The sequence below is a fragment of the Mycobacterium sp. IDUB_17 genome (genome assembly GCF_055419465.1).
In genome coordinates, this window is sequence record NZ_JBVAXS010000001.1 from 789,268 (window position 1) to 846,437 (window position 57,170).

The 57,170-nt window shown below is 66.6% G+C and carries 53 protein-coding genes (2 of these 53 only partly in view); 28 read left to right on the forward strand and 25 right to left on the reverse strand.

The genetic code is table 11. The annotated features are described in order from the left end of the window. From ACZYZ7_RS03890 to ACZYZ7_RS03915, 6 genes are all read left to right on the forward strand, one after another. A protein-coding gene (locus ACZYZ7_RS03890; RefSeq protein ID WP_463740251.1) for a LemA family protein crosses the window boundary here: on the forward strand, positions 1-57 show its final stretch. The gene continues 480 nt to the left of window position 1, outside the view; 57 of the gene's 537 nt are visible here — the last part of the coding sequence; its start codon lies beyond the left edge, outside the window; its stop codon occupies positions 55-57. Positions 58-90: 33 nt separating this feature from the next. Then, positions 91-1,020, forward strand: a complete 930-nt coding sequence (gene fmt / locus ACZYZ7_RS03895) for a methionyl-tRNA formyltransferase (RefSeq protein WP_463740252.1) — start codon at positions 91-93, stop codon at positions 1,018-1,020. Then, entirely contained in the window at positions 1,017-2,417 is a 1,401-nt protein-coding gene (locus tag ACZYZ7_RS03900) for an RsmB/NOP family class I SAM-dependent RNA methyltransferase (protein WP_463740253.1), read from the forward strand. Before fmt ends, ACZYZ7_RS03900 begins: the two co-directional genes overlap by 4 nt. Before the next feature lie 36 nt (positions 2,418-2,453). Then, the gene (gene rpe, locus ACZYZ7_RS03905) at positions 2,454-3,131 is read left to right on the forward strand and encodes a ribulose-phosphate 3-epimerase (RefSeq protein WP_463740254.1); all 678 of its coding nucleotides are present in this window, start codon (positions 2,454-2,456) and stop codon (positions 3,129-3,131) included. Continuing rightward, positions 3,128-4,129 (forward strand): bifunctional diaminohydroxyphosphoribosylaminopyrimidine deaminase/5-amino-6-(5-phosphoribosylamino)uracil reductase RibD, encoded by a 1,002-nt coding sequence (gene ribD / locus ACZYZ7_RS03910; RefSeq protein WP_463740255.1) that lies wholly within the window; start codon positions 3,128-3,130, stop codon positions 4,127-4,129. Before rpe ends, ribD begins: the two co-directional genes overlap by 4 nt. 153 nt (positions 4,130-4,282) lie before the next feature. Then, positions 4,283-4,438: a hypothetical protein gene (locus ACZYZ7_RS03915; protein WP_167857834.1), complete on the forward strand. Its 156-nt coding sequence runs from the start codon at positions 4,283-4,285 to the stop codon at positions 4,436-4,438. A 5-nt stretch (positions 4,439-4,443) separates the two neighbouring features. Here ACZYZ7_RS03915 and ACZYZ7_RS03920 read toward each other — a convergent pair whose 3' ends face one another. Then, entirely contained in the window at positions 4,444-6,102 is a 1,659-nt protein-coding gene (locus tag ACZYZ7_RS03920) for an MFS transporter (RefSeq protein WP_286174919.1), read from the reverse strand. After that, entirely contained in the window at positions 6,102-6,821 is a 720-nt protein-coding gene (locus ACZYZ7_RS03925; protein WP_450069131.1) for an LppX_LprAFG lipoprotein, read from the reverse strand. The genes ACZYZ7_RS03920 and ACZYZ7_RS03925 overlap by 1 nt, the downstream gene beginning before the upstream one ends. Positions 6,822-6,894: 73 nt before the next feature. Between ACZYZ7_RS03925 and ACZYZ7_RS03930 the strand changes: the two genes are divergently transcribed. The 4 genes from ACZYZ7_RS03930 to ACZYZ7_RS03945 all read left to right on the forward strand — a co-directional run bounded on the left by ACZYZ7_RS03930 (position 6,895) and on the right by ACZYZ7_RS03945 (position 9,857). Beyond that, positions 6,895-7,494: a riboflavin synthase gene (locus tag ACZYZ7_RS03930; protein WP_135460014.1), complete on the forward strand. Its 600-nt coding sequence runs from the start codon at positions 6,895-6,897 to the stop codon at positions 7,492-7,494. Between the two features lie 98 nt (positions 7,495-7,592). Continuing rightward, the gene (locus tag ACZYZ7_RS03935; RefSeq protein ID WP_463740256.1) at positions 7,593-8,921 is read left to right on the forward strand and encodes a bifunctional 3,4-dihydroxy-2-butanone-4-phosphate synthase/GTP cyclohydrolase II; all 1,329 of its coding nucleotides are present in this window, start codon (positions 7,593-7,595) and stop codon (positions 8,919-8,921) included. Continuing rightward, positions 8,918-9,397 carry a 6,7-dimethyl-8-ribityllumazine synthase gene (ribH, locus tag ACZYZ7_RS03940; protein WP_135454219.1) on the forward strand — a complete coding sequence of 160 codons (480 nt, stop codon included), beginning with the start codon at positions 8,918-8,920 and terminating at the stop codon, positions 9,395-9,397. The genes ACZYZ7_RS03935 and ribH overlap by 4 nt, the downstream gene beginning before the upstream one ends. 7 nt (positions 9,398-9,404) lie before the next feature. Further along, entirely contained in the window at positions 9,405-9,857 is a 453-nt protein-coding gene (locus ACZYZ7_RS03945; protein ID WP_135454222.1) for a PH domain-containing protein, read from the forward strand. A gap of 10 nt (positions 9,858-9,867) precedes the next feature. On the opposite strand, the gene ggt is transcribed toward ACZYZ7_RS03945, so the two are convergent. Beyond that, positions 9,868-11,844, reverse strand: coding sequence for a gamma-glutamyltransferase (gene ggt / locus ACZYZ7_RS03950; protein WP_463740542.1), 1,977 nt, complete (start codon positions 11,842-11,844; stop codon positions 9,868-9,870). Positions 11,845-11,948: 104 nt separating this feature from the next. Between ggt and uvrC the strand changes: the two genes are divergently transcribed. From uvrC to ACZYZ7_RS04015, 13 genes are all read left to right on the forward strand, one after another. Beyond that, positions 11,949-14,012 (forward strand): excinuclease ABC subunit UvrC, encoded by a 2,064-nt coding sequence (uvrC, locus tag ACZYZ7_RS03955; RefSeq protein ID WP_463740257.1) that lies wholly within the window; start codon positions 11,949-11,951, stop codon positions 14,010-14,012. A gap of 37 nt (positions 14,013-14,049) precedes the next feature. After that, positions 14,050-14,964: an RNase adapter RapZ gene (rapZ, locus tag ACZYZ7_RS03960; RefSeq protein WP_135454228.1), complete on the forward strand. Its 915-nt coding sequence runs from the start codon at positions 14,050-14,052 to the stop codon at positions 14,962-14,964. Next, positions 14,961-16,019: a uridine diphosphate-N-acetylglucosamine-binding protein YvcK gene (yvcK, locus tag ACZYZ7_RS03965; protein ID WP_135454231.1), complete on the forward strand. Its 1,059-nt coding sequence runs from the start codon at positions 14,961-14,963 to the stop codon at positions 16,017-16,019. Before rapZ ends, yvcK begins: the two co-directional genes overlap by 4 nt. Beyond that, positions 16,016-16,993: a DNA-binding protein WhiA gene (gene whiA, locus ACZYZ7_RS03970; protein WP_077741723.1), complete on the forward strand. Its 978-nt coding sequence runs from the start codon at positions 16,016-16,018 to the stop codon at positions 16,991-16,993. The genes yvcK and whiA overlap by 4 nt, the downstream gene beginning before the upstream one ends. Positions 16,994-17,442: 449 nt before the next feature. Next, positions 17,443-18,111 (forward strand): TetR/AcrR family transcriptional regulator, encoded by a 669-nt coding sequence (locus ACZYZ7_RS03975; RefSeq protein WP_450069133.1) that lies wholly within the window; start codon positions 17,443-17,445, stop codon positions 18,109-18,111. A gap of 16 nt (positions 18,112-18,127) precedes the next feature. Continuing rightward, complete coding sequence (locus ACZYZ7_RS03980; RefSeq protein WP_463740258.1) at positions 18,128-19,063, forward strand: sterol desaturase family protein; 936 nt, start codon at positions 18,128-18,130, stop codon at positions 19,061-19,063. 129 nt (positions 19,064-19,192) lie between these two features. Beyond that, positions 19,193-20,968, forward strand: a complete 1,776-nt coding sequence (locus ACZYZ7_RS03985; RefSeq protein ID WP_450069135.1) for an ABC transporter ATP-binding protein — start codon at positions 19,193-19,195, stop codon at positions 20,966-20,968. Then, positions 20,965-21,957: a phospholipase D-like domain-containing protein gene (locus tag ACZYZ7_RS03990; RefSeq protein WP_450069136.1), complete on the forward strand. Its 993-nt coding sequence runs from the start codon at positions 20,965-20,967 to the stop codon at positions 21,955-21,957. The genes ACZYZ7_RS03985 and ACZYZ7_RS03990 overlap by 4 nt, the downstream gene beginning before the upstream one ends. An 87-nt stretch (positions 21,958-22,044) precedes the next feature. Then, positions 22,045-23,067: a type I glyceraldehyde-3-phosphate dehydrogenase gene (gene gap / locus ACZYZ7_RS03995; RefSeq protein WP_135454242.1), complete on the forward strand. Its 1,023-nt coding sequence runs from the start codon at positions 22,045-22,047 to the stop codon at positions 23,065-23,067. Between the two features lie 5 nt (positions 23,068-23,072). After that, complete coding sequence (locus tag ACZYZ7_RS04000) at positions 23,073-24,299, forward strand: phosphoglycerate kinase (protein WP_135454244.1); 1,227 nt, start codon at positions 23,073-23,075, stop codon at positions 24,297-24,299. A gap of 3 nt (positions 24,300-24,302) precedes the next feature. After that, positions 24,303-25,088: a triose-phosphate isomerase gene (gene tpiA / locus ACZYZ7_RS04005; RefSeq protein WP_135454246.1), complete on the forward strand. Its 786-nt coding sequence runs from the start codon at positions 24,303-24,305 to the stop codon at positions 25,086-25,088. Positions 25,089-25,133: 45 nt separating this feature from the next. Further along, positions 25,134-25,367: a preprotein translocase subunit SecG gene (gene secG / locus ACZYZ7_RS04010; RefSeq protein ID WP_059164073.1), complete on the forward strand. Its 234-nt coding sequence runs from the start codon at positions 25,134-25,136 to the stop codon at positions 25,365-25,367. A gap of 105 nt (positions 25,368-25,472) precedes the next feature. Next, positions 25,473-26,735 (forward strand): HNH endonuclease signature motif containing protein, encoded by a 1,263-nt coding sequence (locus ACZYZ7_RS04015; protein WP_463740259.1) that lies wholly within the window; start codon positions 25,473-25,475, stop codon positions 26,733-26,735. Positions 26,736-26,746: 11 nt separating this feature from the next. Here the strand turns inward: ACZYZ7_RS04015 and deoC are convergent, their stop codons facing one another. The 8 genes from deoC to ACZYZ7_RS04055 form a co-directional block, all read right to left on the reverse strand. After that, on the reverse strand, positions 26,747-27,445 hold the full coding sequence (deoC, locus tag ACZYZ7_RS04020) for a deoxyribose-phosphate aldolase (RefSeq protein ID WP_463740260.1): 699 nt from the start codon (positions 27,443-27,445) through the stop codon (positions 26,747-26,749). Between the two features lie 33 nt (positions 27,446-27,478). Next, entirely contained in the window at positions 27,479-28,486 is a 1,008-nt protein-coding gene (locus ACZYZ7_RS04025) for an ABC transporter permease (protein WP_135454252.1), read from the reverse strand. Further along, entirely contained in the window at positions 28,479-30,026 is a 1,548-nt protein-coding gene (locus ACZYZ7_RS04030; RefSeq protein WP_463740261.1) for a sugar ABC transporter ATP-binding protein, read from the reverse strand. Before ACZYZ7_RS04030 ends, ACZYZ7_RS04025 begins: the two co-directional genes overlap by 8 nt. Further along, entirely contained in the window at positions 30,016-30,978 is a 963-nt protein-coding gene (locus ACZYZ7_RS04035; RefSeq protein WP_463740262.1) for a sugar-binding transcriptional regulator, read from the reverse strand. The genes ACZYZ7_RS04030 and ACZYZ7_RS04035 overlap by 11 nt, the downstream gene beginning before the upstream one ends. Next, on the reverse strand, positions 30,978-32,537 hold the full coding sequence (locus ACZYZ7_RS04040) for an FGGY-family carbohydrate kinase (protein ID WP_463740263.1): 1,560 nt from the start codon (positions 32,535-32,537) through the stop codon (positions 30,978-30,980). The genes ACZYZ7_RS04035 and ACZYZ7_RS04040 overlap by 1 nt, the downstream gene beginning before the upstream one ends. Positions 32,538-32,540: 3 nt before the next feature. Continuing rightward, positions 32,541-33,632, reverse strand: a complete 1,092-nt coding sequence (locus ACZYZ7_RS04045) for a galactitol-1-phosphate 5-dehydrogenase (protein WP_135454260.1) — start codon at positions 33,630-33,632, stop codon at positions 32,541-32,543. Positions 33,633-33,680: 48 nt separating this feature from the next. Further along, positions 33,681-34,664: a substrate-binding domain-containing protein gene (locus ACZYZ7_RS04050; RefSeq protein ID WP_450069143.1), complete on the reverse strand. Its 984-nt coding sequence runs from the start codon at positions 34,662-34,664 to the stop codon at positions 33,681-33,683. A 171-nt stretch (positions 34,665-34,835) separates the two neighbouring features. Further along, positions 34,836-35,459, reverse strand: a complete 624-nt coding sequence (locus tag ACZYZ7_RS04055) for a LysE family translocator (protein WP_450069144.1) — start codon at positions 35,457-35,459, stop codon at positions 34,836-34,838. 151 nt (positions 35,460-35,610) lie between these two features. Here ACZYZ7_RS04055 and ppc point away from each other — a divergent pair, with 151 nt between their 5' ends. After that, positions 35,611-38,436, forward strand: a complete 2,826-nt coding sequence (gene ppc / locus ACZYZ7_RS04060; protein ID WP_463740264.1) for a phosphoenolpyruvate carboxylase — start codon at positions 35,611-35,613, stop codon at positions 38,434-38,436. Here the strand turns inward: ppc and ACZYZ7_RS04065 are convergent. The 4 genes from ACZYZ7_RS04065 to ACZYZ7_RS04080 all read right to left on the reverse strand — a co-directional run bounded on the left by ACZYZ7_RS04065 (position 38,433) and on the right by ACZYZ7_RS04080 (position 42,726). Beyond that, the gene (locus ACZYZ7_RS04065) at positions 38,433-39,557 is read right to left on the reverse strand and encodes an FAD-dependent oxidoreductase (RefSeq protein ID WP_463740265.1); all 1,125 of its coding nucleotides are present in this window, start codon (positions 39,555-39,557) and stop codon (positions 38,433-38,435) included. The two genes, ppc and ACZYZ7_RS04065, sit on opposite strands and share 4 nt — an antisense overlap. A 16-nt stretch (positions 39,558-39,573) precedes the next feature. Beyond that, a complete protein-coding gene (locus ACZYZ7_RS04070) occupies positions 39,574-40,848 on the reverse strand; it encodes an ABC transporter substrate-binding protein (protein ID WP_463740266.1) in 1,275 nt (424 codons plus the stop codon). After that, positions 40,848-42,143, reverse strand: coding sequence for an MFS transporter (locus ACZYZ7_RS04075; protein WP_463740267.1), 1,296 nt, complete (start codon positions 42,141-42,143; stop codon positions 40,848-40,850). Before ACZYZ7_RS04075 ends, ACZYZ7_RS04070 begins: the two co-directional genes overlap by 1 nt. Positions 42,144-42,348: 205 nt before the next feature. Continuing rightward, positions 42,349-42,726: an ATPase gene (locus ACZYZ7_RS04080; RefSeq protein WP_135454272.1), complete on the reverse strand. Its 378-nt coding sequence runs from the start codon at positions 42,724-42,726 to the stop codon at positions 42,349-42,351. A 50-nt stretch (positions 42,727-42,776) separates the two neighbouring features. Here ACZYZ7_RS04080 and ACZYZ7_RS04085 point away from each other — a divergent pair, with 50 nt between their 5' ends. Beyond that, complete coding sequence (locus tag ACZYZ7_RS04085) at positions 42,777-42,932, forward strand: hypothetical protein (RefSeq protein WP_167857837.1); 156 nt, start codon at positions 42,777-42,779, stop codon at positions 42,930-42,932. A 9-nt stretch (positions 42,933-42,941) separates the two neighbouring features. On the opposite strand, the gene pgl is transcribed toward ACZYZ7_RS04085, so the two are convergent. From pgl to tkt, 5 genes are read right to left on the reverse strand one after another with little or no spacing between them, the layout of a single operon-like run. After that, complete coding sequence (gene pgl, locus ACZYZ7_RS04090; protein ID WP_450069148.1) at positions 42,942-43,649, reverse strand: 6-phosphogluconolactonase; 708 nt, start codon at positions 43,647-43,649, stop codon at positions 42,942-42,944. Continuing rightward, positions 43,642-44,553 carry a glucose-6-phosphate dehydrogenase assembly protein OpcA gene (gene opcA, locus ACZYZ7_RS04095; RefSeq protein ID WP_450069149.1) on the reverse strand — a complete coding sequence of 304 codons (912 nt, stop codon included), beginning with the start codon at positions 44,551-44,553 and terminating at the stop codon, positions 43,642-43,644. Before opcA ends, pgl begins: the two co-directional genes overlap by 8 nt. Further along, positions 44,553-46,103 (reverse strand): glucose-6-phosphate dehydrogenase, encoded by a 1,551-nt coding sequence (gene zwf, locus ACZYZ7_RS04100; protein WP_463740268.1) that lies wholly within the window; start codon positions 46,101-46,103, stop codon positions 44,553-44,555. Before zwf ends, opcA begins: the two co-directional genes overlap by 1 nt. Then, entirely contained in the window at positions 46,100-47,215 is a 1,116-nt protein-coding gene (tal, locus tag ACZYZ7_RS04105) for a transaldolase (RefSeq protein ID WP_135454280.1), read from the reverse strand. The genes zwf and tal overlap by 4 nt, the downstream gene beginning before the upstream one ends. A gap of 26 nt (positions 47,216-47,241) precedes the next feature. Next, complete coding sequence (tkt, locus tag ACZYZ7_RS04110; RefSeq protein ID WP_463740543.1) at positions 47,242-49,332, reverse strand: transketolase; 2,091 nt, start codon at positions 49,330-49,332, stop codon at positions 47,242-47,244. Positions 49,333-49,565: 233 nt separating this feature from the next. Between tkt and ACZYZ7_RS04115 the strand changes: the two genes are divergently transcribed. After that, complete coding sequence (locus ACZYZ7_RS04115) at positions 49,566-50,498, forward strand: heme o synthase (RefSeq protein ID WP_463740269.1); 933 nt, start codon at positions 49,566-49,568, stop codon at positions 50,496-50,498. Positions 50,499-50,570: 72 nt separating this feature from the next. Further along, on the forward strand, positions 50,571-51,500 hold the full coding sequence (locus tag ACZYZ7_RS04120) for a DUF1254 domain-containing protein (protein ID WP_463740544.1): 930 nt from the start codon (positions 50,571-50,573) through the stop codon (positions 51,498-51,500). Positions 51,501-51,594: 94 nt separating this feature from the next. Here ACZYZ7_RS04120 and ACZYZ7_RS04125 read toward each other — a convergent pair whose 3' ends face one another. Then, positions 51,595-52,569 carry a quinone oxidoreductase family protein gene (locus ACZYZ7_RS04125; RefSeq protein WP_135460018.1) on the reverse strand — a complete coding sequence of 325 codons (975 nt, stop codon included), beginning with the start codon at positions 52,567-52,569 and terminating at the stop codon, positions 51,595-51,597. 32 nt (positions 52,570-52,601) lie between these two features. Here ACZYZ7_RS04125 and ACZYZ7_RS04130 point away from each other — a divergent pair, with 32 nt between their 5' ends. Beyond that, entirely contained in the window at positions 52,602-53,540 is a 939-nt protein-coding gene (locus ACZYZ7_RS04130) for an ATP-grasp domain-containing protein (RefSeq protein ID WP_450069152.1), read from the forward strand. A gap of 25 nt (positions 53,541-53,565) precedes the next feature. Here the strand turns inward: ACZYZ7_RS04130 and ACZYZ7_RS04135 are convergent, their stop codons facing one another. The 4 genes in view from ACZYZ7_RS04135 to ACZYZ7_RS04150 are tightly spaced (at most 40 nt apart) and all read right to left on the reverse strand, a layout consistent with a single transcriptional unit that may run on beyond the window. After that, positions 53,566-54,630, reverse strand: a complete 1,065-nt coding sequence (locus tag ACZYZ7_RS04135; RefSeq protein WP_463740270.1) for an ABC transporter ATP-binding protein — start codon at positions 54,628-54,630, stop codon at positions 53,566-53,568. Positions 54,631-54,648: 18 nt separating this feature from the next. Continuing rightward, positions 54,649-55,464, reverse strand: a complete 816-nt coding sequence (locus tag ACZYZ7_RS04140) for a carbohydrate ABC transporter permease (protein ID WP_280830445.1) — start codon at positions 55,462-55,464, stop codon at positions 54,649-54,651. Then, positions 55,461-56,327: a carbohydrate ABC transporter permease gene (locus ACZYZ7_RS04145; protein ID WP_463740271.1), complete on the reverse strand. Its 867-nt coding sequence runs from the start codon at positions 56,325-56,327 to the stop codon at positions 55,461-55,463. The genes ACZYZ7_RS04140 and ACZYZ7_RS04145 overlap by 4 nt, the downstream gene beginning before the upstream one ends. Positions 56,328-56,367: 40 nt before the next feature. Then, positions 56,368-57,170: the 3' portion of an ABC transporter substrate-binding protein gene (locus ACZYZ7_RS04150; RefSeq protein ID WP_135454293.1), read on the reverse strand. The gene runs 535 nt beyond the window's last position; only the last 803 of its 1,338 coding nucleotides appear in the window; the start codon falls outside the window, past its right edge — the gene reads right to left on this strand; its stop codon occupies positions 56,368-56,370.

Here is a 57,170-nt window from a genome sequence, read left to right on the forward strand (position 1 = left end):
TATCTGGCCCCGTTGGCCGGGGTATCCGAGCGGGAGTACTACCAATCGCCACATTAGGGAAGCAGCGGGCCGGATACCTAGACTGATTCGGTGCGCCTCGTCTTTGCCGGAACTCCAGAGCCCGCCCTCCCGTCGTTGCAGCGGCTGATCGACTCGCCTCGTCACGATGTGGTCGCGGTGCTGACCCGGCCCGACGCCGCCGCCGGGCGCCGCGGCAAGCCCGCACCGTCACCGGTCGCGAAGCTGGCGCTCGAGCACGAGATCCCGGTGCTGCGCCCGTCGCGGCCCAACTCCGACGAGTTCGTCGCCGAACTGTCCGAGCTGGCACCGGACTGCTGCGCCGTCGTCGCCTACGGCGCGCTGCTGAGCGAACGCCTGCTCGCGGTGCCCCGACACGGCTGGATCAATCTGCACTTCTCGTTGCTGCCTGCCTGGCGCGGGGCAGCGCCGGTGCAGGCCTCCCTGGCGGCCGGTGACGAGGTGACCGGGGCCACGACGTTCCTGATCGAGCCGGCACTCGACTCCGGACCGGTCTACGGCGTGGTCACCGAGCGGGTGCGTGACACCGACACGGCGGGCGATCTGCTTGGGCGGCTTGCTGATTCGGGTGCCGCACTGCTGGAGTCCACGTTGGACGGCGTCGCCGAGGGGGCCCTGACCGCGGTGCCCCAGCCGGCCGACGGCGTGAGCCTGGCGCCCAAGATCACCGTGGAGTCGGCCCGGGTGCGCTGGGACCTGCCGGCCCACGTCATCGACCGGCAGATCCGTTCGGTCACCCCGAATCCCGGTGCCTGGACGATGATCGGGGACCTGCGCGTCAAGGTCGGTCCGGTCACGGTGGAACCGTCGGAAGATTCGTTGGCGCCCGGTCAAATCCGTGTCGACCGCAATGCCGTATTGGTCGGTACCGGCTCGCAACCGGTTCGGCTGGGGCAGATCCAACCGCCCGGCAAGAAACTCATGAACGCTGCCGACTGGGCCCGCGGCGCGCGGTTGCAGGAATCGGTGCGCGCATCATGAGTAACTCGCCGAACCGACCCAACCGTGCACCGCAACGCAACCGCCAGCACCGTCGCACACCCCTGGATCCCGCCCGCCGAGCGGCGTTCGATGTGCTGCGCGCGGTGTCGGAGCGCGACTCCTACGCCAACCTGGCCCTGCCGCCGCTGCTGCGGGAGCGGGGGATCGAGGGCCGCGACGCGGCCTTCGCCACCGAGCTGACCTACGGCGCCTGCCGGACGAGGGGGATGCTCGACGCGGTCATCGAGGCGGCGGCCGGGCGCCCGCCCGAGCGGATCGATCCGGTGCTGCTCGACCTGTTGCGGTTGGGCACCTACCAGCTGCTGCGCACCCGGGTCGAACCGCATGCCGCGGTGTCCACCACCGTGGAACAGGCCGGCATCGAATTCGACTCGGCCCGAGCAGGTTTCGTCAACGGTGTGCTGCGGACGATCTCCCGCAGCACCGAGCAGGAATGGATGGAGCGGCTGGCGCCGCCGGCGGTCACCGATCCGGTCGGGCACGCGGCCTTCCTGCACGCCCACCCGCGGTGGATCGCCCAGGCCTTCACCGACGCACTGGGAGCGCGCGCCGGTGAACTCGACGCCCTGTTGGCCAGCGATGACGAGCGTCCGTTGGTGCACCTGGCGGCACGGCCCACCGCGATGACCGCAGCCGAGCTGGCCGCGCAGGCCGACGGCGCCGTGGGCCGCTACTCGCCGTACGCGGTGTACCTGCCCGGTGGCGACCCCGGACAGCTGGCGGCCGTGCGCGACGGTGCCGCCCAGGTCCAGGACGAGGGCAGCCAGCTGGTGGCCCGCGCCCTGACCCTCGCCGAACTCGACGGCCCGGACAACGGTCGCTGGCTGGACCTGTGCGCAGGTCCCGGCGGTAAGACCGCACTGCTGGCCGCCATCGGTGCGGCCTCGGGTGCCCGGGTCACCGCGGTCGAACCCGCGCCGCGCCGTGCCGATCTCGTCGAGGAGAACACCCGGGGGCTCGACGTCGACGTGGAGCGCGTGGACGGGCGGGAATCGGGACTGGAGCCCGGCTTCGACCGGGTCCTGGTCGATGCGCCCTGCACGGGGTTGGGGGCGCTGCGCCGGCGCCCGGAGGCACGTTGGCGTCGCCAGCCCGGCGACGTCCCCGGGCTGGCGAAGCTGCAGCGCGAACTGCTCGCCGCGGCCATCTCGCTGACCCGCCCGGGCGGCGTGGTCCTTTACGCGACCTGTTCGCCGCACCTGGCCGAAACGGTCGGGGTGGTGGCCGATGCGGTGCGCCGGCATCCGGTGACCCAACTGGACACCCGGGAGTTGTTTGCCCCGGCCGATGACCTCGGCGACGGACCGCACGTCCAGCTGTGGCCGCACCGGCACGGGACCGATGCGATGTTCGCGGCCGCCCTGAAGGTCCGATGAGCGCTTGCGCGAAGAGCATGTCTTAGGGTGATCGCCATGGCAGAACCCCTGATCGCCCCTTCCATCCTGTCCGCTGACTTCGCGCGGCTGTCCGATGAGGTCGCCGCGGTGGCCGGGGCCGACTGGCTGCACGTCGACGTGATGGACAACCACTTCGTGCCCAATCTCACGCTGGGCCTGCCCGTGGTGGAGTCCCTGCTCAAGGCCACCGATATCCCGATGGACTGCCATCTGATGATCGACCAGCCCGAGCGCTGGGCGCCGCCGTATGCCGAGGCGGGTGCTTACAACGTCACGTTCCACGCCGAGGCCACCGACAACCCGATCGGCGTGGCCCGCGATATCCGTGCCGCCGGCGCCAAGGCCGGCCTGTCGGTGAAGCCGGGCACCCCGCTGGAGCCGTACTTGGAGATCCTCAAGGAGTTCGACACCCTGCTGGTGATGTCGGTCGAGCCCGGGTTCGGTGGACAGAAGTTCATGCCGGAGGTGCTCTCCAAGGTGAGCATCGTGCGCCGCCTCGTCGACTCCGGCGATCTGACCATCGTCGTCGAGATCGACGGCGGCATCAACGCCGACACCATCGAGCAGGCCGCCGAGGCCGGCGTGGACTGCTTCGTCGCCGGCTCCGCGGTGTACAGCGCGGCCGATCCGGCTGCCGCGGTGAAGTCCCTGCGTCAGCAGGCTGCGAGCGCCTCGAGACATCTGACGCTATGACGCCCGAGGCCGCGATGCGGCTGGCCATCGAGCAGGCCGAACAGGTCAAGGGCTCGACCTACCCGAACCCGCCGGTCGGCGCGGTGGTCCTGGACAGCGACGGGCAGATCGCCGGCGTCGGCGCGACGCAGCCCGTCGGAGGCCCGCACGCCGAGGTGATGGCGCTGCAGGCGGCAGGGGACCGGGCCAAGGGTGGCACCGCCGTAGTCACCCTCGAGCCGTGTAATCACCACGGGCGGACCCCGCCGTGCGTGGATGCGCTTCTGGCATCGGGGATTTCGGCCGTCACCTTCGCGGTGGCCGATCCCAATCCGGCGGCGGAAGGCGGGGCGCAGCGGCTCGCCGAGGCCGGTGTCACGGTCAATGCCGGGCTGCTGGCCGATGACGTCGAGAACGGGCCGCTGCGCGAGTGGCTGCACAAGCAGCGCACCGGATTGCCGCATGTCACATGGAAATTCGCCACCAGCGTGGACGGCCGCAGCGCCGCCGCCGACGGTTCCAGCCAGTGGATCACCAGTGAGGCCGCCCGGGCGGACGTTCATCGCAAGCGGGCCGCGGCCGACGCGATCGTGGTCGGTACCGGAACGGTGTTCTTCGACGATCCGACGCTGACGGCGCGCCGGGCCGACGGCACGCTGACCGGTCATCAGCCCCTGCGGGTCGTGGTGGGTATGCGCGAGGTGTCGCCGGACGCCAAGGTGCTCAACGACGATTCGCACACGATGCTGATCCGTACGCATGATCCGCTTGAGGTGATGCGGTCGCTGGGAGACCGGACCGACGTGCTTCTGGAGGGTGGGCCGACCCTGGCCGGGGCCTTCCTGCGGGCCGGCGTGGTGAACCGGATCCTGGCCTATGTGGCGCCGATAATGCTGGGTGGGCCGATCACCGCGGTCGACGACATCGGGGTTCCCAGCATCATGCACGCGCAGCGGTGGCGGTTCGACGGCATCACCGCCATCGGGCCGGACGTTCGCCTGAGTCTGGTGCCCAACTGATAGCAGCCTCCCAGGAGGTAGCCAGCTTGAGTTAGGGTGACCTAAGTTACGCTCGTGAAATGCCGGGCATTGTCGGTCATGATCGGTACACTCGTACCAAAGCGCGTTCGCTGCCGAATGTGCGCCGGGTGAACACGAGCAAAGGACGCGAGCATGACTGCACTGCAGGATTGGCTCCCCAGCACGCCATGGACTCCCCGCACGATCCGGGCGTTGGTCCGAGTCCCGTTACGGCTCGTGCTGCCCGGCCGGCCGGATGAGGCCGACCGGGCACCACGTTTGCTGAGCCCCGGGGTCGAACGCTGCTGAGCCGATCAACTCGATCGATGGCGTCCCGGCGGTTGGTCGGTGCCCTGGACTGCCGGGTCGGCTGACTGGACCGGCAGGACCTGCGTCGGCAGGTACAGCTGCCCGGTCGACGTGTCGTCACTGTCACCGGCGCGCAGGTCCTCGGGAGGACCGGCAGGTTCGTCGACATGGACGTGGCGTGCGGCGATCAGCAGACCGAGCACCGCACCCACCACGCAGACGATCGCGGTGATCCCGAAGATCTCGGCATACTGCGCCACGTAGGCAGCCCGGTATCGACAGAGGGTCCGGTCCAGCGGCGGGAGGCTGGCGCAATCCGGGTTCGGCGTGGCCAGATGCTGATTGAAGCGGTACAGGCCCCACGCGGACAGGGCCGCGATTCCGATCAGCATGCCGATCATCCGGGACACCACGACGAATGCGGAAGCGATGCCGTGTTGTGCGGCAGGTACCACTCGCAGTGTGGCCGAGGTGAGCGGGGCGATCACCAACCCGAGTCCGAATCCGACGATCGCCAGATCGGTATCCAGCACCGGCAGCCGGAACAGGACCAGGTCGTGGTACTCGTCGAGCACGGTGATCGACCAGTTGGTGATCAACCAGAAGCCGCCGGCCGCGATCATCAGTCCGAAGAAGCTGACGATGCGGTCCCCGACGCGGGTGGCGATCCAGCCGCCGATCAGCGCGCCGATGGGTAGGGCGACCAGGAACCGCAACAGCAGGAATGCGGCGTCGTACTTGTCCTTACCGAGCACGCCCTGGCCGAACAGCTCGACATTGACCAGCGTGACCATCAGGGCGGCACCCGTGCACAACGACGCGGCCAGCGCGGCCAGGAACGGCCGGAACCGCACACCCGCGGGTTCGATCAACCGGGTGCGGGCGACCCTTTCCCAGGCGAAGAATGCGATCGCCGCCACCAGCGCACCGATCAGGACCGGAAGACCCCAGTCGGGTAAGACCTGCTTGCCGTCCGGTTTCGGGTTGTACAGGCCCATGACGGCCAGGCCCAACGCGATCGCCAGCAGGACGCCGCCGATGACATCGACCTTCTCGGGGTGGTCGCTCGGTTCCTTGCCCGGCAGGCTGAAGTGGATCATCACCATGGCGATGAGGGCCAGCGGCACGTTGATCCAGAACGCGGCCTGCCAGTGATGGAACACCGCGACCGCGCCGATGCCGTACAGCGGGCCCAGGACGCTTCCGAACTCCTGGGCGGCGCCGACCCCGCCGAGTACCGCGGCCCGGCTGCGAGCCGCCCACAGATCGGCGGCCAGCGCCAGGGTGACCGGGAGCAACGCACCGCTCGCGACGCCCTGGATCGCACGGCCCACGATCAACATGTCCAGATTGGTGGACAGCGCCGTGATGACCGAGCCGACCGCGAAACCGGCCAAACCGACCTGGATCAGCATCTTGCGGCCGAACCGGTCAGAGGCGCGGCCCAGAAGCGGCATGGCCGCGATGTACCCCAGCAGGTACCACGTAATGATCGGGGTGACCTTCTGGATCTCGTTTACCGCAATGCCGACGTCGGACATGATGTCGGTCATCACCGTGATCACGACATAGGTGTCGAGGGCGCCGAGCAGCACGGCAAGGCTGCCCGCGCTGATCGCGATGTGGCGGCTGCGGCCGGACCTCACCGACTCCGCGGTGGACATCAGGAAGCGGGCTTGGTGACGGTGACCTGCTTGCCCCAGTCAGACAGGGTCATGGTGACGCTGTTTCCGGGCGTGGGTTCGAGCTTGGCCTGCAGCAGGGTGTGGTTCCCGTCCTCGGTGATCCAAGCGGTTCCCGGGACCGGGCCCTCAGCCTTGAGCTGCGGGGCGATCTTGTTGACCGCGTCGGGGCTGACCGTGCCGGTCACCCGGACTCCCTCGGTGCCGTTGACGGATTCGCGGCCGTCGGCCTTGGGATCACTGAAGTTCGCGAGCACGTTGGCCAGGCCGTTGTCGGGGTTCAGGATCGCCGAGATGTCGTAGATGCTGGCGGCGGGCCCGTAGTTGGACAGCGGATCGCCGGGGGTCAGGGCCGCGTACAGGTCGCCGCCGGCCACCACGAACTTCGCGTCGGCCAGCTTTTGGCCTGCGAACAACAGATCGGCGGTGCCTTCAGCGGCCACCTCGGGGGTGTTGGTCAGGTCCCCGTCGAGCTTCTCGATGGGGAGGCCTTTGATCGTGCCCTGCACGGTCAGCAGCAGATGCACGCTCTGCTGGGCCTTGGTGGCGGCCGAGGAATCCTGCAGCAGCTGGGCCGCATCGGGCAGCGGGGCGTTCGACTTCTCCGAGGACGAAGAGGACGAGCAGCCGGCGACGAGGGCGGCCGCTGCGAAGAGAATTGCGAGTAAGGACTGGACTGCGAAGCGTGGGCGCGTCTGCATTACTGCATCGTAGAGGCTCGCGGTGCCCGGGCGTTTTCTCCAACTGATGCTCGAGGCGAATAGTCTGGTCGGCGTGTTCACCGGAATCGTTGAAGAGCTGGGTGTCCTGGTCGACAAGGCGGAGCTGACGGATGCCGCCCGGTTCACCATCCGCGGCCCCGTGGTAACCGCCGATGCCGGTCACGGCGACTCGATCGCGGTGAACGGGGTCTGCCTGACTGTGGTGGACGTACTGCCCGACGGCGCGTTCACCGCCGACGTCATGGGGGAGACGCTGAACAGGTCGAGCCTGGGCGGGGTCGGGGTGGGCAGCCAGGTCAACCTGGAGCGGGCCGCCGCGGTCAACAGCCGCCTCGGCGGCCACATCGTTCAGGGCCATGTCGACGGCACCGGCACTGTGATTTCCCGCACGCCCTTCGACCACTGGGAAGTCGTCCGCATCGGGCTGCCCACCGCGCTGTCGCGCTACGTCGTGGAGAAGGGCTCGATCACCGTCGACGGGGTCTCGTTGACGGTGTCCGCAGTGGGTGACGACTGGTTTGAGGTGTCGCTGATCCCCACCACGCGTGAGCTCACCACGCTGGGTCAGGCGGCCGTCGGAACGACGGTGAATCTTGAGGTGGACATCATCGCCAAATACGTGGAACGGCTGATGGCCGGTCCCGGTGAGTAAGAGCTGGCAATAACCGCTGGATTTCGGTGGTTCATACTGGAGTCGGCGATTGGTCCCGCATTGGGGGACCTGTCATTAGAACAGGCAAGGTGGCGCAGATGACCAGGCTCGATTCCGTCGAGAGGGCGATTGCCGATATCGCGGCGGGCAAAGCCGTGGTGGTGATCGACGACGAGGATCGCGAGAACGAGGGCGATCTCATCTTCGCCGCCGAGAAGGCGACTCCCGAACTCGTGGCGTTCATGGTCCGCTACACCTCGGGCTATCTGTGTGTGCCGCTGGACGGTGAGATCTGTGACCGGCTGGGCCTGTTGCCGATGTACGCGGTCAACCAGGACAAGCACGGCACCGCCTACACCGTCACGGTGGACGCCAAAAAGGATGTGGGAACCGGCATTTCGGCTTCCGACCGGGCCACCACGATGCGGGCGCTGGCCGATCCGGCGACCATCGCCGACGACTTCACCAAGCCCGGCCACGTAGTTCCGCTGCGGGCCAAGGACGGTGGCGTGCTGCGCCGCCCCGGACACACCGAGGCAGCCGTCGACCTGGCCCGCCTGGCCGGGCTTCAGCCCGCCGGCGCGATCTGCGAGATCGTCAGCCAGAAGGACGAAGGCGACATGGCGCGCACCGATGAGCTGCGCGTCTTTGCCGACGATCACGATCTGGCGCTGATCTCGATCGCCGACCTGATCGAGTGGCGCCGTAAGCACGAGAAGCACATCGAGCGGATCGCCGAGGCGCGTATCCCGACCCGGCACGGCGAGTTCGTGGCGGTCGGCTACAAGAGCATCTACGAGGACGTCGAGCATGTCGCGCTGGTTCGCGGCGACATCGCCGGGCCGGCCAGCGACGGTCACGACGTCCTGGTCCGGGTTCACTCCGAATGCCTGACCGGCGACGTGTTCGGCTCCCGACGCTGTGACTGCGGCCCGCAGCTGGACGCCGCGATGGCGATGGTGGCCCGTGAAGGCCGCGGCGTGGTGCTGTACATGCGCGGTCATGAGGGCCGCGGCATCGGTCTGATGCACAAGCTGCAGGCCTATCAGTTGCAGGACGCGGGCGAGGACACCGTCGACGCGAATCTGAAACTCGGCCTGCCTGCCGATGCCCGCGATTACGGCATCGGCGCCCAGATTCTGGTGGACCTGGGTATCCGGTCCATGCGGCTGCTGACCAACAACCCGGCCAAGCGGGTGGGGCTCGACGGTTATGGGCTGCACATCATCGAGCGGGTAGCACTGCCGGTGCGAGCGAACTCGGAGAACATTCGCTACCTGATGACCAAGCGGGACCGGATGGGCCACGACCTCGTCGGACTCGAAGACTATGACGAAGCGGTGAGCATGGACGACTACGACGAGGCGGTGTACCTGCTCGGCGACCGCCGGCCGCCCAGTGCGACCGACTCGGGCTCGAGCCTGTGAGCGGCCACGGAGTCCCTGATCTGCCCCAGATCGACGCTTCGAATGTGAAGCTGGCGATCGTGGCCAGCACCTGGCACACCCAGATCTGCGACGCGCTGCTGGATGGCGCGCGCAAGGTTGCAGCCGACGCCGGCATCGACGAGCCGACGGTGGTCCGCGTGCTCGGCGCCATCGAAATCCCGGTGGTGGCACAGGCATTGGCGGCCACCCATGACGCGGTGGTGGCGTTGGGCGTGGTCATCCGTGGGCAGACCCCGCACTTCGACTACGTGTGCGACGCGGTGACGCAGGGCTTGACCCGGGTGTCGCTCGACGCGTCCACCCCGGTCGCCAACGGTGTGCTGACCACCGACAACGAGGCCCAGGCCCTGGATCGCGCCGGCCTGCCGGATTCCGCCGAGGACAAGGGTGCCCAGGCCGCGGCGGCGGCGCTTTCCACCGCGCTGACCCTGCGGGAACTGCGCGCGAAGGCGTGACCGGCCGATGACTGCAGAAACCTGGGACCTTGATATCCGGCCTTACCGGACACCGTATTTCGCCTACGGGGCGGCACTGATCATCTTTCTGGCGCACGTCGCGGTCGGCGTGCTGCTGAAGGTGGGGTCCACCGGTGTGGTCTTCCAGACCTCCGATCAGGTGGCGATCGCCTTGCTGGGAGCGATCATCGGCGGAGTGGTGCTGTTGTTCGCGCGGCCCCGGCTCAAGGTCGGCCCGACCGGCGTGGCGGTCCGGAATCTGGTCAGCTTCAAGGTGATTCCCTGGTCCGAGGCCCTCGGCGTGACATTCCCGGTCGGAGCCCGCTGGGCTCGGCTGGACCTGCCCGACGACGAGTACATTCCGGTGATGGCGATCCAGGCCATCGACAAGGGGCGTGCGGTAGAGGCCATGGACGAGGTCCGGGAGCTGATCGACCGTTACCGCTCGAATCTCGTCTGACACCACAGGGTCAACCGACGTCGCCGAGTACCAGCCCTTCGCGGCGCGGATCGGCCCCGCCGATCCAGCCCGACGGTGTGCGCACCAGGGCTGAGAGCCCACTGGACTGATCGGCCAGCGACACCTGATGTCCGAGTGCCCGCAGGCCCTCGACCAGTTGATCACGGTCCCCGTTGGCGACCGTATCGACCAACGGATGCTCCCCGCCGACGTTGGTCACGGGTGTGTTGGCCGCGCCGAAGTCGATCATTGACACCGCCTGCTGCGGGTCCAGGTTCCAATCCATGATGCCGACAAGGGTTTTCACGACGAACTGGATGATCACCGCACCGCCGGGGGAGCCCACGACCGCATACAGGGGACCCCGTTGCGGTCCCGCCTTGTCGAACACCAGCGTCGGCGCCATGGTGCTGCGTGGGCGCTTGCCGGGCTGAACCCGGTTGGGTACGGGATGGCCTTCGGTGCTGGTCGGCTCGGCGGAGAAGTCGGTGAGCTGATTGTTGAGCAGGAAGCCGTCGACCATGTGGAACGAACCGAAGGCAGACTCGATCGTTGTGGTCAGTGACGCCGCATTGCCGTGGCTGTCGATCACGCTGATCTGGCTGGTGCCGTGCTCAGGCGGCGGCGGAATGGTCATCGGTGGGGCGAAGTCCCCGGGCGCGGCCGTGCCCATCGTGTGGTTCCGCGAGATCAGGGCGGCGCGGCCGGTGAGGTAGGCGCCGCCGAGCAAGGTCTCGGGCGATCCGCCGGGTAGTGGGACGAAATCGGTGTCGGCGACGTAGCGATCCCGGTCGGCGTAGGCGAGACGTTCGGCCTCCGAGATCAGGTGCACCCCGGTCACCGAGGGATGCCCGCCGTTGAGGTCGATGCGCACCGGCTTGTAATCGCTCATGGGGAAGTGCTCGAGCATGCCGAGGGTGGCAGCCACCGCGATGCCGCCCGACGACGGCGGTGGCATACCGCAGACCTCGCTACCGCGGTAGGTGGTGCACACGGGGTCGCGGTGTTTGACGGTGTACCCGGCGAGATCCTGTTCGGTCATGGCGCTCGGCGTGCGGCCGCCGCTGGTATCGGTCGCGGCCGCCACCACAGCGCGGGCGATGTCGCCGGTGTAGAAGGCCTGAGCACCCTCGGATGCGATGGCGCCCAAGGTTTTCGCGTAGGCGGGGTTGGTCATGCGGGTGCCCACCGGCTTGGGACTGCCGTCGGGGTTGAGGAAGTAGCCGGCCGACGCGGGATCCAGCCGAAGTTGGGCGTCGGCATCGTCGATGGCCGCAGCCAGGCGCGGGCTGACGTCGAATCCGTTGTCGGCCATCGACACGGCAGGGTCGAAGAGATCGCGCCAGGCCTTCTTGCCGAACTGATGGTGCACGTCGTCGAGCAGTCGCACGATCCCCGGCACACCGATGGAGCGGCCCGATGCCCGGGCGTCGGGTTTGGGGATCGAGCGGTCTGTCTCCGACACCCAGCGCAGGTAGTTCTCGGTCGCCGCGGCCGGGGCGGTCTCACGTCCGTCATAGGCGCGCACCGCGTTGCCTGCCGCGTCGTAATAAAGCAGGAAGCCGCCGCCGCCGATCCCGGAGGACTGGGGCTCGACGAGGCCGAGCACGGCCTGTGCGGTCACCAGTGCGTCGGCAGCGGTACCACCGTCGCGCAGCACTTTGCAGGCGGCTTCGGTGGCCAGTGGATTGGCGGTGGCCACCGCATAGGTGGCCGTGCGGACGGCGGTCATGTCGCTGCGGTAGCCGGTGCCGATCTCGGGGTTGGTCGCGAGGTTGCGGGTCGTCGGCGGTGCCGACGGTTGGGGAGGTGTCGGCGGTGCCGACGGTTGAGCAGGGGTCGGCGGTGCCGACGGTTGGGCAGGTGTCGGCGGTGGGGGTGCCTGAGGTGGTTTGGGCAACGGGGTCCCGTTGGAAATGATCTGGCACGGCCCGGCATCGGTCCTCGCGGGGCGCCGACTGCCGTCGGAGCATCCGGCAAGGATCATAGCGACGACACTGAGCAGCGCGATGACCGAACGGGTGGACGCCAGCAACCGCACAGTTCGACGGTAGCGGAGTTCCGTCGGATCGCGGCAGTAACCTGGAAACCGTGCCCGATCCAGCGACGTACCGGCCGGCGCCCGGATCGATACCAGTAGAGCCGGGCGTGTACCGGTTCCGGGACCCGCACGGTCGGGTCATCTATGTCGGCAAGGCCAAGAGCCTGCGCAGCCGGCTGACGTCGTACTTCGCCGATATCGCGAGCCTGGCGCCGCGCACCCGGCAGATGGTGATGACGGCGGGCAGTGTCGAGTGGACGGTGGTCACCACCGAGGTCGAGGCACTGCAGCTGGAGTACAACTGGATCAAGGAATTCGATCCACGCTTCAACATCCGCTACCGCGACGACAAGACGTACCCGGTGTTGGCGGTCACGCTCAACGAGGAGTACCCGCGGCTGATGGTGTATCGCGGGCCGCGGCGCAAGGGCGTGCGGTATTTCGGCCCGTACTCGCATGCGTGGGCGATCCGGGAGACACTCGATCTGCTGACCCGGGTGTTTCCGGCCAGAACCTGTTCTGCGGGAGTCTTCAAGCGGCACAGGCAGATCGACCGCCCGTGTCTGCTCGGCTACATCGACAAGTGCTCGGCGCCGTGCATCGGTAGGGTCAGCGCCGAGGAACACCGGCGCATCGTGCTGGACTTCTGCGATTTCCTGTCGGGCAAGACCGACCGGCTGGCCCGCGACATGGAGCAGCAGATGATCGCGGCCGCAGAGGAGTTGGACTTCGAACGGGCGGCCCGGTTGCGCGACGATATCGCGGCACTGAAGCGTGCGCTGGAGAAACAGGCAGTGGTCCTCGGCGACGGCACGGACGCCGACGTGGTGGCGTTCGCCGACGACGACCTCGAGGCGGCCGTTCAGGTCTTCCACGTGCGCGGGGGGCGGGTGCGGGGCCAGCGCGGCTGGATCGTCGAGAAGTCCGGTGACCCAGAGCAATCCGGGCAGGAGCACCTCGTCGAACAGTTCCTCACCCAGTTCTACGGCGAACAGGCCGAATTGGGCGGCGCGGCCGATGAGGCGACCAACCCGGTGCCGCGGGAGGTCCTCGTGCCGGTGCTGCCGCCGAATGCCGATGAACTGGCGGCCTGGTTGTCCGGGCTTCGTGGCTCGCGCGTGAGCCTGCGGGTGCCGGTGCGCGGCGACAAACGCACACTGGCCGAGACTGTCGCGCGCAATGCGCAGGAGGCGCTGGCCCAACACAAGCTCAAGCGTGCCGGCGACTTCAACGCGAGATCGGAAGCGCTACAGAGCATTCAGGATTCGCTGGGTCTGGCCGATGCGCCGTTGCGGATCGAATGTGTGGATATCAGCCATGTGCAGGGCACCGATGTGGTCGCCTCACTGGTGGTGTTCGAGGATGGGTTGCCGCGCAAGTCGGACTACCGGCACTACGCGATCCGTGAGGCTGCCGGTGACGGCCGCTCCGATGACGTCGCCTCGATCGCCGAGGTGACCCGGCGTCGTTTCCTGCGGCACGTGAGCGATGCGCAGCCCGAGGCAGGCACCGAGCAGCGTCCGCGCCGGTTCGCCTATCCGCCAAACCTGTTCGTCGTGGACGGTGGTGCCCCTCAGGTCAATGCGGCGGCCGCGGTGCTCGACGAACTCGGCGTCACCGATGTCGCGGTGATCGGGCTGGCCAAGCGCCTGGAGGAGGTGTGGGTGCCTTCCGAGCCGGATCCGGTGATCTTCCCGCGAAACAGTGAGGGGCTGTATTTGTTGCAACGCGTGCGCGACGAGGCACACCGGTTCGCGATCAGCTATCACCGCAGCAAGCGGTCCAAGCGGATGACCGCCTCGGCGCTCGACTCGGTGCGTGGTTTGGGCGAGCAGCGCCGCAAGGCGTTGGTGACGCATTTCGGCTCGGTGGCGCGACTCAAGGAGGCCACGGTCGAGGAGATCACCGCGGTGCCGGGGATCGGTGTGACGACGGCGAAGGCCGTCCTGGCTGCGCTCGGCGGTGAGCCGCCAATCGAGCACAGCGGTGAGCCGCCGAGCACGCCGCCACCGGTCGAGGGCGAAGACCCGCGAAGTGAGAACAGCGCCGGACTGGGCGATTCAGGGGCGCCCGCAACGGTTATCGAGGATGATCGACGCAGGGTGTCGGGATGACGGGTAACGGGGACATGAGTAGCCAGGCGGTTCGCGCATGAATGAACATCTGCGCGAGGGCGGCATCGTAGGTGGTGCGGACGCGGATTCGGGAATCGACGTGGTGCTGGTCACCGGCTTGTCCGGGGCGGGGCGCGGCACCGCTGCCAAGGTGTTGGAGGACCTCGGCTGGTATGTCGCCGACAACCTGCCGCCGGAGTTGATAGCGCGCATGGTCGAGTTGGGGTTGGCCGCCGGATCACGGATCACCCAGCTTGCCGTGGTGATGGATGTGCGGTCGCGTGGCTTCACCGGCGATCTCGACTGGGTGCGCAACGAATTGGCGGCCCGCAGCATCACCCCGCGGGTGTTGTTCCTTGAGGCGTCCGACGACATCCTGGTACGCCGGTATGAGCAGAACCGGCGCAGCCACCCGCTGCAGGGCACCCAGACCCTGGCCGAGGGGATCGCTGCCGAGCGGGCGTTGCTGGCGCCGGTGCGGGCCGCGGCCGACCTGGTGATCGACACGTCTGCGCTCCCGGTGCCGGCATTGCGTGAGAGCATCGAGCGTGCGTTCGGCGGTGAGACCGTCGCCTACACGAATGTCACTGTGGAGTCATTCGGCTACAAGTACGGCCTGCCGATGGACGCGGACACGGTGATGGATGTCCGGTTCCTGCCGAACCCGCACTGGGTCGACGAATTGCGGCCGCATACCGGCCAGCATCCGGATGTGCGGGACTACGTGCTGGGACAACCGGGCGCCAGAGAATTTCTCGACACCTACCATCGTCTGTTGGACGTGGTGATCGCCGGATACCGCCGGGAGGGGAAGCGTTATATGACCGTCGCCATCGGGTGCACGGGTGGCAAACATCGGAGCGTGGCGATCGCGGAGGCGCTGGCGGAGCGGTTGCAGGGCGGTGACGGGCTCACCGTCCGCGTGCTGCACCGGGATCTGGGTCGCGAATGACCCCGCGCATCGTGGCCCTCGGTGGAGGGCACGGTTTGTACGCCACCTTGTCCGCGGCGCGCCGGCTCAGCCCGCACGTGACGGCCGTGGTGACGGTTGCCGACGACGGTGGATCGTCGGGTCGGCTGCGCAGCGAACTCGATGTGGTGCCACCAGGTGATCTGCGAATGGCGTTGGCGGCCTTGGCCTCTGACAGCCCGCATGGTCGGTTGTGGGCGACGATCATCCAGCACCGGTTCGGTGGCAGCGGCGCGCTCGCCGGTCACCCGATCGGCAATCTGATCTTGGCCGGCCTCAGCGAGGTGCTCGCCGATCCGGTCGCTGCCCTCGACGAGCTCGGGCGCATCCTCGGTGTGAAGGGCCGGGTGCTGCCGATGTGCCCGATCGCTCTGCAGATCGAGGCCGATGTCGCGGGCCTGGAGACCGATCCGCGGATGAGCCGGGTGATCCGCGGTCAGGTGGCGATCGCCACCACGGTGGGCAAGGTGCGCCGGGTGCGGTTGCTGCCCGGAGATCCGCCGGCCACCCGACAGGCTGTCGAGGCCATCATGAGCGCCGATCTCGTGGTGCTCGGGCCGGGGTCGTGGTTCACCAGTGTGATCCCGCACGTGTTGGTGCCGCAGTTGGCGGCGGCATTGCGGGCGACGACGGCGCGGCGTGCGCTCGTCTTGAATCTGGCGGCGGAGCCGGGTGAAACGGCGGGGTTCTCGGCGGAGCGTCACATCCACGTTCTGGCCCAGCATGCTCCGGACTTCAGCGTGCATGACATCATCGTCGATGCCAGCCGGGTGCCGAGCGACCGTGAACGGGAGCAACTCAGCCGCACTGCCAACATCCTCAACGCTCGAGTTGAGTTTGCTGACGTGTCTCGACCTGGTACACCTTTACATGACCCGGCGAAGTTGGCCGCGGTGCTGGAGGGTGTCCGATTGCGCTCGATGGCGCCCGGGGCCGTGCAGGAGGCCACCGTTCCCACGCCCGCTGCGAGGTCGGTCGACGTGGCGCACCAGGAACCGGCGCCGAACACACCGAGAGGGGACGATCCGTGGCGATGACAGCCGAGGTGAAAGACGAGCTGAGCCGTCTCGTAGTCAACTCGGTGAGCGCTCGCCGCGCGGAGGTGGCGTCGTTGTTGCGTTTCGCCGGCGGCCTGCACATCGTGGCCGGCCGCGTAGTGGTGGAGGCCGAGGTGGATCTCGGGATCATCGCGCGCCGCCTGCGCAAGGACATCTACGACCTGTACGGCTACAACGCCGTGGTGCACGTGCTCTCGGCCAGCGGAATCCGGAAGAACACCCGCTATGTGGTGCGGGTGGCCGCCGACGGGGAAGCGCTGGCCCGGCAGACGGGCCTGCTCGATCTTCGTGGACGCCCGGTACGTGGCCTGCCGGCACAGGTGGTCGGCGGCAGCGTCGGGGACGCCGAGGCCGCGTGGCGTGGTGCGTTCCTCGCCCACGGCTCGTTGACCGAGCCGGGACGGTCGTCGGCGCTGGAGGTCAGCTGCCCCGGTCCGGAGGCGGCACTGGCCCTGGTCGGTGCGGCCAGGCGGCTCGGAGTCAGTGCCAAGGCCCGCGAGGTACGCGGTGCCGACCGGGTCGTGGTGCGCGACGGCGAGGCGATCGGTGCCTTGTTGACCCGAATGGGAGCCCAGGACACCAGGCTGACGTGGGAGGAACGGCGGATGCGCCGCGAGGTCCGCGCCACCGCCAATCGTCTGGCCAATTTCGACGATGCCAACCTGCGCCGGTCGGCGCGTGCCGCGGTGGCTGCGGCTGCCCGGGTGGAACGTGCGTTGGACATCCTGGGTGACGGGGTGCCCGATCATCTGGCGGCGGCGGGCAAGCTGCGGGTCGAACACCGTCAGGCGTCGCTGGAGGAGTTGGGCCGGCTCGCCGATCCGCCGATGACGAAAGATGCTGTGGCCGGCCGTATCCGGCGCCTGCTGTCGATGGCGGACCGCAAGGCCAAGCAGGAAGGGGTTCCCGACACCGAGTCGGCGGTTACCCCGGACCTGCTCGACGACGCCTGATCCGAGCGAAATCGCAAACGCTCCAGGTCATCACACTGGCAGCGGGGCCCATCCGCCGCGGAATGCGGTGGTCGGGGACCCCGAGGTCAATGGGATGTCAAATGCCACAAAAGGTCTCGTGGCGTAAACGCTCCGTCGAATGGCCATCGAGTTCGATTGGTGGATGAACGGGTCGAGGAACGTGCACCAGATGCACGGGCCGACCAGGATTGGCGCCAGCCCGGGAGACTCACTCGGCGTGGCGATTCCGGGCACACCGGCCGTAGCGAGTGCACGGATCGTGCCGACATGGCCGAGACCCTTCCTGTCCTCATCGCCACCAGCGTGCGGGCGACGATCACTGCCGCGACGACTGCCATGCCGGCGTGGCCGCCCATTCGCCGGCTGGTGAGACCGGTCACAGTATTCAAATAGTGACTGTTATTCGAATAGCACCTACTATCTGAAATATGGTCGATGACCGAAGCGGCACGGACCTAGCGCCGGTACGGCTGACCAGAGCCGAGAATCAGGCACGGACCCGCGCCGCGCTTCTGGATGCCGCCGCTCGGACCTGCGCCCAGAAGGGTTATGCCGCGGCATCGGTGGACGAGATCGCCCGTACGGCCGGGTATTCAATCGGTGCGGTCTATTCGAACTTCTCCAGCAAGGAGCAGTTGTTCTCCGAGCTGATGACCGAACGCGCCTCCGGCCGGATCGACCAGGTGGTGCAGTCCATTTCCGAGGACACAGAAGTCGGACCGCTGACCGCCCTGGGTCGGGTCCTCGTTGACATCGCCGACAACGACATCGAGTTCGAGGCCATCCAGGCTGAATTCTGGTTGCACGCCGTGCGCAATCCCGAGGCCATGCAGATCCTGCAGGATCGGTCGTCGCGCACGTTGGCCTCGCTGCGCGAGATCCTCGCCGATGCGTTGGAGCGCAACAACATCGACGACAGCGTCTCCGTGGAGGGCTTCGCGGTGGTGGTTCTCGCGCTCTTCCAGGGATTGATCAGGCAACGGCGCATCGACCCCGACCGGGTGCCCGACGAACTTTTCGGGCAGGCGCTGGCCTGGCAACTGGCAGGCATGCCGAAGGCGTCGGGCCGCAGGTCGGCGTCGGCCGAGAACAGGTAGAAGGGAAGTAACCGCCATGGACCCGCTGCGGATCGGGCTGTACGCCATGCCCGCCTACTTCGTCCTGATGGCGATCGAGTTCCTCAGCTATCGCTTCGACAAAGACAAAGACAAAGACAAAGACGACAGCGGCTCAGCGCGGCCGCGGGCCGGGATCTCGTGGCGAGACAGCGCCACGAACCTCTCGATCTACGCACTGGGCTTCGTCCTGCGGCCGTTGGACAGATTCATCGCGGTTCCGATGGTCGCTATCGCCGCATCGCTGACGCCGCTGCACCTCTCGGCATCGCACTGGTGGGTCTGGGTGCTGGCCATCGTGCTGGCCGACCTGGCCTACTACCTGCAGCACCGGATGTCGCACCGGATCAGGATGTTCTGGGCCGCGCACAACGTGCACCACTCGAGCCAGTACTTCAACCTGTCCACCGCCATGCGATTGTCCTGGCTGATTCCCGGCTCGTTTCTGAACACCATCGGGTACGTCGGATTGGCGCTGATCGGCATCCCGGCATGGTTGGTCTTCCTGTCGCAGGCGATCGTGCTGCTCTACCAGTTCCCGATCCACACCGAGCGCATCGATCGGCTTCCCCGCGCGATCGAGTACGTGTTCAACACGCCGTCGCACCACCGCGTGCACCACGGAGCCAACAATCCCTATCTCGACAAGAACTACGCCGGCATCTTCATTCTCTGGGACCGGATGCTCGGCACCTTCGCCGCCGAGGGAGAACCCGTCCGCTACGGCCTGACCAAGAACATCGACACCTACAACCCGATCAAGGTGAACTACCACGAGTTCGCCGCCATGGTCACCGACGTCTGGCGGGCACAGACCTGGCGCGGCCGGTTCGGCTACCTGTTCGGGCCGCCCGGGTGGAGCGAAAACGCCGATACCGCAGCGACTGTCGAACGTGAGGTGCAGATGCTGTCGGTTCCGAGCACGATGAGCTAGGCGCGCCGGCGTTCGTCGTCGCCGCCACTTGCCGGACCGTCGGTCTTGAGGCACCCCGACGTCATCCTCACGTTGTAGTGTGTGGCGACAAACTTCGACGTCAACCCCACGATTGAGGCAGCAGTCGCGATGAGACTGATTCTTGAGCTGATCCGCCCCTACCGGTTGCTGGTCGCCGGAATCTTCGCGGTCCTGCTGGTGCAGATCGCCACGGGCCTGGCCGCGCCCTGGCCGTTGAAGGTGGTGCTGGACAGCGTCGTCGGCCACCACCCGCTGCCGGGATGGTTGCACGGTCTGCTGCAGCCACTGCTCGGTGGCGAAGGCAAGATGCATATCGCCGGCCTGGCCGCGATCATGGTGTTCGTCATCGCGGTGGTGGCAGCCATCGCGTCCTACGTGGCCAACTACCTGACCGAAACGGTCGGTCAGCGCATCGGGAACGATCTGCGCACCCGCGCCTACCATCACCTTCAGCAGTTGTCGCTGAACTATTTCGACACCCACCGGGTCGGGCCGATCCTGAGCACGCTCACCGATGACGTCGACACCATTCAGGGGTTCGCGTCGGCCTCCACGCTGGGTATCGCGACCGACCTGCTGACCATCGTCGGCATGTTGGCCATGATGCTGTGGCTGCAATGGGATTTCACGCTCATCGCGCTGGCGGTGGCGCCGCTGCTGCTGTTGTTCGTCTCGCGTATCCGTAAGGCGGTCAAGGCAGCGACACACGAAGTGCGCAAGCGGGAATCGGACATCGTCGCGGTCGCCGAGGAAGGTCTGCAGTCGATCCGTGTGGTCAAGGCGTTCGACCGCGAGGAGATGCAGGAGCGTCAACTGGAGGTGGCCGGTCAGCAGGCCGTGGATGCCGCGCTCAACGCCAGGCGGGTGAAGTCGGTGGTGTCGCCGATCGTCACCGTCGTGGTGGCCGCCTGCACCGCGGTGGTGCTGTGGCGCGGTTCGGCGCTCATCCTCGCCGGTGCGATGACGGCGGGCACGCTGACCGTGTTCATCTCGTACCTCGCGTCGTTCTTCAAACCCGTTCAGGATCTGGCCAAGCTCACCAACACCATCGCCATGGCCTCGGTCGGGGTGGACCGGGTCAACGCGCTGCTGACCGCCGAGACGTCAGTTCAGGAGAAGCCCGAGGCCGTCGAACCGGAGAAGATCAAGGGTGCGATCAGCTTCGAGCGGGTGGCGTTCAGTTACGACAGTGAGACTCCCGTGCTGCGGGATGTCACCTTCGAGGTGAAGCCGGGCCAGCTGGTGGGTGTCGTCGGGCACACCGGAAGCGGAAAATCCAGTCTGGTCAGCCTGATTCCCCGGTTCTACGACCCGAGTCAGGGCGCCGTCCGCATCGACGGCGTTGACCTGCGCGACTACAAACTTCACGAACTCCGCCGCCAGATCGCCTATGTCCTGCAGGACACGGTCCTGTTCCGGGGCACCATCCGCGACAACATCGCCTTCGGACGGCCCGACGCCGATCACGACGAGATCATCGAGATGGCCAAACTGGCCAACGCCCACGAGTTCATCTCCGCGATGCCACAGGGCTATGACAGCCCGGTGGGGGAGCGCGGGCTGACGCTCTCCGGCGGTCAGCGTCAGCGCATCGGTATCGCCCGCGCCCTCATCCGGGACAGCCCGATCCTCATCCTCGACGAACCGACCGCCGCTTTGGACGCGGAGTCCGAGCATCTGGTGATGTCAGCGCTGCAGCGACTGATGAACGGACGCACGGTGATCACAATCGCCCACCGCCTCAGCACGATTCGCGATGCGGACAAGATCGTCGTGCTCGAGGAGGGCCGTGTAGTCGAAGAGGGATCACACACCGAACTCCTGACCGCAGGCGGCAGATATGCCGAGTTGCACCGCATCCAATTTGAGGACGAGACAACGTGACGCGTTCGCTGATCATCCTGCCCGACGACTCGGCCCAGCCGGTGCTCGACGCGATCGGTGCGTCCACTCGGTCGGTACGGATCAAGATGTTCGCCTTCAACCACCTGCCGCTGCTGGACGCGGTGGTGGCCGCCCACCGGCGCGGCGTAGACGTCAAGGTCATGCTCAACCCCGAGCGGCGCGACGGGGAAACCGACAACGACGTCGCGCGGGAGACGTTGGAGCGGTTCGGCATCGAGGTCCGGGCCAGCAACCCGGCCTTCGATCTGACACACGAGAAGTCGATGGTGGTCGACGACGACCACGCGTTTGTCGAGTCGTTGAACTGGACCGAGGAGAACTTCACGGTGACGCGCGATTACGCCGTCGTGACTCCCAGCGCGTATGAAGTCGCCGAGATCGTCGATTGCTTCGAAGCCGACTGGGCGCGCGAGGAGTTCGATCCCGGCGGTGGGGCACACCTCATCTGGTGCCCTACCAATGGTCGGCATCGCATCGCCGAGTTCATCGACAGCGCCAAACACACGTTGTTCGTCCAGAACGAGCGCTATCAGGATCCGGTGATCATCGAGCGCCTGGTCCGTGCGGCGCATCGCGGGGTCAAGGTTCACGTGATGGCCCGCGCGGCCCACCACCTCAAGTCGGGCAAGCTCCTCGAAGGCGTCAGCGGGATGCGCATCCTCGACGACGTCGGCATCAAGATCCACCGGCTCAAGCACATGAAGCTGCACGCGAAGATGATTCTGGCCGACCACGAGCGGGCCATCGTCGGCTCGATCAACTTCTCCCCGGGCAGCTTCGACCATCGTCGCGAATTGGCCATCGAGGTGACCGATCACCACATCATCAAGCGGCTGAACGAGGTGGCCCACCACGACTGGAAACACTCCGCGCCGATGGACCTGTCGGACGAGGGGTTGATCGCCGATTTGGTCGGCCAGGATGCGCACGAACTCGATCAACTCGCCCTGCACGAGCGCGACATCTGATGCACTGACCAGACCGCACGGCCGGGACGTATCCCCACTAGGCTGGCTGCGGGCAGTTCAGTTAACGGCAACTGTAGGGAGAATCACGTGACTATCCGGGTAGGCGTTAACGGCTTCGGCCGCATCGGGCGCAATTTCTACCGGGCCCTGGCGACGCAGCAGGCCGAGGGGCAGAACACTGACATCGAGATCGTGGCGGTCAACGACCTCACCGACAACGCCACCCTGGCTCACCTGCTCAAGTTCGACTCGATCCTTGGTCGCCTGCCGCAAGACGTCAGCCTCGAGGGCGAAGACACCATCGTCATCGGCGACAAGAAGATCAAGGCGCTCGAAGTGAAGGAAGGCCCGGCCGCGTTGCCCTGGGGTGACCTGGGCGTCGATGTCGTCGTCGAGTCCACCGGTATCTTCACCGCCCGCGCCAAGGCGCAGGGTCACCTCGATGCCGGCGCCAAGAAGGTCATCATCTCCGCGCCGGCCAGCGATGAGGACATCACCATCGTGCTGGGCGTCAACGACGACAAGTACGACGGCAGCCAGAACATCATCTCCAACGCCTCGTGCACCACCAACTGCCTCGGCCCGCTGGCCAAGGTCCTCAACGACGAGTTCGGCATCGTCAAGGGCCTGATGACGACCATCCACGCCTACACCCAGGACCAGAATCTGCAGGACGGCCCGCACAAGGATCTGCGTCGCGCCCGCGCTGCTGCCTTGAACATCGTGCCGACCTCGACCGGTGCCGCCAAGGCCATCGGCCTGGTGCTGCCCGAGCTCAAGGGCAAGCTGGACGGCTACGCCCTGCGGGTGCCGATCCCCACGGGTTCGGTCACCGACCTGACCGCCGAGCTGGCCAAGCCGGGGTCCGCCGACGAGATCAACGCTGCGATGAAGGCCGCCGCCGAGGGCCCGATGAAGGGCATCCTCAAGTACTACGACGCGCCGATCGTGTCCAGCGACATCGTCACCGACCCGCACAGCTCGATCTTCGATTCGGGCCTGACCAAGGTCATCGACAACCAGGCCAAGGTCGTCTCCTGGTACGACAACGAGTGGGGATATTCCAACCGCCTCGTCGATCTGGTCGGACTCGTAGGGAAGTCGCTCTAATACCAATGACTGTTAAGACACTCGCTGACCTGTTGGCCGAGGGCGTAGAAGGACGCGGCGTTCTGGTCCGCTCCGACCTCAACGTCCCCCTCGATGACGAGGGCAACATCACCGACCCGGGTCGCATCATCGCCTCGGTCCCCACCCTCTCGGCGCTGGCCGAGGCCGGCGCCAAGGTCGTCGTCACCGCGCACCTGGGCCGCCCGAAGGGTGGCCCGGATCCCAAGTTCTCACTGGCCCCGGTCGCCGCGGCGCTGGGGGAGAAGCTCGGTCGCCACGTCCAGCTGGCCGGGGACGTGGTCGGCACCGACGCGCTGGCCCGCGCCGAGGGACTCACCGACGGTGACGTCCTGCTGCTGGAGAACATCCGCTTCGACCCGCGGGAGACCAGCAAGGATGACGCCGAGCGGCTGGCGTTGGCCGAGGCGCTGGCCGCGCTGGTCGAGGGTGCCGACGGCTCGCCGGGCGCCTTCGTCTCCGACGGCTTCGGCGTGGTCCACCGCAAGCAGGCTTCGGTCTACGACGTCGCCACCCTGCTGCCGCATTACGCGGGCACGCTGGTGGCCACCGAGGTCCAGGTGCTCGAGCAACTGACCAACTCGACCGAACGGCCCTACGCCGTGGTGCTCGGCGGGTCCAAGGTCTCCGACAAGCTCGCGGTGATCGAGAACCTGGCCACCAAAGCCGACAGCATTGTCATCGGCGGCGGTATGTGCTTCACGTTCCTTGCTGCTCAAGGGGTTTCGGTCGGAACCTCGCTGCTGCAGGAGGAGATGATCGACACCTGCAAGCGGCTGCTGGACACCTACGCCGACGTGATCCACCTTCCGGTCGACATCGTGGTGGCCGACAAGTTCGCCGCCGACGCCGAGCCGGAGACCGTGGCCTCCGATCGCATCCCCGAGGGCAGGATGGGGCTGGACATCGGCCCGGAGTCGGTCAAGCGCTTCACCGCATTGCTGTCCAACGCCAAGACGGTGTTCTGGAACGGCCCGATGGGTGTCTTCGAATTCCCGGCCTTCGCGGCGGGCACCAAGGGCGTGGCCGAGGCGATCATCGGTGCCACGGAAAAGGGTGCGTTCAGCGTCGTCGGCGGCGGCGACTCGGCCGCCGCGGTGCGCCAGCTCGGTCTGCCCGAGGACGGTTTCTCGCACATCTCGACCGGCGGCGGCGCGTCGCTGGAATACCTTGAGGGCAAGACCCTGCCCGGCATCGAAGTACTGGAGTCGTAGAACATGGCCCGTAAGCCGCTCATCGCCGGCAACTGGAAGATGAACCTCAATCATTTCGAGGCCATCGCGCTTGTGCAGAAGATCGCATTCGCCTTGCCGGACAAGTACTTCGACAAGGTGGATGTGACGGTCATTCCGCCGTTCACCGATCTGCGCAGTGTGCAGACCCTGGTCGACGGGGACAAGTTGCGGCTCACCTATGGCGCCCAGGACGTGTCCCGGCACGATTCGGGTGCCTACACCGGTGAGATCAGCGGGGCGTTCCTGGCCAAGCTCGGATGCAGCTTCGTGGTGGTGGGGCACTCCGAGCGGCGCACCTACCACGGCGAAACCGATGAGCTCGTGGCGGCCAAGGCCGCCGCGGCGTTCAAGCACGGCATCACCCCGATCATCTGCATCGGCGAACAACTCGAGGTGCGTGAGGCGGGCAACCACGTCGAGTACAACGTGAACTCGTTGCGCGGCTCCCTGGCCGGTCTGAGCAAGGAGCAGATCGGCCAGGCGGTTATCGCCTACGAGCCGGTGTGGGCGATCGGCACCGGTCGGGTGGCCAGCGCGGCTGACGCGCAGGAGGTCTGCAAGGCGATCCGTGGTGAGTTGGGCAACCTGTCCTCGCCACAGCTCGCCGCCGGAGTGCGGGTGCTCTACGGCGGGTCGGTCAATGCCAAGAACGTCGGCGAGATCGTGGCGCAGGGCGACGTTGATGGTGCACTGGTCGGTGGTGCCTCGCTGGACGGCGAGCAGTTCGCGACGCTGTCGGCCATCGCCGCGGGCGGACCGCTTCCGTAACCCCGGGGGCCTGGGCCGGATACCGCACCCGGTAGTCTTACAACCATGGAATTGGCTCTGCAGATCACTCTGGTCGTGACCAGCGTGCTGGTTGTGCTCCTGGTGCTGCTGCATCGTGCCAAAGGTGGCGGTCTGTCCACCTTGTTCGGTGGCGGTGTCCAGTCCAGCCTGTCCGGCTCCACTGTGGTCGAGAAGAACCTCGACCGGCTGACGCTATTCGTTACCGGCATCTGGCTGGTGTCGATCATCGGCGTCGCACTGCTGATCAAATACAGCTGACGTATCGCGGCCACCCCGTAGAGACATAGAAAACCGCCCCGGTTTCCACCGGGGCGGTTTTTGTTTGGTGCATCGATGTCGTACCCCCGTGGCATAGTCGATCATATGTTCGACACCGCGACCTTGGGGACCGGCGAAGCGCTGCCTGGGGAACGTCTCGCGGTGCTGTTCGACGAACTGGCGGAGTTGACCGGTCAACGGAATGCCATCGATGGACGGATCGTGGAGATTGTCGCCGAGCTGGACCGTGACGAGCTTTGCGGTGCCACCGGCGCCCGCTCGATCGGGGCCCTGGTGGCGTGGAAGACGGGCGCGGCACCACGCAACGCCGAAACTGTCGTGGCGGTGGCGCGTCGGCTCGATCAGTTCCCCCGCTGCGCCCAAGGGATGCGCGAGGGCAGGCTGTCACTGGATCAGGTCGGCATCATCGCCGAGCGCGCGGCCGACGGATCCGATGAGCACTACGCCGAACTGGCCGCCAGCGCCACGGTCACGCAATTACGCACCGCGGTCAAACTCGAACCACGACCTGAACCCGAAGCGAAACCCGAACCGCAGCGGTCCTTCACCCGAATCGACGGCGACGGGTACACCACCTACAAAATCCGGTTACCACGGGTGGAGGCGGCGAAATTCGATGCGGCCCACGCATCGCACCGGGATGCGCTGGTGGCCAACTGGGAATGTGACCACGACATCGACAACGTGGGTGAGGCGGCCTCGGATCGGGCGCCGTCGTTTCCGAACAGTGTCGACGCGTTCATGAGCCTGGTCGAGGCCGGCTGGGACGTCGACGTGGCTCGCCGCCCGCACGGCCAGCACACCACCGTGGTGGTTCACCTCGACGTCGAGAAACCGGTCGCCTCACTGCACATGGGTCCGGTCCTGACCGACGACGAGCGTCGGTTCCTGCTGTGTGAGGCCACCTACGAACTCTGGCTCGAACGGCACGGCCAGGTGATCGGCGCGGGCCGCACGACCCGGCAGATCAGCCGCCGGCTGCGCCGGGCGCTCGAGCATCGCGACCGCTGCTGTGTGGTGCCCGGCTGCGGGGCCACCCGCGGTCTGCACGCCCATCACCTCCAGCACTGGGAGGACGGCGGTCTCACCGAACTGGACAACCTGGTGCTGCTGTGCCCCTACCACCACCGGTTGCACCACCGGGGCGGCATCACCATCACCGGACCGGCCAGCCACCCGGTCGTGATCGACAGTGCCGGCAAGCAACAACTTCACCCAGGATCGCTGGCCCGTCCGCCGAAGAACCGTCCTCCCGCGGTCGCACCGTGTCCCGGACCGACCGGTGAGCGCGCCGATTGGTGGTGGTACGAACCGTTCCAACCCCAGGCACCGCCACCGACCAACTAGGTCGCCCCCTTTCAGTAGCCGGAATCCCCTTTGGATTCGGCCGCACCCAGCAGAGCCCGCGAGCCTGACACCCCAAGTCTTGTGGCCCCAGCGGCGATCATGGCCTGCGCCTGCTCGAGAGTGCGCACACCACCGGATGCCTTTACCGCCAATCCGGCGTCGTGGACGGTTCGGTACATCAGCTCGACCGCGTGAACGGTCGCGCCGCCGGTGGGATGGAAACCGGTCGAGGTCTTGACGAAGTCGGCGTGTGCCGCCACCGCGGCGCGGCACACTCCGACGATCTCGTCGTCGGTCAACGCGGCTGATTCGATGATCACTTTCAGCACCGCTGGTGCCGGCGCAGCGGCTCGCACCGCTGCGATGTCGGCTTCGACGCGGTCGAAGGCGCCATCCTTGGCCGCACCGATGTCGATCACCATGTCGATCTCGTCGGCGCCCTGCTGCACCGCCTCGGCCGCCTCGGCGGCCTTGGTTTGCGAGCTGTGTTTTCCGCTGGGGAAGCCGCACACCGCAGCAACTTTCAGCGTGGCGCCGGACGGTACGTCGACCGGCAGCATCGATGGTGACACGCACACCGAGTAGGTGCCCAGCTCCAGTGCCTCGGCGACCAGCGCTTCGACGTCGGATGCGGTCGCTTCGGGCTTGAGCAGGGTGTGGTCGATCATCGCGGCGACCTGTGTCCCGGTCGGTCGGGTGTCGAGCGTCATCGGATTGGGATCCCTTCTGTTGTCGCCCGGATTTCAGGCGGTCTTGGTCTGCCGGTCGAGCACGTAGTTCATGATCAGCGCCGCGATCAGGATCAGTCCGGTCACGAGCATCTGGAAGAACGAGCTCAACCCCAGCAGGTTGAACAGGTTGCGCAGCACAGACAGCAGCAGCACGGCGATGAATGTGCCCATCACGCCGCCCTTTCCGCCGAACAGGCTGGTTCCTCCGAGCACCACTGCCGCGATGGCATCCAGTTCCAGTCCGGTGTGGGCCGTGGGCTGGCCGATGGTGAGCCGTGCGGTGAGCAGTACGCCGGTCAACGCGGCCAGACCGCCGCAGATCACATACGCCGCGGTGGTGATGCGCTGCACCGGTAGTCCGGACAGCCTTGCCGCTTTGGCGTTGCTGCCGACCGCATAGATGTGTTCGCCAAACGTGGTGCGGCGCAGAACCAGGCCGACGACCACGGTGGTGATCACGAAGATCAGCCCGACGACCGGGATACCGGCCACGCTTCCGGCACCCAGAAACCGCAGGCCGATGGGAATCTCCGCGGTTGTGGGGGTGCCGTTGGTGGTCAGGAAGGTCAGACCGCGGATGCTCTGCATCCCGGCGAGAGTCACCATGAACGCCGGGAGGGCCAGGTAGGCGCTCAATCCGCCCATGATCCCGCCGAGCACCAGCCCGCTCATGATGGCCAGCAGCATCGCGACAGGCCAGGCGATTCCCATTCCGATGAGGATCGCCACCAGCATTCCTGACAGTGCCGCAACGCTTCCCACCGACAGGTCGATGCCAGAGGTGAGGATCACCACCGTCATCCCGATTGCGACGATGCCGGTGAGGCTCGACTGCTGCAGCAGGTTCGCCAGGTTCTGCGAAGAGAGGAATTGTGGGGCGGTGAGGGACGCGACGACGAACAGCGCGACGAAGATGAACAGCAGATTGAACCGCACGATGATGTTCTGGCGGCGTGTCCGGGTGGTGACCGCCGGGCTGGACGGCGCCGGAGGAGCGGACCGTTGGATTTGGTCAGTCAATGTCGTTTCTTCCTGTGACGACGCAGCGGGCGATGTCCGCCGGCGAGGTGGTTCTCGGGTCATATGCAGCGATGTTCTTGCCCTCGTGCATCACCCAGATGAGGTCGCAGTTCTCGGTGAGCTCGCTCATCTCGCTGGACGCCAACAACACCCCGACGCCGGCTTCGGCCAACTCGTGAACCTGTTCGAACAGATCGGCTTTCGCCCCGATGTCCAATCCGCGGGTGGGTTCATCGAGTAGTAGCAGGTCCACCCCTCGGGCCATCCACTTGGCCAGCACCACCTTCTGCTGATTGCCGCCGGAGAGCTGGCCGACCGGCTGATCGATGGACGAGAACTTGACGCCCAGCTGCGCAAGCGGCGGTGTGGCCATTCGTCTGGCGGTCTTCATTGGGTTGATGCCGAATGGCGCCAGCGCTGCGATGCCGGCATTGCGCAGGATCGATTGGTCCAGGAACAGCCCTTGGCTCTTGCGGTCTTCGGGCACCAGGCCGATGCCGGCCAGCACGGCGCCCCGCGGCGTCAACTGGGTGATCCGGGAGCCGCTCAATGTCATGTCGAGTGCGGCCCGGCGGTCGCCGAACAGGGTGGCCAGCAGCGTGGAACGTCCTGCGCCACCCAACCCCGCCAGCCCGACGATCTCGCCACGGCCGACGGTGATACCCGATACGTCGATCGTTCCTGGGATGACGGCGCGGCGAACATCCAGTAACGCGGCTCTCTCGCCGGCTGGACGGGACGGCCTGGGCGCGCGGGATTCGAGGCCGCGACCGATCATCGCCTCGACCAATTCGTCCTTGCTGACTGTGGCGATGTCGAACACGCCGACGGTCGCCCCGTCGCGCATGACGGTGGCACGGTCGCCGATGGCCTTCACTTCGTCGAGCCGGTGCGAAATGTAGATCACCGATTTGCCTGCGGCAGTGAGTTCGCCGATGACGCGGAACACTTCGGCCAGATCGTGATCGGTGAGCGTGGCGCTGGGTTCGTCCATGATGACGATGCGGGCATCAGTGGTGAGCGCCTTCGCGATCGCGGTCAGTTGCTGATCCGAGACAGACAGCTTGGCGACTGCATCGGAGGGTGCGAACCGGCCGCCGACTCGGGCGATCGCCTCGGCTGCCCGACGATCTCGTTCTCGGCGTGAGATGAATGGGCCGCGCCGCGGCTCGTGGCCCAGGAAGAGGTTCTGCGCCACGGTCATATCCGGGATGAGATCCAGTTCCTGGTAGACGGTGTTGATCCCGGCCCGGACACCGTCGATGGGGGAGCCGAACGAGACGTCCTCGCCATCGAGGGCGATTGTTCCGGAATCCGGGGTGTAGGAACCCGACAGAATCTTCATCAGAGTGCTTTTGCCCGCGCCGTTTTCGCCGAGCAGGCAGTGCACCTCACCCCGGGCGACCTCGAGCGTCGCGCCATCGCAGGCCCTGGTTCCCGGGAACGTTTTCACGATGTCCCGCATCCGCAGTGCGGGCACCTGCCCGGTGGCGGCGATCCGGGCGGGCAGCGTCGCTTCCGCGTTGTGGCTAGTGGTCACGTCGCTGCTCCAGCACGGACTGTGCCGTGGTTTCGTCGGTGATCAGGACCGAACACAGTCCACTGGTCAGGGCGCCGATGACGACGGGGACTTTGTGCGTTCCCGCTGCCACGGCAATGGCGCAGTTCGCTTTCTTGACGTCGTCGAGGCTGAGACCCACTGTGCGCCTGTCGATGTCGGCATAGGCGATCTCGCCGCTCGCGGTGATGTAGTGGGCCAGGACGTCCCCGCAGGCCCCGGCCGATTCGAGTTGGGCGAGTTCGGCAGGCGTGATCGCGCCTGACTCGACCAGAACCGATGTTGGTCCGAGCGCTCCCAGCGAGAACAGGATGGCGTCTGCCTTGCGGGCACGCGACAGGACGTCTTCGACGAACCCCTCGGCGTAGAGCGCATCACGGGTTTCGATTCGTTCGACGATTGCCGGCACCGGCAGCAGGGTGGCCTGCCCGTTGCCGCTGTGGGCGATACTGGTGACGATGTTGGCGGCCTTCGTGGGGTGTACCGACCGGCTCACCCCACCGTTGACCTGGATGACCTCGATCCCGGTCGTCCATCCGTTGGGCAGCACCGCCGCGATCTGCTGAAGAGTGTTGCCCCAAGAAACTCCCAGGGTGGTGATCCACGAGGAGTTCGACTTCAGGTAATTGGCTGCGGCTGTGGCGATGTGCTCACCTGCCGTCTCGGCGGTGTCCGGACCGGGAACGACCACGCATTCGCGAAGGCCGAATCGGCTACGCATCTCCACTTCGAGGTCGGTCCGGCGCGCCTGTGGATGCACGATTTTGATCTGTACGAGGCCGACGCCACGGGCCTCATCGAGCAGCCGTCCCACCTTCCATCGGGTCAGGTGGAGTTCGGACCCGATGTCTTCCTGGGTGCGGCCTTGCTCGTAGTAGCACTGAGCCACGTAGAGCAGCAGGTCGGTGTGGCTCCGGTCGGCGGGTGCACTCATCACCTCACCACCCGGAAGGGTCCGCGGGCGCCCGCGGTGGGGTCGGAATCGCGGTCAGCGGTGTCACACATGAACGGGCGCAGCGCGGTGGTCAACCGCTGATAGTCGCCAAAGGTCTGCTCGTATACCGCTATTCGCTTGGGATCGGGTTCCAGCAGTCGTACTCGGGGGGCGAACAGTTGCGAGCCCGCGCTCAAGCTGGGAACGATCCCGGCGGCGGTCGCCGCGATCACCGCGCAGGCCCGGAGGGTGAGGTTCTCGCCGATCACCAGTTCGGCGGGCCGTCCGAGCACATCGATTGTGACCTGCTGCCACAACGAGTTTCGCTCGATACCGCCGGAGAAGACCAGGCGCGCGCAGGGCACCCCGGACCGTTCGAATGACTCGATCACGCTCCGGGTGCCACAGGCGACCGCCTCGACCATCGCCCGGTACAGTTCGGCCTTCGTGGTGCCGAGCGTCAGCCCGACCACGGCCCCGCGCAACCGGGCCTCGCGGTGCGGGGTGCGGTTGCCCATGAAGTAGTCGAGGGCCCGCAGACCGTGGGCTGCCGGGTCGACCGTGGCGGCCTGGTCGATCAATGCCGACAGGTCGTCGCGGGGCACCCCCATGATGGATTCCCCGGTCCATTTGAGTACCGAACCGCTGGTCACCTGGCCGCCCTCGACCAGCCACTTATTGTGGGTCAACGCATTCGGATACGGGCCCCACACCTCGTTGGAGGTGGTCGGCCGGTCCACTTCGGTGACGATGGCCGAGGATGTGCCGGACACGATGGAGACCAGTCCATCCGTTTTGCCCCCGCAGGCCAGCAGGGACACGTGCGCATCGATGCCGCCGACGGCGACGACCGGTGCGCCCGAGATGGCGAGATCGGCTGCGGCGCTGTCGGTGAGAGTGCCCGCGACACCGCCTATGGCGACGATCTCATCAGGCAGTTTGGCGATCAGATCCTCCATTCCCAGCGCGGCATAGAGCTCGGCGGGGAAACGCCCGGCGAGGGCGTCGTAGTTGTACTTGCAGACGGCGTTCATCTGCGAACCGACCCATCGGCCGGTGAGTCGGAAGGTCAGGTAGTCGACGGCCTCCACGATGCGTGCGGCAGACCGGTAGGCATCCGGATCGTGCTTTTTGAGCCACATCGCCTTTGGCAGTAGCCATTCCGAGGCGTCGGATCCTCCGGACCACTCGAGGATCGGATACTGCCCGCTCAGTTGCGCGGTCCGCTCCGACTCCGCGGCGCCGCGGGCGTCCATCCACAGGATGGCCGGACGGAGCGGTGTTCCCGCCGCGTCGACCACCGCCACCGTTGAGGCGGTGGTCGACGCGGCGATCGAGATGACCTGGCCGGCCGCCCGGCACGGTTCACTGTCCAGCAGCTGACGAGTCGCGGCGGTGATCGCGGCCCACCAGTCTCGCGGATCCTGCTCTGCCCACCCCGGACGGGGGTGGTGGGTCGAGTAGGGGCGGTGCGCCGTGCCCAGTGGGGTGCCGTCCTCGGTGAATGCGCCGATGCGTGCGCCCTCGGTGCCGAGATCGATCGTCAGAAGGATTCCCATGATTCAGTCCTTGTTGGGCAGGAACAGCACTTTTGAGGAGAAGACCGAGCGGTCGCCCAGTTGCTGCATCATCTCCGGTAATGCCGACAGCGGCAGTTCGTGGGTGATCATGAACTCCCACTTGAGTTTTCCTTCGGCCAGCATCCGAGCCGAGGTGCGCCACTCGTCGCCGGGGAATGGCGCCGAGAAGGAGTTCCACGAGCCGTGGAGGCTGGTCTCCAGCCGCATGAACCGGTTGAAGGTGTCCTTGTCCAGCGTGACGGGTGCGTGCGGGATGCCGACGAAGACCGCGTGTCCGTGCGGGCCGGTCAGATTCGCCGCCATATCGGCCGTCGCGGGAACACCGGCGGACTCGAGCACGATGTCGAAGCCCCGGCCACCGAGGGCTCGGGCCTCCTCGACGCCTTGTACCGCGTGAGTGGCGCCGGCTTCACGTGCCATGGCTGCCTTCTCCTCGCTGAGGTCGACCGCCACGATCTGGCTGGCGCCGTGCAGCTTTGCCCATTGAACGGCGAAGAGCCCGATCGGCCCCGCGCCGATGACGAGGACGCGGTGGCCGGCCCGTAGGTTGGTCTTCCACAGTCCGTGCAGCGCGATGGCGGCCGGGTCCAGCATGGCGGCTGCGCGGGGATCGATGCCCGCGGGCAGTTTCAGGAGGTTTCCGACCGGGCTGACGACGTACTGAGCGTAGGCGCCATCGGATCTACTGCCGAAGTAGTCGTAGTTCTCGCAGAGCCCGAACGCGCCCTTGGCGCAGAAGTCGCAGCTGCGGCAGGGGATCAGTGGGGGGACCGATACCAGTTCGCCGACGCCGAATCCGTCTACGCCTTCGCCGAGTTCGGCCACCCAGCCGGAGAACTCGTGCCCGCAGATGATGGGCATGACATATCCGCCGTTGCGCAGCATCCTGGGGATGTCGGACCCGCACACTCCGCAGGCCGCCACTTTGAGCAGCACTTCACCGGGTCCGGGTTTGGGTACCGGCGCCTGCTCGACCCGGATGTCGCCCGGCGCGTACATCACCGCCGCGGTCATCGTCTCGGGCAGGGCCGGTGACACTGACCGACTGGTCGGTGCGGGGGCCTCGATTGTCATCGACGTTGTCTCCTTGTGTGTTGTCACGACTGACTGGAACTCGACGCGCTATTTGGCGGCGGCGAAAGTTGTTCCACCTTCCAGCGCTTGCGCGTTGGACTTGTTCACCAGACCCGTTCCGGCATCGACGAATTCGGGAACCGACTCTCCACGGGCGGCCTTGACCGCGGTCTGGATGGCCCGCTGGCCTTCGGCATTGGGGTCATTGAGTGCGGTGGCGATGTATTGATCGCCGGTTGCGATGGCGTGCACCGCCTCCATCAGGCCGTCCACGCCGAAAACCTTGACGTCGGTGCGGTGGTTCTCGGTGAGCACCTGCAGGGCGCCCAGCGCCATATCGTCGTTCTGGGCGTAGACGGCCTTGAGATCGGGATGGGCTTGCAGGAGGTCCTGCATGGCGGTGACGGCTTTGGACCTGGTGTAGTCGGCATACGGACCATCGACGATGGCGATGTTGGGCTGGCCCGATACCGCCGCCTTGAATCCTTCGCCGCGGTCGCGCGCCACCGCGCCACCCGCGTCGCCCTGAATCTGGATGATCTTGCCCCCGGCCGGCCCGAGTGAGTCAACGGCTGCCTTGCCGACGAGCTGGCCCATCGCTTTGTTGTCGCGGCCGACAAACGCCGCGGCGCCCGATTCGACCGGCCGGTCGACGGTGACGACCTTGATGCCCGCAGCCTTGGCAGCCGCCAGGGAAGGCGTCACGCCCTTCGGATCGACCGGATTGATCACTAGAACGTTGATCCCACGGGTGATCAGATCCTGGACGTCGTTGTTCTGCTTTGTCACATCGCCGTTGGCATCGGCGTAGAAGAACTCGTTGCCCTGCGCTTGAGCCTCGGCCTTGGCCGCATCTGTGAGCGCGACGTAGAAGGGGCTCTGCTGGGTTGCCTGGCTGAAGCCGATCTTGACCGGTCCGTCGACCACGGCGTTCGTGCCCTGGGCGGCGTTGTCACCCGGTACTGAACACGCGGAGAACGCTACGGCCATTGCGGCTGCGAGCGCGATTCCCGAGGCTTTTGCGAGTCTCACTGTTCCTCCTAGCTGTGCGCGTCGGTACTTGGTGCCGCGCATGACGACGATCACGTTAGGAACGGAGAAGTGAGCCCGTCAACATATGCGCATAACTTTGCTCATATGAGCACGAGCGAGTGTGGGGAGCACTTCTGAAGAGCAGGTACCGCTGGCCCGCGGCGCCGCGGATCACGCCTCCGTCGCGAGACGCACTCCGAATCCGACGAGTACCAGCCCGGTTAGGGCGTCCAGCCGCCGGCGTATCCGCGGCGTCTGCATCCAGCCCGCGATGGTGCCGGAGGCGGCCACCAGGCCGGCGCAGTAGAACGCGGTCAGCACGATGAAGATCCCGCCCAGCGCAAGCGTGGCCCAGCCCACCGGATAGCCGTGCGGCACGAATCCCGGCAGGAAGCTCAGGAAGAACACCCCGACCTTGGGGTTGAGGATGTCGGTGAGGAACCCGGCCGTGAAGCCGGACCGCATCAAGCCAATTCGCTCGGGTCCCGGCTCGGTCATCTCGGTCACCGTCTGCCGCAATGAGCGCAGTGACTGCACACCCATCCACACCAGGTAGCAGGCGCCGGCGACCTTGAGTACCTCGTAGCCGATCTCGCTGGCCCGCAGCAGTGCGGCCAGTCCGATGGCGGCCGCGCCTACCCAGACCACCAGACCGCACAGCACACCCAGTGACGTCAGCACCCCGCTCCGGATGCCGCCGCGCACCAGACTGCGCACCACCACCAGAGTGTCCGGCCCGGGCAGCAGCACCACGACGACTGCCGCCCCGATGAACGAGATGAGGCTGACCAGCACCGGGCCATGGTAGACGCCGGTGCGTCGGGATCGGTCCCGGCTTCAACGACGTTACGGGCGCCGGGGGCGATCGTGACATCCACTGCTGGGTGATTGCGCCCGGGGTCGTCTTGGCATGCGGGGCCAAACCGCGCCGTCGATACTTGACCACATGGCGGAGAGTGGACACCTGGACGCAGCGCTCGATCCGATCGGTGCGGTTCAGCGCACCCCGGTGGGTCGCGAGGCCACCGAGCCGATGCGCGAGGATATCCGGCTGCTCGGTGCGATTCTCGGTGACACCGTGCGCGAACAGAACGGTGCCGACGTCTTCGACCTGGTCGAGCGGGCCCGGGTGGAATCCTTCCGCGTTCGGCGCTCGGAAATCGACCGGGCCGAACTCGCCGATCTGTTCACCGGCATCGACATACGCCAGGCCATCCCGGTCATCCGGGCGTTCACCCACTTCGCCCTGCTGGCCAATGTCGCCGAGGACATCCACCGGGAGCGCCGCCGGGCGCTGCACGAGGCGGCCGGCGAGCCGCCGCAGGACAGCAGTCTGGCCGCGACGTATCGCAAGCTCGATCAGGCGATCTCGTCCGTCGGCCTTGATTCCGCCACCGTCGCCCATGCGTTGAGCGGCGCACTGGTCGCACCGGTGATCACTGCACACCCGACCGAAACCCGGCGACGGACCGTGTTCGACACCCAGCATCGGATCACCGAATTGATGCGGCTGCGCCTGCACGGACAGACCCGTACCGCCGACGGCCGCGACATCGAGATCGAGTTGCGCCGCCACATCCTCACGCTGTGGCAGACCGCCCTCGTCCGGTTGTCCAGACTCAAGATCTCCGACGAGATCGAAACCGGCCTGCGGTACTACCCGGCCGCGTTCTTCGAGGTCATCCCGCAGGTCAACGCCGAGGTGCGGGCCGCGTTGCAGGCCCGCTGGCCCGAGGCGCACCTGTTGGAGCAGCCGATCCTTCGGCCGGGGAGCTGGATCGGCGGAGACCGGGACGGCAATCCCAATGTCGATGCGGGTGTGGTGCGCCTGGCCACCGGGCGTGCCGCCCACGTGGCGTTCGCGCATTACTTCACCGAGATCACCGCTTTGGAAGAAGAGCTGTCGATGTCGGCGCGGCTGGTCACGGTCAGCGACCGGCTCACAGCGCTGGCCAATGCCTGCCACGAGCCGGCCCGCGCCGACGAGCCCTACCGACGGGCACTTCGGGTGATCCATGCCCGCCTGACCGCCACCGGCCGCGAAATCCTCGACGAGCAGCCCGAACACGAGCTCGACCTCGGCCTCCAGCCCTACCGCACCCCGGAGGAGTTCCTGGCCGACCTTGACGCGGTGGACGCCTCGCTGCGTGTCAACGGCAGCGCGGTGCTGGCCGACGATCGGCTGGCTCGGCTGCGGGAAGCGGTGCGGGTCTTCGGTTTTCACCTGTGCGGCCTGGACATGAGGCAGAACTCCGAGGTGCACGAGCAGGTGGTCGCCGAGTTGTTGGCCTGGGCCGGAGTGCATCCCGACTACGCCTCGCTGCCCGAATCTCAGCGGGTGGAACTGCTCGCGGGGGAAATCTCGACCCGTCGACCGTTGATCGGGGAAGGTGCCGAGCTGTCCGAGTTGGCTCGCAAAGAACTCGACATCGTCGGTGCCGCTGCGCGCGCGGTCAGCGTGTTCGGTCCGCAGTCCGTGCCCAACTACATCATCTCGATGTGCCAGTCGGTGTCCGATCTGCTCGAAGCCGCAATTTTGCTCAAAGAGGCAGGGCTGCTCGACGTCTCGGGCGCGGCCCACGGCGATGACGTGTACGCGCCGGTCGGGATCGTGCCGCTGTTCGAAACCATCGACGACCTCCAGCGGGGATCCTCCATCCTGCAGGAGGCGCTCGCGCTGCCGGTCTACCGCAGCATCGTCTCCGCGCGCGGGCAGCACCAGGAAGTGATGCTGGGGTACTCGGACTCCAACAAGGACGGCGGCTACCTGGCGGCGAACTGGGCCCTGTACCGCGCCGAGTTGGACCTCGTCGAAGCCGCGCGCAAGACCGGGATTCGGTTGCGCCTGTTCCATGGTCGGGGCGGCACCGTGGGCCGTGGTGGCGGACCCAGCTACGACGCGATCCTGGCGCAGCCCCCGGGCGCGGTGAATGGTTCGCTCCGGATCACCGAACAGGGCGAGGTGATCGCGGCGAAGTACGCGGAGCCGCGGATCGCGCACCGCAACCTGGAGACGTTGTTGGCCGCGACCCTGGAATCCACCCTGCTCGACGTCGAGGGGCTAGGTGATGACGCCGAGCCGGCCTACCAGGTGCTGGATGAGCTGGCGGCCCTGGCGCAGCGGTCCTACGCCGAACTGGTCCACGAGACACCGGGATTCGTCGAGTACTTCAAGGCGTCGACACCGGTCAGCGAGATCGGTGCGCTCAACATCGGCAGCCGACCCAGCTCACGCAAGCCGACCACCTCGATAGCCGACCTGCGGGCCATCCCGTGGGTGCTGGCCTGGAGCCAGTCCCGGGTGATGCTGCCCGGCTGGTACGGCACCGGCACGGCGTTCGAACAATGGATCGGCGACGACGAGACCCGAGTCGCCGTGCTGCAGGACCTCTACGAGCGTTGGCCGTTTTTCCGCACCGTGCTGTCGAACATGGCGCAGGTGCTGTCCAAGTCGGATATGGGCCTGGCGGCACGGTATTCCGAGTTGGTCGACGACGCAGAACTGCGGGCCCGGGTATTCGACAAGATCGTCGCCGAACATGATCGCACCATCGCCATGTACAAACTGATCACCGGTCAGGACGACCTGCTGGCCGACAACCCGGCGTTGGCCCGCTCGGTGTTCAACCGGTTCCCGTACCTCGAACCGCTGAATCATCTTCAGGTCGAGCTGCTGCGCAGGTTCCGCGCGGGGGACACCGACGAACTGGTGCAGCGCGGAATCCTGCTCACCATGAGTGGATTGGCGACGGCCCTGCGAAACAGCGGTTAGCTCACGAGAATGTCAGCCAGCCGGAGCGACACCGTGGCCCGGCGGTCGGCGTAACTCCGTGCGGCACGCTGGATCTCGGCGGTCTGCTCCGTTCTGACGCGCTGATAACGCCGCAGCGCCTGAGCGAAGTCGCCGTCGCGCGCAGTGGCGACCTGGGCGGCCAGCTCGGCGGCATCCTGGATGGCCTGGTTGGCACCCTGGCCGCCGAACGGCGTCATCGGGTGGGCTGCGTCCCCGAGTAGCGCCACCCGTGCGCTGGTCCACCGGTCGATCGGATCTCGGTCGTACACCGGGTGCATGTAGACCGGGCTCGTCGCGGCACGCAGCATCCGCCCGATCGCCGGATCGAATTCGTCGAACTGGCGGGCCAGTGCCTGCAGATCGGCCTGGGCCGACCACAAGTGCAGGGGCGGCTCGTCCACGCCGAGCGTGGCGTCGACCGCCACCTGTCGGCCGGCCCGCACCGGCATGGAGATGACGTGTTTGGCGTAGTCCGCGGAATGCCAGGACCGGAGCCGGTCATTGGGGGCATCGAGGCATTCGGCCGGGCTGACGGCCCGGAAGATCACCGAACCGCAGTAGTGAATGTCGTCGGTGCTGAACATCTTCCGGACTCTGGAACGCAGGCCGTCGGCCGCGATCACCAAACCGGCCCGCCGCACCTCACCATTGCTGAAGCTGAGGTCGACGTGATCGTCACGCTCGATGATGCCGGCGAGTTCGTGGCTGAGCCGGACATTCTCCGATCCCACCGTCGACACCAGCAGACTGTGCAGATCGGCGCGGTGCACGGTGCGTGGGGACACCTCGGCGTCGGCGTATCCGAATCGGCCGTGTTCCCCGCCTGCCTCGGGTGTCGCGGCGTAATCGGTGATCTTCTCGACCCGCCCCTGCTGATCGCGGTTCTCGAAGTACTTTGTGGCCGAGGAAATCTCGTTGAAGGCGTCGACGATGTTCCACTGGTCCAGCAGTCTCAGGGTCTGCGGTGAGATGCCCAGCGGGCCGCCGACCTCGCCGAGTTCACGGGTCTTGTCGAACACGACGGGACGATGGCCGTGGTGCTGCAGGGCCACGGCGGCGGCGAGTCCACCGAGGCCGGCGCCGACGATGGCGATATCCATGATGTGCCTTTCAGGTTCAGGGGATTCGGGCCAGGGCCTCGGCGTCGAGGTGGACACCGGACAGCGCGCCGGGCCGATAGCTGGTGACGGTGCGGACATTGCAGAGCGGCAGCCACAGGCCGCCCGCGAGGATCCGACCCTGGATGTCGTGCACCATCGCCCGTCGGGCGTCGGGATCCGTGCAGGTGAGCTGGGCGTCGAGCAGTGTGTCGAGGTCGTCGGGCCGGGCGCGGCGGTTCATGTTCCGCTGGCCGACGGCGAACTGGTATCGCAACAGATCGGGGTCACTGCCCGTGAAATAGAAGAACCGGAAGTCGTAGTCGCCGGACTGCTGGCGGCTGCGCAATTCGGGGAAGTCGACATCGGCAAGGGTGAGCTCGATGCCGTGTTGCTTCCACTGTGCGGCGACCGCGGTGAGAATTGCGGCGTCGACGGGGGAGAAGGTGCTGTTGAACACCACGTCGAACGACAGCCGCTGTGCGCCTGTCGTCGCGAGTAGTCGGTGGGCGGTCGCCGGGTCGTAGGCGAGTTCGGCCGAGCAGTCGCGGTAGCAGTCAGCCGTCGGCGTGAGTACCGAGGACGCGACCGTGTACCCGGCGGCGTCCAGTATCGGACGCAGTGCTTGACGATCGATCAACAACGACAGTGCACGCCGGATCCTGTCGTCGGTGAGCGGGCCGCGGGATGCGTTGGGACACAACCCGTAACTGATGCCCGGGTTGTGGAGTTCGGCGACGACGTAGCCATCGGTCAACCCGGCGTGCAGGTCACCGGTGTCGGCCTTGCGGAAAATCAACCGGCGAGATCCGTCCGTCACCCCACCCTCGATCGACCGCCACCGGCCGGTGCCCAAGCCGGGGGCCTTGCGGATCGCCAGGTTCACGCCGGCCAGCGACCGTAGGAACGCCGCGTTGTGGCGCACGAAGTGAAATGTCACCGTGCCGGTCCCGGCCTCGATACGGTCGAGTCCGGTGAGCATCGTGACGGCAGCGGGCAGCGGTGAAACCTGTTTCAGGGCAGTGATGCCCGAGAAGCTCTGCGCCACCGCCTCGGGTGTGAGCGGTGTTCCGTCGGAGAAACGCCTGTCGGGCCGGATCCTCAGGTCGAGGGTGAGCGGGTCGCGGTAGTTCCACGAGGTGGCCAGCCACGGCAACAGTTTCCCGGTGCCGGGGTCGATGTCGAGCAGGCTCTCATAGATCAGCCGGCAGTACGTTTTCGAGATGCTGTTGTACGCCAGTCGCGGATCGTCGGTGAGCTGGTGAGTCGGCCAGCCGAACGTGAGGGCGCGCATCATCGCACCCGTGCCAATTGTGTTGCCCGCCAGGCAGAGAAGGCCGCCAGCGTCGCGACCAGCCCGGTCACCGTCACCAGCACGGCCGTCCCTCCGAACAGTGTGGGGCCAAGGCCGTCGACCATCGTCGCTCCCGCTGCCACCCCGATCGCGGCGCCCAACGCCCGAAGATAGTGGTACAGGCTGGAATCGAACGGGATGTGCGTCGAATTGGTCAGCACGTTACTGGCCAACGAACTCCACAGGAATCCCATCGCGGCGCCCATCAGCGCCGCACTGACCAGTAGTAGCTGCGCGGTCAGGCTCAGCCCGGCCACGATCAGGAATGCCGAGCCGACACACACGAGACGGGTGCTCTTCCGATTATCCCCGGGCCTGCCGAACCCCAACATCGGGATCAGCCCGGCGAAGAACGCCATCGGCAACAGAAACAGTGCTGAGCCATAGGAATTCAGCCCTCGCACCTGTTGCAGGACGTACACCACCGACAGCGTGAACACGTTCGTCGCGATGCCGGCCACGAAGACCACGACCAGGCTTGCCGACAGCACGCGCGCTTGTGACCGGCCGCGCAGGACGATCACGGCAAGCCCGAGCAGCATCGCCACCGAGAGCAGGACCACCTTGGTGTTCAGCGTGGTGGACCAGCCGATCGCCAGGAAGATCGCCAACTGCACCACGGCGAGGCCGACGACCGGGATCGTCTCCCGGTCAGTCGTGGCGCCCTCTTCGGGCGAAGCCGGGTACCCCGGTGCCAGGCCCAGCAGCACCATCGCCACGATGGTGGTCACCACGGTCTCGTACGGAAACGAGCGCCAACCCCACAGATCGTTGAGCAGTGCGGTGATCAGTGGTGAGCACAAGGCAGATGCCGACACCACCAGGCCCCAGGCGCCCAGGACGGCCGAATGGTGGTCCGGATAGAACTGCGCCCGGATGATCCGAAAGATCTGAGGTGCGAGCACAGCCGAGGCGATGCCCTGCAAGAACCGCAACGCGATGAGGACCCAGAACTCGGGACTGAGACCGGCCGCGATACCTAGCACGGCCAGCGCCGCCGAACTGGCGAAGAACGCGGGGTTGGGCCGGCAGCGGTGCGAGAGCACGCCCGCGGGCAGCAACGCCAGACAGAATCCGGCCAGGAATGCCACACCGATGTAAGCGGCCTGTGAGAACGGGATGCCGAACTGGTCGGCAACCGCTGAGTTCAACAGCACAGCAGACGACGAGTTGGAGTAGAGGGTGTATTCGGTCAGGTAGAGCGACGCCGCAACGGCGTATAGGGACGGCTTCATGACGCCTCGAAGCTGATAGCAGGGATCAAATGGGCAGCGGAGCTAACCCGAGATCCTCTTCAGCGGCGCCAGACGGGCCCGGTTCCAGATCGACGCCAGCAAACTAGGTGCGAACGACGCAGCGACACGCACGGAATGTGCGTCTGCGCGATCGAATCCGGCACCCATGGCAACCACTGTAACGGAGGTGCTGAACGGACCGGACCTACAGACCTGTGCTCTTGCGGACCCGGCTGATCATCCCGCGCACCGCGCTCTCCGTCGCTGCCAGCGGCGACATCACCGCTTCGCCGATCTCGACGATGGCTTCGACGCGGTCCACGATCGACTCCAGACGTTCGACGACGCCGATGAGGCGGGGCGCGAGTTCATCGATGCGGGTGATGGTGTCGTTGAACCGGTCCAGGGTGGCATCCAGGCCCCCGGTCGTCTTGTTGAGGTCGACCAGTGTGCTGCTCAGATCGGTGAGCAGGGTGTCGACCTGTTCCACCGTCATGTCGGCGTTGAGCGCGGCCTGCGTCAAGGTTCGTATTCGCTGCCGTCCGGAGTTCGGGCGGGCAGGGCCGTCTCCTTTGTCTGCCATGCCAGCAAGTATGGCCGGTAGGGAACCAAACGTGGACGAACCGCGTCTGAATGATTGTGCGGCAATTCTGCGAACACCGAGCCCGGTCGGCCGGTGCGGCCGACCGGGTCACCCCCAACCGCGTGGTGGCCGATTATCTGGCCGGCTATGCCGAGGCCTTGGCGGACGCGACGAGCGAGCGGCACGGTGGTGCCGCGGATGACTAGGCGGTCGGCTCAGAGCTTGCCGGCCGCAGCCTCGTCGAGCAGCCAGATGGTCTTCTCCTGACCGATGGCGCCGGCGGCGGGAATGTCGACCGGATCCGCACCGCCGACCGCGGCGGCGACCGCATCGGCCTTCGCCTCGCCGGACACCACGAGCCAGACCTCGCGAGACCGTCGAATCGCGGGCAGGGTCAGGCTGATTCGGCGGGGTGGCGGCTTGGGGGAGTCCGTCACCGCGACCACCAACCGGGTGGTCTCGCGCACCGCCGGGGTGTCCGGGAACAACGAGTTGATGTGCCCTTCACCACCCATACCCAGCAGGTGCACATCGAACTGGGCCGGCAGCTCCTGTTCGTATGCGGCGGCGGCATCGTCGATGGCATCACCGAACAAGCCGTCGCTCGTGGCCATCCGGTGCACATTCGCCGGCGGAATGTTGATGCTCTCCAACAGCGCATCGTGCGCCTGCTGGTCGTTGCGTTCGGCATCGCCCTGCGGCACGTAGCGGTCGTCGCCCCAGTACAGCTGGACGTTCGACCATTCGATCTCGGCCCCGGCGACATGGCGCAGCAACGCGATACCGACGGTGCCGCCGGTCAACACGATGTCCGCCGCCCCGCGCGTGGCGATGGCCGAGGTGATCGCCCCGACGAGCCTCGCACCCGCCGCTTTCGCCAATTCTCCTGCGTCGGCGTAGGTCTCGATGATGCGTTCAGACATAACTCACCTTGTCGATGCCCGTGAGGGCGTCGTAGTAGATTTCGTCGGCGTCGAGGCGGCGTAGATCCTCGGCCAGGCACTCCTTGGCCTCGCGGCGGGCCAGCGGCACCAACGCATCCGGCTTGCCGGTACGGCTCAGTACGGCGGTGACGCCGGTCTGCGGACGTACCAGGGTGACGGTTTCACTTGGCCTGGTCAGCTCCACCTTCAGTTCGCCGGTCGTCCGGGTCACGGGTCCGTCGATCCGGTTGGCCAACCAGCCGGCCAGGATGTCAAGTGCGGGTTCGTCTTTGAGCCCGGACACCAGCGCGGAGGTGATGGGTTCGTGCGGCGGCTGGTCGATCGCCGCGGCCAGCAAGGCCCGCCAGTAGGTGACGCGGCTCCAGGCCAGATCGGTGTCACCGGCGGTATAGCCGTGGAGCCTGCTCTTGATGCAGGCCAGCGGATCACTGCCGTTGGTGGCGTCGGTGATCCGGCGAATCGCCAACTTGCCCAGAGGATCCTGTGCGGGGACGGCGGGCGCGAGGTCGGGCCACCAGGTCACCACCGGGGTGTCGGGCAGCAGGAACGGCGTCACGACACTGCTGGCGTGGTTGGCCAGCGGACCAGACAATCGCAGCACCACCACCTCGTTGGCGCCGGCGTCGCGGCCCACCCGCAGCTGAGCATCCAGCCGGGCCTCGGTGGTCAATCGGTCTCCGGGAATCACCACGATCACGCGGCACGGATGCTCACGGCTGGCCCAGTTGGCCGCCTCGATCGACTCCTCGAGCACCGATTCGGTATCGGGGGCGATGACCAGCGTCAGCACCCGACCGAGGGTGATCGCACCGCCCTCTTCACGCAGAGCGACGATCTTCTTGTTGATCGCCCCGGTATTGGTCTCGGGCAGATCGACGATCATTACGGCCGCCTCCATTCCCGGCCCGACCGACGCAACATCTCGAACGCCGAATCGGGGCCCCACGTTCCGGACTCGTACGAATCGGGCTTACCGTGCGTAGCCCAGTATTCCAGTGCGGGATCCAGGATCTTCCAGCACAATTCGACCTCGGCGTTGACCGGGAACAGCGATGGCTCGCCCAGCAGGACATCGAGGATCAGCCGTTCGTAGGCCTCCGGTGACTCCTCGGCGAAGGCCGAGCCATACGAGAAGTCCATGCTGACATCGCGGACTTCCATGATGTGACCGGGAACCTTGGACCCGAAACGCAGGGTGATTCCTTCGTCCGGTTGCACCCTTATCACGAGTGCGTTCTGGCCGAGCTCATCGGTCATCGTGGCATCGAACGGCAGGTGTGGCGCACGCTTGAACAACAGCGCGATCTCGGTGACTCTGCGGCCCAAGCGTTTTCCGGTGCGCAGATAGAACGGCACGCCGGCCCAGCGGCGAGTGTCCACATCCAGGGTGATGGCCGCGAACGTCTCAGTGGTCGATGTCTTCGAGAAGCCTTCCTCGTCCAGCAGCCCGACTACCTTCTCGCCGCCCTGCCAGCCCGCGACGTACTGTCCACGGGAAGTGGTCTCGTCCAGCGGCTCGGCGAGCCGTGTCGCCGAGAGCACCTTGATCTTCTCGGCCTGCAGCTCGGCAGGGGAGAAACTCACCGGCTCCTCCATCGCGGTCAGCGCCAGCAGCTGCAGCAGATGGTTCTGGATGACGTCTCGGGCGGCACCGACACCGTCGTAGTAGCCGCCGCGCCCGCCGAGGCCGATGTCCTCAGCCATCGTGATCTGCACGCTGTCGACATAGTGCGAGTTCAACACCGGCTCGAACATCTCGTTGGCGAAGCGCAGTGCCAGGAGGTTCTGGACGGTCTCCTTGCCCAGATAGTGGTCGATGCGGAACACCGATGACTCCGGGAACACGCTGTTGACCACCGCGTTGAGTTCCTCGGCGCTCTTGAGGTCGTGACCGAACGGCTTCTCGATGACAACCCGGCTCCAGCTGCCCTCCGGCTTGTCCGCCAGCCCCGATTTCGACAGCTGCTCGCAGACCTGGGGGAACGCCTTCGGCGGGATCGACAGGTAGAACGCGTGATTACCGCTGGTGCCGCGTTCGACATCGAGTTTGTTCAGGGTGTCCTTGAGGCGTTCGAACGAGGCGTCATCGTCGAAAGTGCCCTGTACGAACCGGAATCCCTCGGCCAGGCGATCCCAGACCTCCTGGCGGAACGGCGTTCGGGCGTGCTGTTTGACCGCGTCGTAGACGACCTTGCCGAAATCCTCGTCCGCCCAATCGCGGCGGGCGAAGCCCACCAGCGCGAAGCTGGGTGGCAGCAAACCGCGATTGGCCAGATCGTAGATGGCCGGCATCAGCTTCTTGCGGGCCAGGTCACCGGTGACGCCGAAGATCACCACTGCACACGGCCCCGCGATGCGGGGCATGCGCTTGTCGCGCTTGTCCCGCAACGGGTTACGCCAGGCGGTTTCGGGCCTGCCGCTGGCCGGGCTCATTTCTTGGCGGCGTCGAGTTGGCCCTGTGTCGCGTCGAGCAGTTCCTGCCACGACTTTTCGAACTTGTCCACACCCTCGTCTTCGAGCACCTTGAACACATCGACCAGGTCGATGCCGACGGCGCTGAGTTTGTCGAAGGTTTCCTGTGACGCCGCCGCGGTCCCGCTGATGGTGTCGCCGGTGATCTTGCCGTGGTCGGCGACCGCTTCCAGCGTCTTCTCCGGCAAGGTGTTCACGGTGTGCGGTGCGACCAACTCGGTGACATACATCGTGTCGGAGTACTCCGGGTTCTTGACGCCGGTGGACGCCCACAGCACGCGCTGCACACGGGCGCCGTCGCCCTTGAGCGCCGCGAAGCGCTCACCGCCGAAGACTTCCTCATAGGCCGCGTAGGCCAGGCGCGAGTTGGCCACCCCGGCCTTGCCCCGCAGGGCCAAAGCTTCGTCGGAGCCGATCTTCTCGAGCCGGTTGTCGATCTCGGTGTCCACCCGGGACACGAAGAACGATGCGACCGAGTGGATCTTGGACAGATCGTGGCCGGCTTCCTTGGCTGCCTCCAGGCCGGCCAGGTAGGCGTCCATGACAGCGCGGTGCCGCTCGACCGAGAAGATCAGCGTGACGTTGACCGAGATGCCTTCCGCGATCACCGCGGTGATGGCGGGCAGGCCGGCAAGGGTCGCGGGGATCTTGATCAACAGGTTGGGCCGGTCGACGATCTTCCACAGGTCGATCGCCTGCAGGATCGTCTTGTCGGTGTCGTGGGCCAGCCGCGGGTCGACCTCGATCGACACCCGGCCGTCGACGCCGTTGGAGGCCTCATACTGCTTGGCCAGGACGTCGCACGCGTTGCGGACGTCGTCGGTGGTGACGGTGCGGATGGTGTCGTCGACGTCGGCGCCCTGCTCGGCGAGTTCGGAGACCTGAGCGTCGTAGGCGGTGCCCTTCGACAGCGCAGCCTGGAAGATCGACGGGTTGGTGGTCACCCCCACGACGCTGCGGGTATCGATCAGATTCTGCAGATTGCCGGTCTGCAGCCGCTCGCGCGACAGATCGTCGAGCCAGACGGATACACCCGCGGCACTCAGCGCCGCGAGGTTCGGGTTCTGAGTCATATTCGCCTTCTCCTGCCAGTCGTCTGTCAGTTGTCTAGGGATCGTTCCGCCGCGGCCGCCACAGCCTCGGGGGTGAAACCGAACTCACGGAACAGCGTCTTGTCGTCGGCCGAGGCGCCGTAATGCTCGATCGAAACGATCTCGCCGGTGTCTCCGACCAGTCTGTACCAACTCTGCGCCACCCCGGCCTCGACCGCCACCCGGGCCGAAACCGCCGGCGGCAGCACTGAATCGCGGTACTCCTTGGGCTGCGATTCGAACCACTCGACACATGGCATCGACACCACGCTGGCGTTGATCTCCTTGTCCGCCAACAGCTTCTGCGCTGCGACGGCAAGCTGGAGCTCGGACCCCGTGGCGATGATCACCACGTCAGGGTTCTCGTCGGGGGTTCCACCGAGCACGTAGCCACCGCGGGCCACACCATCGGCGCTGGTTCCCTCGATCACCGGGACGCCCTGGCGGGTCAGGATCAACCCCACCGGGCCGGTGCTGGCGGTGCGCTCCAGCACGGTCTTCCACGCGTAGGCAGTTTCGTTCGGATCACCCGGGCGGACCACCGACAGGTTGGGGATCGCGCGCAACGCCGCCAGGTGCTCGATCGGCTGGTGCGTCGGGCCGTCCTCGCCGAGACCGATCGAATCATGCGTCCACACGTAGATCGGATCGATGTTCATCAATGAGGCCAACCGCACGGCCGGCCGCATGTAATCCGAGAACTGGAGGAATGTTCCACCGTACGGGCGGGTCGGGCCGTGCAGCACGATGCCGGACAGGATGGCACCCATCGCGTGCTCGCGGATTCCGAAGTGCAGGGTGCGGCCGTACCAGGTCGCATTCCAGTCCTCGGTCGAGATCGACGGCGGCCCAAACGAGTTCGCGCCCTTGATCGTGGTGTTGTTGCTACCGGCGAGATCGGCCGAACCACCCCACAGCTCGGGCAGCGTCTGCCCGACGGCGGCCAGCACGGCCCCGGAAGCGGCGCGGGTGGCCACCGGCTTGGAATCGAGCTCCCAGTGCGGCAGGGCGGCGTCCCATCCCTCGGGGAGCTTCTGCGCCTGCAGCCGGTCCAGCAGCTCCTTGCGCTCGGGCTCACGCTCGGCCCAGGCATCGAAGGTCAGCTGCCAGTCGGCGTGCGCCTGCTTGCCGCGGGTGACCAGCTCACGGGTGTGGGCGATCACGTCGTCGCGCACGTCGAAGCTCTTGTCGGGGTCGAAGCCCAGGATCTTCTTGGTGGCTGCCACCTCGTCGGCGCCCAGCGCCGAGCCGTGCACGCCACCGGTGTTCATCTTGGTGGGGGCGGGGTAGCCGATGATGGTCCGCAGTGCGATGAACGAGGGCTTGTCGGTGACCTTCTTGGCCTCGGCGATCGCCTGTTCGATCCCCACGACGTTCTCGCCGCCCTCGACCTCCTGGACGTGCCAGCCGTAGGCGCGGTAGCGCGCGGGCACATCCTCGCTCAGCGCGATGTCGGTGTTGTGCTCGATGGAGATCTTGTTGTCATCCCAGAACACGATGAGATTGCCGAGCTGCTGGGTGCCCGCGAGTGACGACGCTTCGCTGGTGACGCCCTCCTCCATGTCACCGTCCGAGGCCACCACGTAGATGTAGTGGTCGAACGGGCTCTCGCCCGGCGCGGTGTCGGGATCGAACAGGCCGCGCTCGTAGCGAGCCGCCATGGCCATTCCGACCGCCGACGCCAGCCCCTGGCCGAGCGGACCGGTGGTGATCTCCACACCCTTGGTGTGGTGGTACTCGGGATGGCCGGGGGTCAGCGAACCCCACGTGCGCAGTGCCTCGATGTCGGCCAGCTCCAGGCCGAACCCGCCGAGGTAGAGCTGCAGGTACAGGGTCAGGCTGGAATGCCCGCAGGACAGGACGAAACGGTCGCGGCCGATCCACTCGGTGTCGCTGGGATCGTGGCGAAGCTGCCGCTGGAACAGCGTGTAAGCGAGGGGAGCCAGGCTCATCGCTGTTCCCGGGTGGCCGTTGCCGACCTTCTGCACCGCGTCAGCCGCGAGCACCCGGACGGTGTCGACGGCAACGCTGTCGAGTTCGGTCCAGTCATCTGGGTGGTTGGGCTGGGTGAGAGCGGTGATCTCTTCGGCGGTGGTCACTAAGCTCACTTCCTCGTCATCTATCTGCCGGCACGTTCGCGCAGTTGCCATGCTGCTACGACAAACACCCTAGTGGGGCGGACTCATCGGATGCAGACTGGTTCTCACACCGATACCCGGTCGTTTACCCCGTTGTTGCCCCGGAACGGACCCTGCAGTGCCGAGCCACTCGGGCGGCGGTCTACCATCGTGTGTAGTAGAAGCCGCGTGACGCCACCCGAGGAGTTATTTGCGTGAGCATTCGCGAGCGCCGGCTCATTCATGGGGCGCCTAGCCGAATACGGTCCACCTTCCTGTCGTATCTGGCTTTGACCAAGCCGCGTGTGATCGAGTTGTTGCTGGTCACCACCATTCCGGCGATGTTGCTGGCGGACCGAGGCACCGTTGACCCGCTGCTGATCCTCAACACCCTGATCGGCGGCATGCTCGCCGCTGCCGGCGCCAACACGCTCAACTGTGTGGCGGACGCCGACATCGACAAGGTGATGAAGCGGACCGCGCGCCGGCCGCTGGCCCAGGCGTCCGTGCCCACGCGGCACGCGTTGATCTTCGGACTCGTGCTGTCGGTGACGGCGTTCTGCTGGCTGACATGGACATCGAATCTGTTGTCCGGTGTGCTGGCAGTCGCCACGATCGCGTTCTACGTCTTCGTCTACACGTTGCTGCTCAAACGCCGCACCTCACAGAACGTGGTGTGGGGCGGGGCAGCCGGGTGCATGCCGGTGATGATCGGCTGGTCCGCGGTGACCGGCACCATCCAGTGGCCGGCGTTGGTGATGTTCCTGATCATCTTCTTCTGGACGCCGCCGCACACCTGGGCCCTGGCGATGCGTTACAAGGATGACTACAAGGCGGCCGGGGTGCCCATGCTGCCCGCCGTGGCCACCGAGCGTGAGGTCACCCGTCAGATCTTGATCTACACCTGGGTGACGGTGCTCACCACGCTGGTGCTCGCACTGGCCACCGGATGGCTCTACGGAGCCGTGGCCCTGGTGGCAGGCGCCTGGTTCCTGGTGATGGCCCACCAGCTGTACTCCGGGGTGAAGCGCGGCGAGCCGGTGAAGCCGCTGCGGTTGTTCCTGCAGTCGAACAACTACCTGGCCGTGGTGTTCTGCGCGCTGGCAATCGACTCGGCACTCGCGCTGCCGACGATCTTCGGTCACTAGGCGCTATCGCTTATCCGGTCCAGCCGCCCCCGACACCGTTGGTGTGGCAGCGTTGTGGGCATGACCGAACTGGTGAGCCCTGACAACTTCGCGCGTGCCGAATCCGACCTGTACTTCGCCAATGCCGTCAAGGACGGTGGTTTCGGAAAGTTCTTCCACAACCGCGAGCTGACCCCCATCGACCACCAGCTCGTCATCCGGCAGAACCGGGACACGCTCTATTCCGCGGCGGTGTTCGATCTCGACGGCGGGCCGGTCACCATCACGCTGCCCGAGAACGCGGGCCGGTTCATGTCGCTGCAGATCATCAGCGAGGACCACTACACCACCAATGTGGCCTACGCGCCGGGCGAGGTGACGTTCAGCCGCGACTCCGTCGACACCCGCTACGCGATCGCGGCGGTGCGCACCCTGGTCGATCCGGGCGATACCGCGGACCTGGCCGCGGTGCATGCGTTGCAGGACGCGATCACCGTCTCGCAGGCCGAGCCGGGATTCTTCGAGATCCCGCAGTGGGATCCGGTCAGTCAGAAGACGGTTCGCGATGCACTCATCGCGTTGTCCACCACCGTGGCCGACACCAGGGGAATGTTCGGCCCCAAGTACGAAGTGGAGCCGGTCCGGCATCTGATCGGCTCGGCGTTCGCCTGGGGCGGCAATCCCGCACGCGATGCGTTCTATCTCACAGTGGTGCCGGCCCGCAACGACGGCACCACCGTGCACCGCCTGATCGTGAAAGACGTCCCGGTGGACGGGTTCTGGTCGGTGACGGTCTACAACAAGGACGGCTACTTCACCGCGAACCCGCAGAACGCCTACTCGCTGAACAACGTCACCGCGGTCAGGGACGCCGACGGCTCCACCACGGTGCAGTTCGGCGAGGGCGACGCGGCCAACCTGCTGCCGATCACCGAGGGTTGGAACTACATCGTGCGGCTGTACCGGCCGAGGCCCGAGATCCTCGACGGTTCCTGGACGTTCCCCGACGCCGAGCCGGCTTAGGGGACCTGTGCGTCGAGCCTGATTTCTACATCAGGGCTGTCGATCGGTCGGATCCGCAGCCCTGATGTAGAAATCGGCGGTCGCCGGGTGCGGCCTAGGGCACCAGCACGATCGAGCCGACGGTCTTGCGGCCCTGCAGGTCGGTGTGGGCCTGGGCCGCCTCGGCCAGCGGGTAGCGACCGCCGACGGTGATGGTGATCGACCCGTCCGCGATGGCGTTGATCAATTCTCCCGCACGCCATGAGAATTCATCGGGTGTGCGGGTGTGGTGGGCCAGCGTCGGCCGGGTCAGGAACACCGAGCCGGCCGCGTTGAGCCGCTGCGGGTCCACCGGCGGCACCGGACCACTGGCCGCACCGAACAAGGCCAGCGTGCCGCGAATCGCGAGGCTGGCCAGGCTGGCGTCGAACGTCGATGCACCGACCCCGTCGTAGACGGCGGCCACACCCGCCCCGCCGGTGAGATCGCGAATCTTGTCCCCGAATTCGGTCGGATCCTCGGGATAGTCGAGCACCTCGATCGCGCCGGCCTGCCGGGACAGCTCGGCCTTCTCCGGCGTCGAGGCGGTGGTGATCACCCGGGTGCCCATGCTGGTGGCCCACTGGGTGAGGATCAGGCCGACGCCGCCGGCGCCGGCATGTACCAGCACGGTGTCGCTCGGCTGCACGGCATAGGTGGACTTGATCAGATAGTGCGCGGTCATGCCTTTCAGCAGCGCCGACGCGATGGCGTCGGGCGCCACACCGTCGGGTACGTAGGCGACGAAATCGGCTGGGGCGACACAGAAGTCGGCGTAGGCGCCGGTCGCGTTGGCGGTCACCACGCGGTCGCCGACGGCCAGCGCGGCCACGTCGTCGCCGACCGCGGCGACGGTGCCGCACACCTCGGAACCGACGATGAACGGAACGTCTCGTGGATACAGCCCGGACCGGAAGTACGTGTCGATGAAGTTGACGCCGACCGCCTCGGCCTTGATCAGTACCTCGCCGGGGCCCGGGGAGGGCTCGGGCCGCTCGACGTAGCTCAGGACTTCGGGTCCGCCGGTCTCTGCAACTTCGATGGCATACACGCCATCCATCATCCACACCTATCATCGCGGGGGTGAAGCTCGCCCGTCCGGATGTGTTCCATCCCCGCATCGTGTTGGCCGGTTGCGCGGCATTGCCGGAAGGTGACGGCGACGACGCCGGCCTGCTCAAGGCGCTGCGTAACCGCGGTCTGCACGCCCGCTGGCTGCCCTGGGACGACCCGGCCACCCTCGATGCCGACCTGGTCATCCTTCGGGCCACCTGGGACTACACCGAGCGTCTCGACGAGTTCCTGGCCTGGACGCGATCGGTGCCCCACTTGATCAACCGGCCGCAGATCGTGGAGTGGAACACCGACAAGCGCTACCTCGACGATCTGCACCGCATGGGGGTTCCGGTCGTGCCGACCGGGTACTTCGCGGTCGGGGACAAGGTCAGCGTGCCCGATGGCGAAGTCGTGGTGAAGCCCGCGGTGGGTGCCGGCTCGACCGGGGCTCAGCGGTTCGTCGACGCCTCCGAGGCCCTGGCCCACGCGGCAGCCCTGCAGGCCAAGGGCCGCGCCGTGTTGGTGCAGCCGTACGACCCGCGGATCGCCGACGGCGAGACCGCACTGGTGTTCCTGGGCGGCAAGGAGTCCCACGCGTTCACCAAGGGGCCGATCCTGCCTCCGGCCGGACAGTCACCCGAGTTCGAGGAAACCGGTACCTACGCGCAGGAGTCGCTGTCGCCGGCCGACCCTGACGACGAGGTTTGGCGGGTCGGCCGCCTGGCCATCGATGCGGTGACCCGATTGTTCGACCTTGAGCCCGAAGATCTGGTGTACGCCCGGGTCGACGTGATCGGTGGCGCGGACGATCCCCGCCTGCTCGAACTCGAACTGGTCGAGCCTGGACTGGGATTCCGGCAGCTCGATCAGACCGCGCGGGAGGACGCTGAGCGGCGGTTCGCCGTCGGTGTGGAGGGCGCCCTTGAGCGATTCGGGCTGGGCCCGCTGTCACACCGGGGTTTCTGACCCGCGGTAGGGACCGGCGCGGGCGTCAGTCTGGGAGCCGGGACCCCGTGGCCACGTCGAACCGGTGCACCTCGCGGGCCGAGAGCGCGACGGTCGCGCCCGGCTCGATGTCGGGCAGTGCAGCGGCTTCCACCACACTGGTCAGCAGCATGTCGGAGGCCCGTACCGTGACGATGGCGCGCGGCCCCAGTAGTTCCACGAGCTCGACCGAGGCCACGCCGTCGCCGGTCCTGGTGCCGGTGGCCGGGGTGAGGATGACATCGTCGGGGCGCACACCGATCGTCACCGCTGCCGTGTCCGGTCCGCCAACGGCCATCCGCACGCCGGACAAGGTGCGCAGCTCACCGCCGCTGACCGAGCCGTCGATCAGGTTCATCTTCGGACTGCCGACGAAGGTGGCCACGAAGGTGTCGGCTGGGCGCCGGTAAACCTCCTCGGGCGGACCGGCCTGTGCGATGTGCCCGTCGCGCATCACCACGATGCGGTCCGACAGCGTCATCGCCTCTTCCTGGTCGTGCGTCACGTACAGGGCGGTGATGCCCAGCTTTCGCTGCAGCCGCAGCAGCTCTGTGCGCGTCTCCACCCGCAGCTTGGCGTCGAGGTTGCTCAGCGGCTCGTCGAACAGGAACACCGCGGGTTCGCGGATGATGGCCCGGCCGATCGCGACCCGCTGCTGCTGCCCGCCGGACAGATCCTTGGGTTTACGCTCGACCAGCTTGCCCAGGCCGAGTGATTCGGCGATCTCATCGGCCCGCCGCAACGCCTCGGCGCGCGGAATTCGCTTGGCCCGCAACGGGAACGCGATGTTCTCCCGGACCGTAAGGTGCGGGTAGAGAGCGTAGTTCTGGAACACCATGGCGATATCGCGTTCCTTGGGTTCCAGCGCCGTCACATCACGGTCGCCGATGTGGATGCTGCCGGAGGTGATCTCCTCCAGCCCGGCCAGCATCCGAAGCGATGTGGTCTTACCGCACCCGGACGGGCCGACCAGCACGGTCAGGCTGCCGTCGGTCAATTCCAGGTCGAGATCGGAGACCACAGTCGTTGTCCCGTAAGACTTTCCGACCTTGGAGAACTTCACCGATGCCATATCCGAATCCTTGCTTGTCTAGTACTTGACCGCGCCGCCGCTGATCCCTTGGACCAAGCGTCGCTGGATGAAGAAGCTGGCGATCACGACCGGAACGATCGCGATCATGATGGCGGCGCTCATGGTGCCGATCTGCACACCGCGGAAGGTGTTGAAGTTCGCGATCGCCACCGGCAGGATCGCCGCATTGCCGGGCGCCAAGATCAGCCCGTAGAACAGGTCGTTCCACGACAGGGTGAACCCGAAGATGCCTGCGGCCCCGATACCCGGGTACACCTGCGGCAGCACCACCATCCGGAACGCCTGCCAGCGGGTGAAACCGTCGACCCGGGCCTGTTCCTCCAACGAGGCGGGAACTGCCTCGAAGAAGCCGATCAGAAACCAGGTGACCAGTGGCAGGACGAAGGACAGATGCGCGAAGATCACCGGCGCCAGGGTGTCGGTCAACCGCAGCGCGTGCGCCATGGTCAGGAACGGGAACACCATCACCGCAGGCGGAACCACCTGGGCGGCCAGCATGCCGAACCGGGTCAGCGAGCCACCGGCGCGGTACTTGGCGATGACGTAGGCGCCCATGCTGCCGACCACCAGGCTGATCGATACCGTGACGATGCCCACCAGCGCGCTGCGGCCCGCGGCGGCGAAGACGCCGGAATCCAGCACGTTCTGCCAGTTGGCCAGGCTGGGGGAGAAAGCGATGAGGAACGGCTCCGACATCTGTTCGGGCGTCTTGAAACTCGCCAGCGCTACCCAGGCGATGGGAAACAGGACGAATACGAACGCGGCGGTGAGCACGGTGAGACGCAGGATCTCCAGCCCGCGGGGTCGGGTCATCGGACAGTCCTTTCCGAGGCCCGGCTGCGTTCCATGGTGCGAAACGCCACCACGATCACCACCAGCACGACCGCCAGCACGATGAAGGCCATGGCACTGGCCTGTGCGAGCCGGAAGAACTGGATGCCTTCGAGATACATGTAGTACTGCAGCGTCTGGGTGTCGGTGCCCGGTCCGCCGCGGGTGGTGGCGTAGACGTATTCGAAGACCCGCAGGGCGTCCAGGCCGCGCAGCAGCACCGCCACGGTGAGCACCGGGGCGAGCATCGGGATCAGCACCCGGCGCAACCGGTAGACCGGCCCGGCACCGTCGACGCGCGCGGCCTCCATGGGTCGCTTGGGCATCGATTCCAGGCCGGCCAGGATCAGCAGGACCATGAACGGTGTCCACTGCCAGACATCGATGAAGGCCAGAGTCAGTAGCGCCCGGCCCGAACCGAAGAAGTCATAGTCGCTCCCCACCGCGTGCAGCAGCGCCGGAACGGCGCCGATTTGGTCGTTGAGCAGGAACCGGAAGATCAACCCGACCGCGATCGGGGTGATGAACATGGGCGCGAGCACGATGGCCCGGGACAGGTCCTTGGCCCAGCGCTGCTGATGCAGCGCCAGGGCCAGGGCGAAACCGATCACCAGCTCCGCGGTCACCGCGATCACCACGTAGATCGCGGTGGTGGCGAACGCCTCCCAGAACGCCGAGTTCGACAGGGCGTTGGTGAAATTCGCCACGCCGACGAAACCGGGCTGCTTACGGTCGGTCAGCTTGTAGTTGGTCAGCGACAAGTAGGCCGCGTAGCAGAGCGGGAATCCGACGGCCACAGCGAACAGGGCGAGCAACGGCATGAGCATGCCGTACTTGAACTTCATTTGGACACCCCCGCCATGGTGGCCGCCGGATTCCCTACGGTCACTGCTGGATCCGCTCCGCAGCTGCCTGCGCGTCGCGCAGTGCGTCGGTGACGCTCTTGTTGCCCGCGGCGGCGTCGTTGAGCTCGGTGCCGACCGCCTGGATCATCTCCTCGCCGCCCTTGCCCTGGGTGAGGGGGGACGCGTCGGCCAGGATCTCACCGACGGTCTTGTAGTAGTCGGCGCCATACCCGTCGGCGAGCACCTTCGGATTGGTCAGCGAGCTCTTCCGGATCACGGCACCACCGTCGGCGACCCGCTGCGCGTCGACCTCAGGTGAGGTCACCCAGGAAGCGAACGCCCAGGCTGCGTCGGCTGCGCCGGAGTTGGCCGGGATGGCCCAACTCCACAGTCCCAGAGCCGATTTGCCGCCCGGGATGGGGGCCAGGGCGAACTGGCCGGCACGCTGCGCCGAAGCTCCGGCGGGGTCGTTGAGTGCGGGCAGGTTCCAGTTGTAGCCGATCATCGAAGCCGCCTTACCGCTGGAGATCGAGCGGAAGGCCTCGTCGAATCCCCAGGCCAGGCTGTTGGCCGGGGCAGCGGTGCGATAGGTGTCGATGTAGGCGTTCAGGGCGCGGGCAGCCTGTTCGGTGTTCAGCGTGGGCTTGCCGTCCTCGCCGTAGATCGACCCGCCGGCGGCGAACAGCCAGTTGGCCCATTCTTCGAAGATCTTGTAGCCGCGCTGGGGCTGCATCGCGATGCCGGCCCGATCGGCGGTCTTGAGCTTCTGCGAGGTGGAGACCAGGGCGTCCAGATCGGTGGGGACGGTCAGGCCGGCCGACTTGAGATCGCCGGTGTTGTAGA

What these genes read in the sequence shown, in the direction of transcription:
- ACZYZ7_RS04065 (WP_463740265.1), bottom strand. Translation starts at nt 39,557, where the DNA reads ATGGATATCGCCATCGTCGGCGCCGGCCTCGGTGGACTCGCCGCCGCC.
- ACZYZ7_RS04085 (WP_167857837.1), top strand. Translation starts at nt 42,777, where the DNA reads ATGATTGTGCGGCAATTCTGCGAACACCGAGCCCGGTCGGCCGGTGCG.
- ACZYZ7_RS04140 (WP_280830445.1), bottom strand. Translation starts at nt 55,464, where the DNA reads ATGACCCGACCCCGCGGGCTGGAGATCCTGCGTCTCACCGTGCTCACC.
- ACZYZ7_RS04145 (WP_463740271.1), bottom strand. Translation starts at nt 56,327, where the DNA reads ATGAAGTTCAAGTACGGCATGCTCATGCCGTTGCTCGCCCTGTTCGCT.
- ribD (WP_463740255.1), top strand. Translation starts at nt 3,128, where the DNA reads ATGACGCCCGAGGCCGCGATGCGGCTGGCCATCGAGCAGGCCGAACAG.
- pgl (WP_450069148.1), bottom strand. Translation starts at nt 43,649, where the DNA reads ATGTCTGAACGCATCATCGAGACCTACGCCGACGCAGGAGAATTGGCG.
- ACZYZ7_RS04080 (WP_135454272.1), bottom strand. Translation starts at nt 42,726, where the DNA reads ATGGCAGACAAAGGAGACGGCCCTGCCCGCCCGAACTCCGGACGGCAG.
- opcA (WP_450069149.1), bottom strand. Translation starts at nt 44,553, where the DNA reads ATGATCGTCGATCTGCCCGAGACCAATACCGGGGCGATCAACAAGAAG.
- ACZYZ7_RS04045 (WP_135454260.1), bottom strand. Translation starts at nt 33,632, where the DNA reads ATGACAATCGAGGCCCCCGCACCGACCAGTCGGTCAGTGTCACCGGCC.
- yvcK (WP_135454231.1), top strand. Translation starts at nt 14,961, where the DNA reads ATGACCCCGCGCATCGTGGCCCTCGGTGGAGGGCACGGTTTGTACGCC.
- zwf (WP_463740268.1), bottom strand. Translation starts at nt 46,103, where the DNA reads ATGAGCCCGGCCAGCGGCAGGCCCGAAACCGCCTGGCGTAACCCGTTG.
- ggt (WP_463740542.1), bottom strand. Translation starts at nt 11,844, where the DNA reads ATGATCCTTGCCGGATGCTCCGACGGCAGTCGGCGCCCCGCGAGGACC.
- ACZYZ7_RS03945 (WP_135454222.1), top strand. Translation starts at nt 9,405, where the DNA reads ATGACTGCAGAAACCTGGGACCTTGATATCCGGCCTTACCGGACACCG.
- ACZYZ7_RS04075 (WP_463740267.1), bottom strand. Translation starts at nt 42,143, where the DNA reads ATGAAGCCGTCCCTATACGCCGTTGCGGCGTCGCTCTACCTGACCGAA.
- rapZ (WP_135454228.1), top strand. Translation starts at nt 14,050, where the DNA reads ATGAATGAACATCTGCGCGAGGGCGGCATCGTAGGTGGTGCGGACGCG.
- tpiA (WP_135454246.1), top strand. Translation starts at nt 24,303, where the DNA reads ATGGCCCGTAAGCCGCTCATCGCCGGCAACTGGAAGATGAACCTCAAT.
- ACZYZ7_RS03980 (WP_463740258.1), top strand. Translation starts at nt 18,128, where the DNA reads ATGGACCCGCTGCGGATCGGGCTGTACGCCATGCCCGCCTACTTCGTC.
- ACZYZ7_RS03935 (WP_463740256.1), top strand. Translation starts at nt 7,593, where the DNA reads ATGACCAGGCTCGATTCCGTCGAGAGGGCGATTGCCGATATCGCGGCG.
- ACZYZ7_RS03925 (WP_450069131.1), bottom strand. Translation starts at nt 6,821, where the DNA reads ATGCAGACGCGCCCACGCTTCGCAGTCCAGTCCTTACTCGCAATTCTC.
- ppc (WP_463740264.1), top strand. Translation starts at nt 35,611, where the DNA reads ATGGCGGAGAGTGGACACCTGGACGCAGCGCTCGATCCGATCGGTGCG.
- ACZYZ7_RS04070 (WP_463740266.1), bottom strand. Translation starts at nt 40,848, where the DNA reads ATGCGCGCCCTCACGTTCGGCTGGCCGACTCACCAGCTCACCGACGAT.
- secG (WP_059164073.1), top strand. Translation starts at nt 25,134, where the DNA reads ATGGAATTGGCTCTGCAGATCACTCTGGTCGTGACCAGCGTGCTGGTT.
- ACZYZ7_RS04035 (WP_463740262.1), bottom strand. Translation starts at nt 30,978, where the DNA reads ATGAGTGCACCCGCCGACCGGAGCCACACCGACCTGCTGCTCTACGTG.
- ACZYZ7_RS03985 (WP_450069135.1), top strand. Translation starts at nt 19,193, where the DNA reads ATGAGACTGATTCTTGAGCTGATCCGCCCCTACCGGTTGCTGGTCGCC.
- ACZYZ7_RS04135 (WP_463740270.1), bottom strand. Translation starts at nt 54,630, where the DNA reads ATGGCATCGGTGAAGTTCTCCAAGGTCGGAAAGTCTTACGGGACAACG.
- ACZYZ7_RS04040 (WP_463740263.1), bottom strand. Translation starts at nt 32,537, where the DNA reads ATGGGAATCCTTCTGACGATCGATCTCGGCACCGAGGGCGCACGCATC.
- ACZYZ7_RS04015 (WP_463740259.1), top strand. Translation starts at nt 25,473, where the DNA reads ATGTTCGACACCGCGACCTTGGGGACCGGCGAAGCGCTGCCTGGGGAA.
- rpe (WP_463740254.1), top strand. Translation starts at nt 2,454, where the DNA reads ATGGCAGAACCCCTGATCGCCCCTTCCATCCTGTCCGCTGACTTCGCG.
- whiA (WP_077741723.1), top strand. Translation starts at nt 16,016, where the DNA reads ATGACAGCCGAGGTGAAAGACGAGCTGAGCCGTCTCGTAGTCAACTCG.
- tal (WP_135454280.1), bottom strand. Translation starts at nt 47,215, where the DNA reads ATGACTCAGAACCCGAACCTCGCGGCGCTGAGTGCCGCGGGTGTATCC.
- ACZYZ7_RS04000 (WP_135454244.1), top strand. Translation starts at nt 23,073, where the DNA reads ATGACTGTTAAGACACTCGCTGACCTGTTGGCCGAGGGCGTAGAAGGA.
- ACZYZ7_RS03920 (WP_286174919.1), bottom strand. Translation starts at nt 6,102, where the DNA reads ATGTCCACCGCGGAGTCGGTGAGGTCCGGCCGCAGCCGCCACATCGCG.
- ACZYZ7_RS03915 (WP_167857834.1), top strand. Translation starts at nt 4,283, where the DNA reads ATGACTGCACTGCAGGATTGGCTCCCCAGCACGCCATGGACTCCCCGC.
- deoC (WP_463740260.1), bottom strand. Translation starts at nt 27,445, where the DNA reads ATGACGCTCGACACCCGACCGACCGGGACACAGGTCGCCGCGATGATC.
- ACZYZ7_RS03975 (WP_450069133.1), top strand. Translation starts at nt 17,443, where the DNA reads ATGGTCGATGACCGAAGCGGCACGGACCTAGCGCCGGTACGGCTGACC.
- ACZYZ7_RS03900 (WP_463740253.1), top strand. Translation starts at nt 1,017, where the DNA reads ATGAGTAACTCGCCGAACCGACCCAACCGTGCACCGCAACGCAACCGC.